The sequence below is a fragment of the Enterovibrio norvegicus genome (assembly GCF_002876705.1).
In the GTDB taxonomy this organism is placed as follows: Bacteria; Pseudomonadota; Gammaproteobacteria; order Enterobacterales; family Vibrionaceae; genus Enterovibrio; species Enterovibrio norvegicus_B.
This window is the reverse complement of the sequence record NZ_MDAG01000057.1, coordinates 717,331-772,457: the sequence shown is the minus strand read 5'-3', so window position 1 is coordinate 772,457 and position 55,127 is coordinate 717,331. Positions and strand designations below refer to the sequence as shown.

At 46.9% G+C, this 55,127-nt stretch carries 50 protein-coding genes; 21 read left to right on the top strand and 29 right to left on the bottom strand.

The window, feature by feature from the left end; translation table 11 throughout:
• A partial coding sequence (locus BCT27_RS22720) for a S8 family serine peptidase (RefSeq protein WP_157939246.1) occupies positions 1-2,987 on the bottom strand: 2,987 nt, incomplete at its 3' end.
• 403 nt (positions 2,988-3,390) lie between these two features.
• Between BCT27_RS22720 and BCT27_RS22715 the strand changes: the two genes are divergently transcribed.
• The 8 genes from BCT27_RS22715 (at position 3,391) to BCT27_RS22680 (ending at position 11,229) form a co-directional block, all read left to right on the top strand.
• Positions 3,391-5,352 carry a RecQ family ATP-dependent DNA helicase gene (locus tag BCT27_RS22715; protein ID WP_102396852.1) on the top strand — a complete coding sequence of 654 codons (1,962 nt, stop codon included), beginning with the start codon at positions 3,391-3,393 and terminating at the stop codon, positions 5,350-5,352.
• Positions 5,353-5,660: 308 nt separating this feature from the next.
• The gene (locus BCT27_RS22710; protein WP_102318770.1) at positions 5,661-6,125 is read left to right on the top strand and encodes a RidA family protein; all 465 of its coding nucleotides are present in this window, start codon (positions 5,661-5,663) and stop codon (positions 6,123-6,125) included.
• Positions 6,126-7,229: 1,104 nt separating this feature from the next.
• A complete protein-coding gene (locus BCT27_RS25920; RefSeq protein ID WP_241908628.1) occupies positions 7,230-7,634 on the top strand; it encodes an acyl carrier protein in 405 nt (134 codons plus the stop codon).
• On the top strand, positions 7,627-8,877 hold the full coding sequence (locus BCT27_RS22700) for a beta-ketoacyl-[acyl-carrier-protein] synthase family protein (RefSeq protein WP_102396851.1): 1,251 nt from the start codon (positions 7,627-7,629) through the stop codon (positions 8,875-8,877). Before BCT27_RS25920 ends, BCT27_RS22700 begins: the two co-directional genes overlap by 8 nt.
• 26 nt (positions 8,878-8,903) lie before the next feature.
• The gene (locus BCT27_RS22695; protein WP_102396850.1) at positions 8,904-9,413 is read left to right on the top strand and encodes a 3-hydroxyacyl-ACP dehydratase FabZ family protein; all 510 of its coding nucleotides are present in this window, start codon (positions 8,904-8,906) and stop codon (positions 9,411-9,413) included.
• 265 nt (positions 9,414-9,678) lie between these two features.
• On the top strand, positions 9,679-10,026 hold the full coding sequence (locus BCT27_RS22690) for a hypothetical protein (protein ID WP_102396849.1): 348 nt from the start codon (positions 9,679-9,681) through the stop codon (positions 10,024-10,026).
• The gene (locus BCT27_RS22685) at positions 10,019-10,621 is read left to right on the top strand and encodes a GNAT family N-acetyltransferase (RefSeq protein ID WP_102318774.1); all 603 of its coding nucleotides are present in this window, start codon (positions 10,019-10,021) and stop codon (positions 10,619-10,621) included. The genes BCT27_RS22690 and BCT27_RS22685 overlap by 8 nt, the downstream gene beginning before the upstream one ends.
• A 2-nt stretch (positions 10,622-10,623) precedes the next feature.
• Positions 10,624-11,229: a CPBP family intramembrane glutamic endopeptidase gene (locus tag BCT27_RS22680; RefSeq protein WP_102318775.1), complete on the top strand. Its 606-nt coding sequence runs from the start codon at positions 10,624-10,626 to the stop codon at positions 11,227-11,229.
• A 9-nt stretch (positions 11,230-11,238) separates the two neighbouring features.
• Here BCT27_RS22680 and BCT27_RS22675 read toward each other — a convergent pair whose 3' ends face one another.
• From BCT27_RS22675 to BCT27_RS22590, 17 genes are all read right to left on the bottom strand, one after another.
• Positions 11,239-12,483 carry an ABC transporter permease gene (locus tag BCT27_RS22675; RefSeq protein WP_102318776.1) on the bottom strand — a complete coding sequence of 415 codons (1,245 nt, stop codon included), beginning with the start codon at positions 12,481-12,483 and terminating at the stop codon, positions 11,239-11,241.
• Complete coding sequence (locus BCT27_RS22670) at positions 12,480-13,142, bottom strand: ABC transporter ATP-binding protein (protein ID WP_102396848.1); 663 nt, start codon at positions 13,140-13,142, stop codon at positions 12,480-12,482. The genes BCT27_RS22675 and BCT27_RS22670 overlap by 4 nt, the downstream gene beginning before the upstream one ends.
• On the bottom strand, positions 13,135-14,250 hold the full coding sequence (locus BCT27_RS22665) for an efflux RND transporter periplasmic adaptor subunit (RefSeq protein WP_102396847.1): 1,116 nt from the start codon (positions 14,248-14,250) through the stop codon (positions 13,135-13,137). The genes BCT27_RS22670 and BCT27_RS22665 overlap by 8 nt, the downstream gene beginning before the upstream one ends.
• A gap of 192 nt (positions 14,251-14,442) precedes the next feature.
• Positions 14,443-16,080 carry an ABC transporter ATP-binding protein gene (locus BCT27_RS22660; RefSeq protein ID WP_102396865.1) on the bottom strand — a complete coding sequence of 546 codons (1,638 nt, stop codon included), beginning with the start codon at positions 16,078-16,080 and terminating at the stop codon, positions 14,443-14,445.
• Between the two features lie 764 nt (positions 16,081-16,844).
• Positions 16,845-18,143, bottom strand: a complete 1,299-nt coding sequence (locus BCT27_RS22650) for a TRAP transporter large permease (RefSeq protein ID WP_102396845.1) — start codon at positions 18,141-18,143, stop codon at positions 16,845-16,847.
• Positions 18,140-18,640: a TRAP transporter small permease gene (locus BCT27_RS22645; RefSeq protein WP_102318781.1), complete on the bottom strand. Its 501-nt coding sequence runs from the start codon at positions 18,638-18,640 to the stop codon at positions 18,140-18,142. The genes BCT27_RS22650 and BCT27_RS22645 overlap by 4 nt, the downstream gene beginning before the upstream one ends.
• A 164-nt stretch (positions 18,641-18,804) precedes the next feature.
• Positions 18,805-19,788 (bottom strand): TRAP transporter substrate-binding protein, encoded by a 984-nt coding sequence (locus BCT27_RS22640; RefSeq protein ID WP_102396844.1) that lies wholly within the window; start codon positions 19,786-19,788, stop codon positions 18,805-18,807.
• Positions 19,789-19,922: 134 nt separating this feature from the next.
• Positions 19,923-20,618, bottom strand: coding sequence for an RraA family protein (locus tag BCT27_RS22635; protein ID WP_102396843.1), 696 nt, complete (start codon positions 20,616-20,618; stop codon positions 19,923-19,925).
• On the bottom strand, positions 20,618-21,325 hold the full coding sequence (locus BCT27_RS22630) for an alpha/beta fold hydrolase (RefSeq protein WP_102396842.1): 708 nt from the start codon (positions 21,323-21,325) through the stop codon (positions 20,618-20,620). The genes BCT27_RS22635 and BCT27_RS22630 overlap by 1 nt, the downstream gene beginning before the upstream one ends.
• Entirely contained in the window at positions 21,325-22,284 is a 960-nt protein-coding gene (locus tag BCT27_RS22625) for a cupin domain-containing protein (protein ID WP_102318785.1), read from the bottom strand. The genes BCT27_RS22630 and BCT27_RS22625 overlap by 1 nt, the downstream gene beginning before the upstream one ends.
• Before the next feature lie 117 nt (positions 22,285-22,401).
• Complete coding sequence (locus BCT27_RS22620) at positions 22,402-23,370, bottom strand: nuclear transport factor 2 family protein (RefSeq protein ID WP_102396841.1); 969 nt, start codon at positions 23,368-23,370, stop codon at positions 22,402-22,404.
• Positions 23,367-24,386 carry a LacI family DNA-binding transcriptional regulator gene (locus BCT27_RS22615; RefSeq protein WP_017009688.1) on the bottom strand — a complete coding sequence of 340 codons (1,020 nt, stop codon included), beginning with the start codon at positions 24,384-24,386 and terminating at the stop codon, positions 23,367-23,369. Before BCT27_RS22615 ends, BCT27_RS22620 begins: the two co-directional genes overlap by 4 nt.
• Complete coding sequence (locus BCT27_RS22610; RefSeq protein WP_102396840.1) at positions 24,386-25,156, bottom strand: SDR family NAD(P)-dependent oxidoreductase; 771 nt, start codon at positions 25,154-25,156, stop codon at positions 24,386-24,388. The genes BCT27_RS22615 and BCT27_RS22610 overlap by 1 nt, the downstream gene beginning before the upstream one ends.
• The gene (locus BCT27_RS22605) at positions 25,153-26,208 is read right to left on the bottom strand and encodes an ester cyclase (protein ID WP_102396839.1); all 1,056 of its coding nucleotides are present in this window, start codon (positions 26,206-26,208) and stop codon (positions 25,153-25,155) included. Before BCT27_RS22605 ends, BCT27_RS22610 begins: the two co-directional genes overlap by 4 nt.
• A gap of 6 nt (positions 26,209-26,214) precedes the next feature.
• On the bottom strand, positions 26,215-27,531 hold the full coding sequence (gene hisD / locus BCT27_RS22600) for a histidinol dehydrogenase (protein WP_102392148.1): 1,317 nt from the start codon (positions 27,529-27,531) through the stop codon (positions 26,215-26,217).
• 52 nt (positions 27,532-27,583) lie between these two features.
• A complete protein-coding gene (locus BCT27_RS22595; protein ID WP_102396838.1) occupies positions 27,584-28,120 on the bottom strand; it encodes an ester cyclase in 537 nt (178 codons plus the stop codon).
• Complete coding sequence (locus BCT27_RS22590; RefSeq protein WP_102318791.1) at positions 28,117-29,208, bottom strand: ABC transporter ATP-binding protein; 1,092 nt, start codon at positions 29,206-29,208, stop codon at positions 28,117-28,119. Before BCT27_RS22590 ends, BCT27_RS22595 begins: the two co-directional genes overlap by 4 nt.
• A 439-nt stretch (positions 29,209-29,647) precedes the next feature.
• Between BCT27_RS22590 and BCT27_RS22585 the strand changes: the two genes are divergently transcribed.
• Genes BCT27_RS22585 through BCT27_RS22570 form a run of 4 tightly spaced genes read left to right on the top strand, consistent with a single transcriptional unit; the run spans position 29,648 to position 33,901 of the window.
• The gene (locus BCT27_RS22585) at positions 29,648-30,892 is read left to right on the top strand and encodes an ABC transporter substrate-binding protein (protein ID WP_102396837.1); all 1,245 of its coding nucleotides are present in this window, start codon (positions 29,648-29,650) and stop codon (positions 30,890-30,892) included.
• 51 nt (positions 30,893-30,943) lie between these two features.
• The gene (locus tag BCT27_RS22580) at positions 30,944-31,975 is read left to right on the top strand and encodes a carbohydrate ABC transporter permease (RefSeq protein ID WP_102318793.1); all 1,032 of its coding nucleotides are present in this window, start codon (positions 30,944-30,946) and stop codon (positions 31,973-31,975) included.
• A gap of 9 nt (positions 31,976-31,984) precedes the next feature.
• A complete protein-coding gene (locus BCT27_RS22575) occupies positions 31,985-32,863 on the top strand; it encodes a carbohydrate ABC transporter permease (protein WP_102396836.1) in 879 nt (292 codons plus the stop codon).
• A gap of 3 nt (positions 32,864-32,866) precedes the next feature.
• Entirely contained in the window at positions 32,867-33,901 is a 1,035-nt protein-coding gene (locus BCT27_RS22570) for a nuclear transport factor 2 family protein (protein ID WP_102396835.1), read from the top strand.
• A gap of 71 nt (positions 33,902-33,972) precedes the next feature.
• On the opposite strand, the gene BCT27_RS22565 is transcribed toward BCT27_RS22570, so the two are convergent.
• Positions 33,973-34,368 carry a hypothetical protein gene (locus BCT27_RS22565; RefSeq protein WP_102318795.1) on the bottom strand — a complete coding sequence of 132 codons (396 nt, stop codon included), beginning with the start codon at positions 34,366-34,368 and terminating at the stop codon, positions 33,973-33,975.
• On the bottom strand, positions 34,349-35,047 hold the full coding sequence (locus tag BCT27_RS22560) for a winged helix-turn-helix domain-containing protein (RefSeq protein ID WP_102396834.1): 699 nt from the start codon (positions 35,045-35,047) through the stop codon (positions 34,349-34,351). The genes BCT27_RS22565 and BCT27_RS22560 overlap by 20 nt, the downstream gene beginning before the upstream one ends.
• A 434-nt stretch (positions 35,048-35,481) precedes the next feature.
• Here BCT27_RS22560 and BCT27_RS22550 point away from each other — a divergent pair, with 434 nt between their 5' ends.
• Positions 35,482-36,003 (top strand): DUF2058 domain-containing protein, encoded by a 522-nt coding sequence (locus BCT27_RS22550; RefSeq protein WP_017009698.1) that lies wholly within the window; start codon positions 35,482-35,484, stop codon positions 36,001-36,003.
• Between the two features lie 70 nt (positions 36,004-36,073).
• On the opposite strand, the gene BCT27_RS22545 is transcribed toward BCT27_RS22550, so the two are convergent.
• Entirely contained in the window at positions 36,074-36,640 is a 567-nt protein-coding gene (locus BCT27_RS22545) for a hypothetical protein (protein ID WP_102318798.1), read from the bottom strand.
• A 383-nt stretch (positions 36,641-37,023) separates the two neighbouring features.
• Between BCT27_RS22545 and BCT27_RS22540 the strand changes: the two genes are divergently transcribed.
• The 3 genes from BCT27_RS22540 to BCT27_RS22530 are packed head-to-tail and all read left to right on the top strand — an operon-like array spanning position 37,024 to position 39,357.
• Entirely contained in the window at positions 37,024-38,079 is a 1,056-nt protein-coding gene (locus BCT27_RS22540; protein WP_102396832.1) for an NAD-binding protein, read from the top strand.
• On the top strand, positions 38,076-38,960 hold the full coding sequence (locus BCT27_RS22535; protein ID WP_102396831.1) for a hypothetical protein: 885 nt from the start codon (positions 38,076-38,078) through the stop codon (positions 38,958-38,960). Before BCT27_RS22540 ends, BCT27_RS22535 begins: the two co-directional genes overlap by 4 nt.
• Positions 38,947-39,357 carry a DUF3293 domain-containing protein gene (locus BCT27_RS22530; RefSeq protein ID WP_102396830.1) on the top strand — a complete coding sequence of 137 codons (411 nt, stop codon included), beginning with the start codon at positions 38,947-38,949 and terminating at the stop codon, positions 39,355-39,357. Before BCT27_RS22535 ends, BCT27_RS22530 begins: the two co-directional genes overlap by 14 nt.
• Positions 39,358-39,470: 113 nt before the next feature.
• On the opposite strand, the gene BCT27_RS22525 is transcribed toward BCT27_RS22530, so the two are convergent.
• Together BCT27_RS22525 and BCT27_RS22520 are read right to left on the bottom strand one after the other, a co-directional pair.
• Entirely contained in the window at positions 39,471-41,273 is a 1,803-nt protein-coding gene (locus tag BCT27_RS22525) for a DCC1-like thiol-disulfide oxidoreductase family protein (protein WP_102396829.1), read from the bottom strand.
• A 790-nt stretch (positions 41,274-42,063) separates the two neighbouring features.
• Positions 42,064-43,557 carry a carboxypeptidase M32 gene (locus BCT27_RS22520; protein WP_102396828.1) on the bottom strand — a complete coding sequence of 498 codons (1,494 nt, stop codon included), beginning with the start codon at positions 43,555-43,557 and terminating at the stop codon, positions 42,064-42,066.
• 181 nt (positions 43,558-43,738) lie between these two features.
• Between BCT27_RS22520 and BCT27_RS22515 the strand changes: the two genes are divergently transcribed.
• Entirely contained in the window at positions 43,739-44,299 is a 561-nt protein-coding gene (locus tag BCT27_RS22515) for a gamma-glutamylcyclotransferase family protein (protein ID WP_102396827.1), read from the top strand.
• Between the two features lie 83 nt (positions 44,300-44,382).
• On the opposite strand, the gene BCT27_RS22510 is transcribed toward BCT27_RS22515, so the two are convergent.
• Complete coding sequence (locus BCT27_RS22510) at positions 44,383-45,360, bottom strand: OmpA family protein (protein WP_102396826.1); 978 nt, start codon at positions 45,358-45,360, stop codon at positions 44,383-44,385.
• 298 nt (positions 45,361-45,658) lie between these two features.
• Positions 45,659-46,348, bottom strand: a complete 690-nt coding sequence (locus tag BCT27_RS22505; protein WP_017009718.1) for a DUF2786 domain-containing protein — start codon at positions 46,346-46,348, stop codon at positions 45,659-45,661.
• Between the two features lie 272 nt (positions 46,349-46,620).
• On the opposite strand from BCT27_RS22505, the gene BCT27_RS22500 reads away from it, so the two are divergent.
• Together BCT27_RS22500 and BCT27_RS22495 are read left to right on the top strand one after the other, a co-directional pair.
• Entirely contained in the window at positions 46,621-47,541 is a 921-nt protein-coding gene (locus BCT27_RS22500) for a DMT family transporter (protein ID WP_102392162.1), read from the top strand.
• 111 nt (positions 47,542-47,652) lie between these two features.
• On the top strand, positions 47,653-50,016 hold the full coding sequence (locus BCT27_RS22495) for a DNA polymerase II (RefSeq protein WP_102396825.1): 2,364 nt from the start codon (positions 47,653-47,655) through the stop codon (positions 50,014-50,016).
• Between the two features lie 142 nt (positions 50,017-50,158).
• Here BCT27_RS22495 and BCT27_RS22490 read toward each other — a convergent pair whose 3' ends face one another.
• Positions 50,159-50,470, bottom strand: a complete 312-nt coding sequence (locus BCT27_RS22490) for a hypothetical protein (RefSeq protein ID WP_102318808.1) — start codon at positions 50,468-50,470, stop codon at positions 50,159-50,161.
• Positions 50,471-50,798: 328 nt separating this feature from the next.
• Between BCT27_RS22490 and BCT27_RS22485 the strand changes: the two genes are divergently transcribed.
• The gene (locus BCT27_RS22485; RefSeq protein ID WP_102318809.1) at positions 50,799-51,062 is read left to right on the top strand and encodes a DUF1289 domain-containing protein; all 264 of its coding nucleotides are present in this window, start codon (positions 50,799-50,801) and stop codon (positions 51,060-51,062) included.
• A 67-nt stretch (positions 51,063-51,129) separates the two neighbouring features.
• On the opposite strand, the gene rplY is transcribed toward BCT27_RS22485, so the two are convergent.
• The 3 genes from rplY to BCT27_RS22470 form a co-directional block, all read right to left on the bottom strand.
• Positions 51,130-51,408, bottom strand: coding sequence for a 50S ribosomal protein L25 (gene rplY / locus BCT27_RS22480; protein ID WP_017009723.1), 279 nt, complete (start codon positions 51,406-51,408; stop codon positions 51,130-51,132).
• A 277-nt stretch (positions 51,409-51,685) separates the two neighbouring features.
• Complete coding sequence (gene radD / locus BCT27_RS22475) at positions 51,686-53,473, bottom strand: DNA repair helicase RadD (protein ID WP_102396824.1); 1,788 nt, start codon at positions 53,471-53,473, stop codon at positions 51,686-51,688.
• A gap of 74 nt (positions 53,474-53,547) precedes the next feature.
• Positions 53,548-54,021, bottom strand: a complete 474-nt coding sequence (locus BCT27_RS22470) for a GNAT family N-acetyltransferase (RefSeq protein WP_102318810.1) — start codon at positions 54,019-54,021, stop codon at positions 53,548-53,550.
• A gap of 235 nt (positions 54,022-54,256) precedes the next feature.
• Here BCT27_RS22470 and rsuA point away from each other — a divergent pair, with 235 nt between their 5' ends.
• Complete coding sequence (gene rsuA / locus BCT27_RS22465; protein ID WP_198597612.1) at positions 54,257-54,958, top strand: 16S rRNA pseudouridine(516) synthase RsuA; 702 nt, start codon at positions 54,257-54,259, stop codon at positions 54,956-54,958.
• Positions 54,959-55,127: the final 169 nt, after the last annotated feature.

Sequence of the window (55,127 nt, the reverse complement as noted above, 5' to 3'; positions counted from 1 at the left end):
GTGCCGTCGTTGTCATCGTCTTCATCGTTCGGGTTGGAGATACCATCACCGTCCGAGTCTTCGGCACGATCGTCAACCCCGTTACCATTCACATCGCTACCCCCTTCGCCATCTTGAAGGTTGAGCATGCCGTCACCGTTAGTGTCGAAGGCTGCGAAGTGGTAACCGTGCATGTCGAAGGCGGTGCCGTCATTTTCAGCATTCTGGCTTTCGAGATCGAGGAAGTCTGGAATGCCGTCATTGTCTGAATCAGGGGCGGGATCGACAGAGCCTTGGAGATCAATGCTATCAACCGTCAGGCTACCATCACTGTCTGCTAAGCCTGCTTCGATCACATCCGGAATGGTGTCGTTATCACTATCAAGATCGACATCGTTAGCGTAAGCATCGCCATCCGCATTGGCAGAGAAACCTGCGCCAGAAAGCGGGGTGATTTGCAGTTCACTCAATCGAATAGCGCCGCTGTAGAAGCTAGAGTCCACATAGAAATCTGGTGTGTCGCTGCTGTAAGTCACTTCGCGAACAACCGTGTCATTGCGACGATAGGTAATCGTCCCTTCTGCGACGTCGATGGATAACGTATCACCCACCGCAATGGTGCCAAATGTACCGCGTGAAGTGCCGCTCTCATAGATGCGCAAAGAACCGCCAACGAGATAGAAGGCGTAATCAATGTCGGTATAACTTGCAGAGCTTTCAACATTGCCAAGCCCGATCATGTTGTAGGTGCCGAGTGCATCAATATTAAAGCTAAATTGGTAGTTGTCGCTAAAACCATACGTGGAGATTCGGGCAGAGTTAGCTTGATAACCCCACGAACCGCCATTGGCAGAAAGCACATCGTCAGCAAATGTTGCGTTACCTGTTAACACAGGCCAATCCGTAATATCTGCTTGTGTACGAGATTCTAATTCATCGGCAAGGCCATCGTTATCACGGTCGATATCTCCGTTATCACCGACGCCATCGCCATCAGAATCGGTTGTTTCGTTTGGATCATTCGGGAAGGTGTCTGTGTTATCGCCAACGCCATCGCCGTCAGAATCCGTGGTTTCTGTCGCGTCGAGCGGGAAGGCATCGTTAGCATCTTCAACGCCGTCATCATCGTCGTCGTTGTCAGTGTTGTTGCCTACACCATCACCGTCAGTATCGTACTGTTCTGATGGGTCAAGTGGACGCCAGTCATCGGCATCGGAAACACCGTCGCCATCATCATCGGTATCTGTGTTGTTGCCGATGCCATCACCGTCAGTGTCGACGGTTTCATTGGGGTCTTTCGGGAACGCATCGTCAACGTCGAGTACACCGTCGTTGTCGTCATCGGTATCCACATCATCGAGAATGCCATCACCGTCGGTATCGACAATCACAGACTCAACCAGGGTTTTCATGTCTACGATTGCGCCAGAACGCGTTAATCCTTGCCATGCGGCAACAGGTCGCGCGGTGCTCATCACGAGGTTTTTGATTTCTCGGAACGTCATGGACGGATCCATGGACCATGCAAGTGCGATGACACCCGTCATCACGGGTGTCGCTTGAGATGTCCCACTAAATCCTGAATAGCCACCGCTCGAATTGACCGTGTTGAATTCTGTTGGCGCGGCAATATCAACACTGACGGCACCATAGTTTGAATAGCTAATTCGGCCTTCGCTTCGGTTAGATGCAGCGATGCTCAGAATGTTGTCGTTATCATATGACGCGGGATAAACAGGGCTGGAATCAATGTTGGAATTGAAGTTGTGTGATGCGATAACCATCAGGTGATTATCATCTTCGATGTCAGTGATGACGTCTTTGAACGCTTGGCTATATGAACCACGGATACCCCAACTATGGTTCGAAATTTTCGATCCTTTGTCAGTGGCATAAACGAGCGAGGCCATCGCATCTGACACCGCCGCCGCAAAACTTAGCGGGCCACCCGTGTCCATTAGCTGACAGGTCCACGCACTGCCGACGTAACCAATATTGTTGTCACCGCGGCCACATATGGTTCCTGCTACGGGTGTACCGTGCCCGCCGAATACGCGATTGGTCCGGCCATTAATGTCATCGACAATGCCATTGTTATCATCATCAACGCCATTGCCGGCTATTTCATCTGGGTTTATCCAGAAGTTGCCTTGCAAGTCTTCATGGCTACGCAGTATCCCTTGGTCATAAACGGCGATAGGGCCAATGGCAGATGCATCTGTGATGGTGTCCCATGCGTCATAGGCGCGAATCTGATTGAGCCACCATGCCGTGCCATTGCTGATCCCATCGTTGGATTCGTTTGGAGCCAGAGCCCACTCAATCAGGTAGTCAGGCTCTGCATACGCCACGGCTGGGTGGGCGTTGACGCTTTCAAGCGCTTCGCCGAATGCCATGTCGTTGGGGATGGTGTAGATGTGCACTCGCCCTTGAGGGTCTGACGCATCCACGGGACGAGCATGGGTCAGGCCAATATCGAGCAGCGCGGTTTCACTCACTGCATCGTCGTTGATCCTCACCGTTAACACATCAGGAGCGTGGTCAGATTCCACCATGCGTGCAAATGTGGGTAGCAAAAGTGGGTCGCGATTCTTTTCAAGTTGGTAACGCTCAAACTTTACCCAGCCAGGGGTTCTTGCTTGAGCGAGGTGATCTTGAACTTGCTGACGCCAATAGGGGCTGTCTGGGTGTTTCTCGATGGAGGTTTGTAACCAAAGGCGCTCTGGATCATTAGGTACTTGAATGCCCTTTCCCGCAAGGGTATTTGAAAAGGCGAGAGCGGGTTTGGGAATGGCGGGCACATTCTTGTATGGGGCAGCAGACGGCGAGAATTCCCCTTTTTTTGATGCGTTTTCTGTGTGAGGTGATGCATTGAAACGTTCATCAACAAAGCCGAACACCGCGACACCACAAACAGCGATAACTCCCAGGGAGTAGAGGGCTGATCGTGGGGTTGGGCGGCGAAATGTATTCTTTCTGTGGTGATTATCATTTTTTGATGCAGGCACTGGCTAACCCTTCTTTATGATAAGCACGACATATCGCGAACCTCTCCATGGTGAGAAGAGGAGAGGCGCGAAAACGTGGCGTGCTAGATACCTATTGCAAAACAACGTAGTGCTTAAATGTTATTAATATGTAAAAAGCGTAACCGAAGGCTTTGAGGAAAATTTGTAACAGTTTTACGACGATAATTATTCTTTCTATCGCTAATGAACGAATTGTCGATCATCGATTAAAAGCCATGATTTAATTGTGGTTTATTTCATTGGGGGGCGAAGAAGGGAGTGCACACGAGCGTTTTCATCCGAAACCCGCGGTTTCTCGACCTTTTCCGTGTTTTCTCTCGAAGAGAATCTGTGAGCAATGTAAACTTCAACTCAGATTGAACTCCAAACATTGAGGCAGGAAATGCAAGCGAACACGGCTTATGTAAAAACACTTCAAGACGTCTTTGGTTTCGAAGGATTGCGCGGTGGTCAGCAGCAAGTTGTCGAGAATGTGCTTGCGGGGCATTCTTCTGCGGCAATCTTTCCAACAGGTTCGGGCAAGTCGCTTTGTTATCAACTTCCCGCTTTGCACCTTCCTCATCTCACGTTGGTCATTTCCCCCTTGCTTGCGCTGATGAAAGACCAATTGGATTTCTTGCGGGGTAAAGGCATTGCAGCGGCCTCGATAGATTCTTCGCTGACATACGATGAATCGCGTGAAGTGATGCGCTCAGTAAAGGCGGGTGAAACTAAAATTCTCATGATTTCGGTAGAGCGTTTGAAAAACGAACGCTTTCGTCAGTTCATCTCTTCAGTGCCGATTTCTCTTCTGGTGGTTGATGAGGCGCACTGTATTTCTGAGTGGGGACATAACTTCCGTCCGGATTACCTCAAGCTACCCGCATACCGAACGCAATTAAACATTCCGCAAGTGTTGTTGTTAACCGCGACCGCAACACCGCAAGTCATTGACGACATGCAGAGTAAATTTGGCATTGCTCAAGACGATGTGGTGGTGACAGGGTTTTATCGACAAAATCTCGATCTTAATGTGCTCCCGTGCAAAGAAGACGAAAAGTCAGCGGCACTTGTACACCTGATTCAAACAGCCCCCGCTTCTCAACCGACCATTGTTTACGTCACGTTGCAACAGACCGCGGAGAGTGTGGCGGCAATGTTAAGTGCAAATGGTGTGGTTGCTAAGGCCTATCACGCAGGTATGGCGAGTGAAGATCGCCAGCGTATTCAAAATGGTTTTATGCGCGGTGACATTAACTGCATTGTTGCAACGATTGCTTTTGGTATGGGCGTGGACAAGGCCGATATTCGTGCGGTTATTCACTACGATTTACCAAAATCGATTGAGAATTACAGTCAGGAAATTGGGCGGGCAGGGCGTGATGGTCAAGCGTCAGTGTGCTCTGTACTGGCAAACCGAGAATCGGTGAGTGTGTTGGAGAACTTCGTTTACGGCGACACGCCGGATATCAGCTCAATTCGCGCGGTGATTGAAGACATTGGTTCAACCCCAGATGGAAGCAATTGGGAAGTGATGCTTAATCGCTTGTCTCGTGAAACAAATATCCGACAATTGCCACTGAAAACCCTGTTGGTATATTTAGAACTTGCTGGCGTTATTGAACCTCAATTCAGTTATTTCGCCGATTATCGCTTCAAAATGCTGACATCCATAGACCAAGTAATGAGTCATTTTGACGGTGAAAGAAAGCAATTTGTCGACGCGGTTTTTCATTCATCGCCTAAGTCGCGCACTTGGCATACTGTCGACTTTGAGGCCTTGTGGCAGGGTTATCATGCTGACAGAAAGCGTGCAGTCACCGCATTGGACTATTTTGCCGATAAAGGCTGGATAGAACTGGAAAGCAAACAAATGACGGATGTTTTCCGCGTCATCGAGAATGATGCCTGCCGAGGTGAAAACGCCACGCAGTTGAGCCACAGTGTTCATCAACTGTTTCTATCTAAAGAAGAAACTGAAATTAATCGTGTTCATGCGATGCTTTCTTTGTTTGAAACTGATACGTGCCTGAGTCACCGTCTGGCGCATTACTTTGCTGATGAACAAGCGCCTGTACAATGTGGTCACTGTTCAGTATGCCGAGGCAGTGTGTCGTTGTTGCCAAAAGCCGATGACTTATCAGACGTGAGTCGTGAACAACTGCACTTATGGTGCCAACCATTGATTGATGCGGCCGTAAAAGAAGGGTTGGTCGTCACACCCGAAGCCCTCGCACGATACTTGTGTGGCATCGCGACTCCGTTAACGGGACGCTTGCGTGCAGGGAAGATGATCGGTTTTGCAAAGATGGCGCAGTATCCGTTTGCATCAATAAAATCACAATGTGTAGCGCTTCAAGCTTAATCCTATCGCGTCTCAAACCACCGTGTCCAGAATGCTCATTTCGATGAAATGAGCATTTTTACTGTGTACCATTCCTTTATATATTAATGACCAAAAATTCATCGCTTTAACAATTTTTATTTTCATCATTTAATAAAGTGTAGATATGATTATAAATGCGCACCTTCTTTTTTATGATAAAAGTACCAATATTAATAAATGAGATCTGAGTGTGTTTTTATTATTTTTTATCGGAATATATTTATTTTGTTCAACCGCACTTCTAAATTAAAAAATGAAGTAAATTTTATGATTGAAAGGTGGAAGCAATGAATAAACTATTAACGTGTGTGACACTGTTTTTTACGATGGTTATATCTCATGCTGCGTATGCAAAACCCAATAATAACCTGGAGTTTTTTACATCAGAATCTGTTTTTCCTAAGTCGCTTAATCTGCCGTTTGCAGAAGCCGTTAGAGCGGGAGATCAGGTTTACCTCACGGGGCAGATTGGTAATATCCCTGGTACTTTAACCTTGGTAGAAGGCGGGATTGAAGCTGAGGCTAAACAGGTGCTTAACAACGTGAAATCGGTACTGGAAGCGAATGGGCTCTCAATGAAAGATGTTGCTAAATGTACTGTGATGATGGCTGACATTTCTGAGTGGAGTACCTTTAACGGTATATATAAAACGTTCTTTGATGGGCAGTATCCTGCTCGAAGTGCATTTGGTGCAAATGGACTTGCATTAGGCGCAAGAGTTGAAGTTGAATGTTTCGCTATTGCACCATAATAATATAGTTACTTACGTATATTTACCTATGTTTAATTTTACGTACGTATATTTTATATACCCATTTAATACTTGATTAAATAACTACGTATTTATACTGAGTGGTAATTTTATTAAAGAGCGGAAAAGCTTATGTATAGCCTTTTCGCTCTTTTTTGTTTGAAGTCGACAATCAGTAGTTTTTACTATTAATGGTCAGGCGAATATACCAGTAATAATAACGGATATTTTTTGGCATAAACGTCATCATAAGAAGCGAGCCGATTATGTGCTTTATGCGGTGTTGTTCTGCGTGGATGAGCTCTCCGAGTGACATGCTCACACTGAAAACTTTGACAGGGACTTTAATGCTTTGATGTGCACACAACTGTGGTTAGGGAAATCCAAGCCTTCAATAACAGCAGGGAAAAGGAGCGAGTTGGGCTTACGGGATGTTTCCGCATTTTCCTTGAACTACTTCTATAGCGTCACACATCTCAGGGGATCCCTACTGATCTGTCAGTGACAAAGCGTTTTGTCCATACACTTTTCAGCCGTTCAGAAATGGCACAATGCGCAGTAAGGGCATAAATAGTTTGCGTAGCGCCACGCTTTCCTCAACATTCCGCAGCAAAACATGCCCACCTTTGATTTTAAAGCTGCAAAGCTTGGCGGGACTTTTTGCTCGCTGCGGGTTAAATCTACTGCGCTGCTGTCATCAGAAAGAAGGGAATCTCTCGATTGTAGTGGGACAGAGCCAAATTTCTTTTATTTATTAGAATGTAAGTCATCATATTTAGCTAAATTAGCATGAGGTCATTGAATGACTCAAAAAGGATTAAAATTACACATTTATCTCATTTAAATAAAATCAGTATTTAGATTGTATTTCATGTGTCATGTGCGAGATATGGTGATGATTTAGTGAAAACATTCTTGAATGGATTTTGAAGCATGGCGGTGTGAAAAAGAGGGTATAGAAAGCTAATCAATAACAGTAAAAATTACATATAAAACATATGGTTATTATGTATTTTTTATAACCTTTTTCTTCGCGTGAATGCAACACCATCAACAACGCTGGTGCAGTATTCCCAATTCTATACGGGATATAGAGTGGCGTAAATGCCACTAAGCTGTTTGACGCTGATAAAAGCCCTTGATAACATTTTTGAAAGCGAAAAAAGACACACAAATACAATCTTATTTTTTCAATTAATTCATGGTTTTGATGGTGGTAATATGAGTCATTCTATAGAAAATACAAAATATTTAACAGACTCGCTAATATTGGAAATCATGAGTCGATTAGAATCCGAATCAGAAAGTGCTATTGCAGCGAAAGATATTGTGCCTTCTATGTCATTGCGTGGTGATCTTGGCATGGATTCCATGCAGGCAGTGTCACTCACTCTCGATTTAGAAGATTCTCTGTCGATATCCATCGATGATGAAGACTTAGTTAAGCTTGACACCGTGGGCGATCTTTTGGAAATCATTGAATCCAAGCTAAGTCAAAAAAATGGATAATCGTAGACGTGTTGTGGTAACCGGTGTGGGTGTCGTTTCGTCAATAGGAAACGATTTTGACACGTTAACCGAATCGTTGAAGCTAGGCCGCAGCGGTATTCGCGCCGTAGAATCTTGGTCTGAGTATGGGCTAACGAGTCGCGTTGCTGGTTTAGTTGATTTAGATGAAGCAAAAATACAGTCAGCGAACATTCCTTTAAAACTCCTCAGAGCCATGCCCACCTCAACACTTTATTGCAGTGTTGCCGCCAGTGATGCCATTTCAGCTTCTCGCTTGACGCCTGAAGAGCTCGCTGATCCACGAACGGCTTGTCTTGTTGGCAGCGGTGTCGCGGATGTCGGTGTGATACACAAAGAGGGAGCAAGGTATTACGCAGGGAATGTGCGTAGGACAGAACCTTATACGGTGCTCAAATCCATGAGCAGCACAGCGAGTGCAATACTCACTAAACTCTTTGGTATTACTGGGCGAAGCTATTCAATATCGTCTGCGTGTGCAACGGGCGCACACAACATTGGACATGCTTACGAACTCATCCGCGATGGGGGGATAGATAGAGCCGTAACCGGTGGCTGTGAGGAAGTGAATGAGTTGATCGTTGCGTCTTTTCAAGCATTGAGAATGGCTCTCTCTACAGGGTTTAACGACACCCCTGAAAGCGCATCGCGTCCCTATGACAGTGATAGAGATGGCTTTGTGATCAGCGGTGGGGCGGGTGTACTTGTATTGGAATCCCTTGATTCAGCGTTAGCGCGTAACGCGCCAATTTATGCAGAAATCGTAGGTTATGCCGCCAATTCAGATCCTTATGACTTAGTTCTACCACAAGCCGATGGCGGTACATTTGTGGATTGTATTGCCAGCTCCTTAGAAGACGCGGGCATTTCCTCTGCCGATATTGATGCCATTAATACGCATGGGACAGGCACCGTTGCGGGTGATGTGGCCGAAGCCAATGGTTTGCGTAGGGCGTTTGGAGACAATGTTCCAAGGTTCTCATCGACGAAATCGATGACGGGACACGCGATTGGTGCGGTAGGTGCCATCGAATTGATTGCTTGCATTGCGATGCTGAAAGAAGGCTTTATCGCGCCCTCTATCAACATTGATAATATTGATCCTCTGTTTGCTGATTTACCCATCGTTCGCGAAAGCACACAGGCTGATTTGGAGACTATTCTGTCTTTAAACTTTGGCTTTGGTGGTACGAATGCAGCGACCATCCTGCGAAAAATGGACTGACATTATTGTGTCTGTGAATAGTACTTATGAATAGAAGCTTTATTGATGCGTTGAGGGATTCGGAAGGCGTGCTAGGTAAAGAGGCTATTCGCTCGATTTTATCTTATGGCGATGCCTTCTTATTCGTAGATTCAGTCAGTTCTTTAACCGAGTCTGAGGTGGTCGCGCAATACAACATTCCCGAGTCATCTGAGCTGATTGATGCGCATTTCAAACACGTGAGCATGATGCCAGGTGTTTTGATGGGGGAAGCCTTCGCGCAAGCCGGTATTGTTTTGGTTCATTACCGGAGTGAATTTGAAGAAGAGACAGATGTCATTGCGAGCACTGTCAGTCAAATGCGATTTAAATCTCCTGCACTGCCGGGAGATACCTTAGAAGCGCACGTCAGCATAAAGGTAATCAACCGTCTAGGCGCTAGGTTAACCGGGCATTCCTACGTTAATGGACGCGAAGTGTTGTCCGCCACGTTTGATCTTACTTTCATCAAGCGAAAAAACCTTATTGAACATATCTCTCAACACGTCACGCGTTGAGAGCAGGCGTATCCTTTTTATTCGCCCAATCATCAAATTGCTGCATGCCTATACAAGGTGAATTCGAGTACATGGACGTCGTTTGGGTAAACTTCAACTGTCGTGTGATAGACATTTTGGACGTTGTTTCATCATGCGTTAAACAATATGAGTGGGGATTTTAGTGTCCTTTAGATTAGCAACGGTAAATGACTTTATTGATGTAACGCCATCCCGTTTTAGGTGCTCGAGTTATAAAAATTCAGCGTATCCTCTTGGTTGTTCAATGTCAGAACTTGATTCCGCGTTGGGAGAGGGGGATTTTGTTGTTTTTAATGACACGATCAACGTGGGATTTATCAGAATAAAAGCCATGTTTCATGGCATCGCCTATCTTGATTTCCATTTGCTCAGTAGCATGGCTGACAAAGAAGTGCAGTCTGTGTTGAGCTGGTTATCTGAACACTACGATATCGGAAAATATTACCTGCAGTTACTTCCCCATGAACAGCTGGAGCTAGATTGCTTAACGCGTTTAGGTTTCACCGAAGAAGCGCGTTTAAGAGATCAGTTGTTTGTTGAAGGGACATATTGCGACTTAATCATGATGGGAAGTGAGGATAAACGTGTTTGACAGTGTTCGTGGAATCTATTGCGCTATACGTCGCCCCAATCTCGAAGATCTGGATACCATTACTCGCTGGCTAGATGATCCTTACCTGAATTCGACTGTTTTTGACAGTTCAACCTTTGTTAACGGCGCTCAGGAACAAGCGATGACCTGGCTAGAACAGAACGCGACTGTTTATGGTGCTGACAACCTCTTGGGGTTGGTCTGTTCTGTTAAAAGTGGCAAGCCAATCGGGATGGTCTGGTTCAATAACATTGATTGGAAAAGCCGCACTGCAGACCTTCGCTATTTGGTCGGGGAAGCCGAGTATCGTACCAGTGTGTTCGGGCCTGAAATCGCGCTGCTCAGCCTTCAAATGGCTTTTAATGTGATGAATTTACATAAGATTTTTGGTTACGTTTTGTCGGGGAATGAAAATTCAATGAGTCTGGCAGAGTTTGGGGGCATTAAAGAAGGTGTGCTAAAAAACTACGTGCGAGTTGGCGATGGATGGAACGACTACCATCTTTATGCCATGTTCTCAGATGACTTCCGGGCATTTTTACAAAAACACAAAGATGGTGTGTTGCGCCGCCACTTTAAGAAAGGCCTATTCTAAGCGTGGGCCTACTTGCTTTACTGCTTACGTTTGTTGTTTGCGTCTCTTTTTTATACCCGCGAGTTATCGGCGATCGCCTTGGCTTCATGTTCATGCTCCCCGTCCTTGCCTACACCGTGGTTTTCTTTGTGGATTGGCAGTTTGCGTCTCTGACTCAATTTTTTACGATGATTGTCGGTGGGGCATGTGTCGGTATCGGTTTGCTGTTCGCGGGATTACCCTTGAGTTCACCTCAACCAAAAGCATTCATGTTAAACAGTATGCGCGGGTTGACGTGCCTTAAAGAGAACAGGCCTTATCTCTTATTCCAAGTTGGGATAACGTGTTATGAAGAGCTGATTTGGCGAGTATTTCTGATTAGCACATTGTTGTTGGTGCTGCCTGCTTGGGCAGCAATCTTCCTTTCTTCTGCACTTTTCTGGACCGTTCACGGGGAAAACAGACCGTTAGGTTGGCACTCATTAGAGTTTTTTATCTTCTCAATGGTCCTTGCTGTTGCTTACAACCTGTTTGAATCCGTGCTCTTTGTTTGGATTGTTCACCTCACAAGAAATGTCCTTATTCTCTCTGCCTCGGACTATGAACAGAGACAGGCTAGCATGAGCTAAAAGGCTTGTTCACGCATCCCTGAGCGCATCCACTGGCTTCATTTGAGCCGCTCTTCGCGCAGGCACATACCCCGCAACCAATCCAACCAAAATTGATACACAAAGGGCAATACTGATGCCTAACATTCCCGGAAATAATGGGAAGCCGATAAAAACGGCTAAAACAACCCCAATGAGCATCCCCACAGCCAATCCCGCAAGGCCACCAATCAAACAAATGAGCACTGATTCGACAATAAATTGCACCATGATATGGCTGCGATGCGCGCCAATTGCTGCACGAATACCGATTTCTCTTGTCCGTTCAGCAACCGCTGTACTCATGATGCCGGCGACACCTATTGCCCCTACGATCAACGCGCTAGAGGCGGCAATAATGCCAATAATGGTGACACCGCCAAGAATGTTATCTGTGGTTTTGATGTATGACGCGAGGGTTTCACTTTGATATTCAAACACGCCTTGATAGCGTCGTGAGAGCACCCCTTTTAGCTGATCAGCGGCGGCTTCAGCGGCTTCGACCGACGTGGCTTCAACTTGTAGGTAGTTAACGTCGCTATTTCCATTCAGAGTTTGAACAAGCGGGTAGCTCACTAAAATGCGATTATTCACATCCCCGCCTGCAGAGCCGATGCTCGCGAGTAAATCTCGACTTTTAGATCGCAGAATACCAACAACCTGATATTCACGACCTGAGATTCTGAGTGTGCGACCTAAGGGATTAGGCATTCCGGGAAACAGGTCTGAGGCCACGGTTTCACCGATAACGGCGACTGGTCTACGATTTCTGATTTCTACTTCTCGAAGGCCTCTTCCAATGCGTAGCTGGTCATTGTTGATGGCGAGGTAATCGACATTAACGCCGATGACTTGCGCGTTGTTGTAACGATTACCCGCTTGAACGACAGGGGCTGGACCTCTCGGGTTTACAACAGGACTGATGAGACTGACGGAAGGACAACAGTCACCTTGAAGGGCGATTAAATCGTTGTTGTTGATGCCTGTTCCAGTGCGTATTCGCTGGTGCGGGTCTTTGCTGCTATACGCCCGATATACCCAAACAGATTTCAGGCCAAACGTCTCTAATTCCTGCATGACGAATGCTTTGCCACCGGTGCTGACGGTATCAACCGTCATCACTGCGGCGATACCGACCGCAATGCCAATCATACTCAGCATGGATCTGCCCCAATTAGCGAGCATGGCCAGCCGTGCTTCTTTAAACAAGTCGGGCAGGATGCGGAGTGTTTTCATGTCACTATCCTGCCGTCTCGCATGTGTACCACTCTGTCAGCCGCTTCGGCCAAATGTGCATCGTGAGTGACCATGACAATGGTATGCCCGTCAGCATGTAGCGCTTTGAACAAATCCATCACCTGCTGCCCAGTTTGGCTGTCTAATGCGCCAGTTGGCTCATCTGCGATCAGTAATTTTGGCTTGTTCACTAACGCTCGAGCAATCGCCACACGTTGTTGCTGTCCACCGGAGAGTTGATTCGGGAAATGCGTTGCGCGATCGGCGAGGCCCACTCGTTCGAGTGCAGATAAAGCCATGGCTTTGCGCTGTGAAGACGGGGTGCCTTGATAGACCAAAGGAAGCATGACGTTTGCTAAAGCATCACGGCGTGATAACAAATTAAACGATTGAAAGATGAATCCAATTAACGATGAACGAAGCGCTGCGAGCCCATCATCCCCCGTTAGATGAACGGCGGTGCCGTCCAAATGGTAGGTGCCGTTGTCGGCGTTGTCTAAGCAGCCAATAATGTTGAGAAGGGTGCTTTTTCCTGAACCAGAGGCACCCATTATGGTCACGAATTCTCCCTGCGCGATAGTCAGGTCAACACCTTGGATGATAGGTAACGGGACGTCCCCTCGAAAATAAGATTTATACAAGGATTCAATTTTAATCATTGTTCGTTATAAACCTTGCTGTACGCCCATTTTCAAGATACCCGCTATCAAACAGGGCAACCTGTTGTCCTTCTTGAACGCCGCTGAGGATTTCAACATGTGTGTCCGTTTCTAATCCTGATTCGACAGGTTGTAAACGAATGACGCCTTGCTCTACCAATGCAACTTCAAAGTGCCCAGGTTCGCGTTCACGCAGGGCGCTGTAGGGCAATCTAAGCACATCGCCTCGTTCTTCTATCACGATTTCAATATCCAGTTGTTGCCCGAGCAGAAGTTTAGGGGCATCGGCGCCTAACCCCATGCGTACTGGAAACGTATTTAAGTGGCGTGCTGATGTACGCTCGATAGCGGGGCCAATCCAATGAATTTGCGTTTGCCAGCGCTGGTTGGGAAAGGCATCTGATGAAACGTTAACCAACTGACCAACGTGAATTCTTCCTGTATCAACGGCATCCAGATTCGCTTCAATTTCCCATCCCTCAATCGCGACGAGTTGGAAAAGATCCGTACCGGCTTCGACCCATTGTCCAGACTCGGTCCACTTATCCACGATAACGGCGTCGAAAGGGGCGTTTAGCTTTTGCCAATCTTGTTCAAGTACACGCATTTGGGCGTCAGCTTGGGCAATCGCAACGGCGGATTTTGCTTTCTCCAATTCATACTGCGCTTGGTCTAACGCTTCAACTGACACCAGTTTTCTGTCAGATAACTCGGATAATCTGTTGTAACGCTGTTGTTGCTCTCTTAAATGCACAGTTTCTTGCTGAACGACGGCTTTAGCGCGTTTTAGTCGGGTGATTGAGGCGCGGTTATCCATGGCGGCCAAGGTGTCATCTTTGTTGACCAAATCACCATGAGCAACAAAGACCTGTTCGACGCGACCGTTCACTAAGGCCGTCAAAGTAACGGTGCGATCATTGATCACTTCTCCCGTTACTCGAATGATGTAGGCCATGTCATTGCGTTGCACTTGCACGCCTGACACTTCCAGAGGGGGCTGTTGATAGAAAAAGTAGCCTGTGGCAGCAGCAGAAACCAGAATAAGGATAGCGAAAGTGCTCTTGAAGTAGCCTCTCACGGATTGCCTACTAGACTGCTTCAATTTCATAAGAGGTGCTCTCAATTCTCTATCCCTACTGCTCATCAATGACGAGGATGTTAGCGCTTTTCACTCTTATATCGTTAAGAGGCCATTTGGGGAGTATATCGCTTCGCGTGTCGAACATAAGTCTCAGTTTCGCTTAAACATTCAGTCTTTGTCAGCGAGTGAGAACGGATGACGCTTCTTGGTTAAACGAACCTACGCTTGGTTAGCCTTTTTTAGCGCAGTTTCAGTCACGCGAGTGGCGTTACTTAAGCTGTCATTCTCCAGATAGACGATGCGATCAACCGCTTCAAATAGGCGGTCATCATGGCTGACAATCACCACAATTTTTGACTGCTTTAGGGAACGTATAACATCAATCAGCAGGGTTACCGCTTCACTGTCTAAGTTATTCGTCGGCTCGTCCATTAGCAAAATCGGTGTATCGCGCAGTAATGCACGCGCGAGACCTAGTTTTTGGACTTGGCCTCCTGATAGCTCTGAATGCGCATTTTTAATGACATGATCAATGCCTTGGTCGAGGCGCTCAACCCACTTATCGAGCCCCACCAAAGAGAGGGCGGCTTGAATCTTTTCTTGCTCAACGTCTATGCCAAACGTCACGTTGTTACGAATGGAGTCAGAAATGATGTGGATCTTTTGTGGCACCATCGAAATCCACTGAGACCGGCTTGGTAGGGCATTTAGGCGTATAGTGTCGAGTGCAATGTGCCCTGATTGCGGTTTGAGCTCTCCGCTTAGAATGGTGAGTAGCGTTGATTTTCCAGCCCCGTTACCGCCGTTAATCAAATGTGCTTGGCCTTTATTGAAAGACAAATCTAGCTCGGTGAATAAAGGGTAGTCGTGCTGGTAGGAAAAACTCATCCCCTCTAAACGCATCGACGCAATGGTGGTTGATGGGTCGATATCGGCACTCACGCGGTCAACCGCATCTTGCTGAGATTGCGCTTGCGCTAAATCATCCAGTTCTTTTACGCGCATTAACGCCGTCAATTCGTTAGGCATACTTGAAGCAAACTCAATGATCCTAATCAGTGAAGGCACCATCAAGTTGAGTGTTGCCGTATAGGTGATGATTAAGCCCACGGTCAACTGTTCTTCAATGACCATCGCACCGCCAAGATACCAAATGATAACCACGGCTAGCATGGGGATCCCCATAATAATCATGCTCACTTTGGTATCATATAACTGACGGGTGAAGCGCTTTCGCTCTAAATCTTCAACGGCTTTTCGGCAATATTTCGAAAAGAAATTGCCAGCATCATATATTTTTATTTCTGCATCAGCTTCAATGGTTTCTTGTACGACAGTGAATTTTGTTGCGGAGGCATCCGTTTCATCTTTAGACGATGACCATAGAGCACTGTCAAATCGCATGTAAACAAGGATAGCTGCGGGTAACAAGACAAGAAGAATGGCACTTAATTGCCAATTCATGAAAAAAACGATCACTAATAAAACGAGCGATAAGACGAGATGGTGAATAGCGCTTGATAGCCCATAAGGCATGATGACTTCAAACTGGTCTATATCCCTTGTGACGCGCGAGAGCAGGTCACCGTTGTTGATTTTTAGTCGCTGATTAAAATTCAAACCCAGAATGCTTTTAATTACATCCTGATTAAAATCAATCATTATATCTTCGCGTACCTTTAGACGAAATCGCGCGTTAACATAACTGGTCACCAAATAACCGCTGTAAAGAATGGCGAGCAATGAAACGGTCTTCAGCAGTAAATCTGAATCTGCGCTAGGCAGCACTTGGTCAATGAGATGACCTGACAGGTAGGGCAGTGGTGCTTGAAATGCTGTTAGCAATAAAGCTAACAGTAGAAAAGATAAAGAATGATACTTTCTTTTTTTATAGATGAGCTTATATAAGTAAGAAATTCGGGTCACAATCCGATCCGGGTTTAGAGGAAAACCATTTCCTCAAAAAATATGTAAAGTGGGGATTTAACATCATCCCCATTTTATTATTAATACCTAATATAGCGTTAGCGTATATTAAGGTGTACCACAACAAGGGCCAGGATTAGGAGGCGTAGGAGGCGTAGGCGGATGAGTAGGCTTTTTATGCTTCGTAGCCAGTACAGGTCCTTTTTTCGCAGCAAAGCTTATTTTTTTCATAATCTTTCCTTTTTTAATGAAGCCAATTAATGACGTAATTACTATGTGTATTTGATTTATCGAATAAATAAATACCATGGCATTGTTGTGGTGATTCTTTTGGAAGTCAACTTTTAAGAAGTGACGAACTGAGCCTATATATATTAAATCGTTAAAGTGATGAGAATGTCGTTTATTTGAGAATACGCAAGGCAATACTTTTTCATTAATTTCTCATTAATGCTTTACCCGTCACTCATTAATTTTTCATCCTCATCCCATCCATTTCCCATTTATTTTCATGGTGTTTCACTTGTGGTTAAAATTTGAACGCCATTGGTCTGGGGAGGATAGGACGAAATGGTTGGGTATCTATGAAGCAAGATCACTGCGACATCAAAAACAATGTCTCTGTTTCGATGTCACAGTGAACGGAAATACTTCTCATCTCTGCCGTCGCCTTCTCATTCAACGCAACCTTTGACTTATTTATATCCAAGAAAGTACGCCGGCAAAAACAGAGATATTTGCGGAATAAACGTGATAAGAAGAAGCGCGCCGATCAAGGTGATAACCCAGGGTAGTATCCGCTTGGCTATTTTCTCGAAGGGTATTTCTCCCACTTGGGCCGCCATAAAGAGGTTTGCGCCAAGCGGAGGTGTCACGAAACCGATGGCGAGCGCGACGATCATCACGATACCGAAATGCACCAAATCAACGTCGAGCTTGGTGAGAACTGGCAATAACACTGGCGTCAGAATGACAATCGAGGCGAGCGTTTCCAAGAAGGTGCCGATGATGAGGAGCAACACGAGTATTGCGACGAGCACGAGATATTTGTTTTCAGTACTTGATAGAACGAACTGAGCCAGTTCAGTTGGAATCTTCTCTAGTGCGATGATGCGACCAAACGCCACCGATGCCCCGATGATCACTAACACCGCGGAAACCAGCATGGCGGATTCCAGCATGATTTTAGGCAACTGCTTCATCGGAAGTTCGCGATACACCAAACAAGACACGATCAAGGCATACACCACTGCTACGGCAGATGATTCTGTTGGCGTGACAATGCCACCATAGATGCCGCCGAGGATGACAATGGGCATGATGAGTGCGAGCTTTGCTTCATTGAGTACATGGAAGATTTCTTTGTATGTCGCGGGTGCTCGAGTATCTACCATGTGAGCATGGCGGTTTTGTCTGCGGTGAAAGTAGTTGTAAGTGATCAAAGTAATGGCGATCACGATACCGGGCAGAATCCCTGCCATAAACAAAGCCGTCACTGATACGCCCGCCGCAACCGCATACACAATCATGACCACCGACGGTGGAATCATCACGCCCAAGCCGCCAGCACTGGCAACCATTGCGCCTGCATAAGCTCGGTCATACCCTCGCTGAACGAGGGCGGGGATCATCGCGAGGCCCACTGCGGCAACAGTGGCGGAGCCTGTGCCAGAAATGGCAGCGAAGAAGAGACAAGCCATGATCGTGACGGTACCTAAATCCCCAGGTGCGCGCCCAAATAAAGTATCAGCAACGGCGATCAAGCGTTTGGAAATCCCGCCCTTGCTCATGATATTGCCTGCGAGGGTAAACAACACCACGGCAATCAAGGTAAAGCTGTTGATGCCACTGACGAGCCCAAGCGCATACAAATCGGGCTTGAGAAAAGGGATGTACATAATGGCGAGAAGCGATGCAGAGCCAAGGGCGATACCAATCGGAACACCAATGAGCAACATGCTAAAGAAACCCGCGAAAAGAATCAGCGATGTCATGATGGTTTCTCCTCGCTGTTGTACAGACTCAGATCACCACGTACACCAATTTGGTACAACGAATAGAGAAGTCGCAAGCTACACAGTAACCCCGAAAATATGATGGCGGCGTAAAGCACAGACGTTGACCATTGTGTGGCTGATAAGGTTTTACCGCGCTCTATGGCTTGTTGCGTAATTTGTACGCCAAGGTAGCACACCGTGACGGAGTAAATGAGGAAGATGGATTCGCTGACAAACATCACAATGCGTTTTTTCTTCTGTGAGAACTTGTCGACAAAGTAGGTGACTCGCATGTGCCGATGTTCACGGATGGCGTAGCTGATACCAAAGTAAATGAGGTAGACGAAACACAGCCTTGCGATTTCATTGGCGATAACGATAGAGGTTGAGAAGGCAAAGCGCGCGATCACATCAGCAAACACCAACACAATGATCGCGAAGAGGCTGGTGACGATGATGGTAGGTTCGAAGTACTTTTCGATGATCCGAAACATGGTGGATGACTCTCCCTGACAACCCATTTGAGAACGGTCTAGGCACAAGTTAAACACAGGGCGTCTCAATCTTTGAGAAGCCCTATGCGCGGTGCTCTAAGTGTTAAGTGCAGTGCTAAGTGAGCGACTTATCTCTCGTTATGAGTGATAGCGCTGTGTTATCACTAAGGTTGAAGGTTCGACATAAACTGGTCGTAGAAATCACTGCCGACCTTTTTACGGATGTCTGCTTCAATCGCCGTGTTCATGGTTTTACCCAAACGCTCACGATCGTCTAGCGGTAAGCTGTTGACAGTCAGTCCTTTCTCTTTCAATGCGGCTAACGTTTCATTGTTTGTTTTTAACGTTAAATCGCGTTGAAGTAGGACAGTCTCTCTCGCCACTTCATCAATCAATTGACGGTCTTTATCATTGAGTTCGTTGTACCACTCGAGGTTCGCCATCCAGAGTTCGGGCCAGTAAATGTGATTGGTCAACGACACGTATTTCTGCACTTCGAAAAAGCGTTCAACAAGCATGGAAGACAGAGCACTTTCTTGTCCGAAAATCAGGTTTTGCTGCAGAGACGAATAGATCTCTCCCCACGCAAGTGGGATGGGCACGGCATCAACAGAACGCCATGCACTGATTGCGATAGGGTTGTCAGCTGAACGCATACGCAACCCCGCAAATGCCTCGTAGCTATCAAGCGGGGCGCGATTGTTAGTAAAGCTTCTGAAGCCTAACTCCATGAACCCCATGGATTTCAAGCCACGTTTCTCCATGGCGCTTCCCAATGATTTTCCAGCTTCGCCATCAAGTACATTTCGTGCAGTGTCTTCGTCCGCAAACAACAGAAATTGGTCGAGCACGGCCAGTTCATTCACCGTAGAAGACAGGTGTACCGACGCGCCGGTTGCCATGGTGATGTTTCCGGACTGAACTAACTCGGTCATCTCTCTGACGCTGCCGAGTTGACCGCCGGGATAAATTTCAACGTCGATGTCACCGTTAGAACGTTTCTCCAATTCTTCCTCAAAATAAAGAAGCGATTGATGAATAGGAGAAACTTCTGGGGTGGCGTGACCAATGCGAATGGTGGTATCTGCATAGGATGCGCTGGTGGTGAGCAATCCGGCAATGACGGTCATCATCAATGAAAGTTTCATGGTGTACTCCTTTTTTCAGCCGTAAGATTCCTTCGCCGCTCGCTGTGAGCAGTGTGTCGTTGTTTCCCGTGGCTGTGTTGGGTGGTTTTTGGTCGTCTTATCGTCGAATGCGGGCATCGCCTGACGATAAAACGTTAGGTTCGTACTCGCTCGAACTCAGCCCATGCTTGTTCGAAGCGTTCAAAATCGAAGTTTTCTTCTCTTGCTGCTTTCAAAATGATTTGTTCGTTCCTGAGCAAGGTTTCGATTGCGTCGGCGAGCAACGGAATGATGTCAGTTGGGATCACCACTGCGCCATGTCGGTCTGCATGGATGAGGTCTCCGTGGGACACGTTTAAACCGAATACGTTGACGGGCTCTCCAATGCTCTCGATATGCACAAAGCCGTGGCTAGGGCCAACCGAGCCAGCGAGAACGAGAAATTCATCAGGCAAATCGCCAAGATCGCGCATCACACCGTTGGTTAATACACCACTCAGACCAAACCCCTTGTGAACATTGGTATTGATTTCCCCCCAAAACGCACCGATGGTGTCTGGGAAATCTAAATCTTCAATCACCGCGAGGGACGGGAACGGGGCTTCCGACATGTATCGGTAGTAGTCCATTCGCAGTTTTTTTACATCATCAACGGGCAACCTAGATGGTTCTAGTGCAGCAATCATTGCTGTTTTTGCATAGCCGACGATAGCGGGACTCTCGGGCGCTGAAGCCTGTAACGTGCCTCGCGTGAAATCGTTGAACCCGCGCTTTCCTTGAGCGACTTCTATGGCGTTACATACCGTAGGAGTGTCCACACTGATCAGTAATTCGTAGAGCGTTTTGTCCATTAACTTTTCAACCAAGCAGCAAGGGCGCGCGTGGTTGCCTCCGGTTGTTCGAGAGTGGGAAGATGGCCTGCTTTTTTGATGACCACATAATCTGCATGAGGGATCAGTGCTTTGATCGCATCATGTCTGTCTTTTGGGCACAGCTGATCGTCTTCACCCATTAAAATCAAGGTGGGAACATCAACATGCTTTAGGGTGTCTTGTTGGTCTGGTCGGTCTCTGAGCGCCAGTGATTGATTGACGAATGCTGCGTCGCCGAGGCTTTTCGCCATTTGAAGACAAGTTGCTTCGATATAGGGGGTGGGGTGGTCTCGGTGAAGATACTTAGGAATCATGACCTCTTGCATGACACCCAGAAGCTCCCCGTTGGCGACACGATCAAGATGGATCTGTCGTCCTGCTTTTACCTCGTCGATTTCTGCCCAAGGGTTTGTGTCCATGAGTGCGAGCTTGCTGATACGGTGAGGTGCTTGTCGATAGACTTCCATCGCCAATATGCCGCCCATAGATAGCCCCGCGAGTGCGAAACGTTCAGGCGCATTTTTGAGCACTTTTCTGGCGAGTGATGCCATGGATTCTTCAGAAGCAATATCCATCACTATGACGTTTCGATCTGTTTGGAATGCTGCTATTTGTGGCGCAAACAAGCGCTCATCACACATCATGCCGGGCAGAAATACCAAAGGCTCAAGAGAGACGTTGTTCATTACGCATCACCTGCCCAGGTTAGCCCTGCTGCATCGTCTGTTCGCGTGACGCGGAAAAGACTCGCTTCGCCAGAGACATTCACGCTTAAGGTATAAGGCGTTCCTTCCGGAAGCCAAACGGTGTCACCGGGATTGAGGGTCAGTGTTTCGCCTTCCCATGCGAGCACCCAATGCCCGCGCATCACCATCAACACCACATCTTTTTTAGCAATTTGTGTTTGTTGGCCGAGTGACGAGCGAGTGAGGAAATCCACCTCGAACCCTGGTTTGTCTTTGAGCAATCCTTTTTCGCCAATCACGATCACAGGCTGTTTTGCCGACATGGCGACCATATCCCAATAGCGCGCAACATAATGCTTCACCACGGTTGCCGCATCTGGACGAAGCAGGGCGTTGAGCCATTGCGCTTCAGGCAGTGGCATTTCGCTTTCGCCGGTCGGCAAGGTTTCGTTTTTCTCTGTGTCGTACAAACGGCCACTCTCACCTAATACCAAACCATGTGCGTCGGCGGCGGCTCGAACGTGAGGGGCCCAAATGACGCCACCACCCGCATCATCGCCACCAAGGATGGACATGATCATGCCGTAATCGCTGCCAATGTTTTCAAAGCCGCGGAACATGCGGGTGGGAATGTTGAAAATATCGCCTTCTTCGAGCACAACCTCTCCGTCTTCGCCGGTTTCTCCCCAAAAGAAACGCCAACGACCTTTGAGCACAAAAAAGACTTCTGCCGTGTTGTGAGAGTGAAGAGAATTGAAACAGCGCGGTGGTTGGCCTGCCGCGCCAATATTAAAGCCCGGTGTGGCTTGAATATGAATGTGCTGGTCGGGGCTTTCAGACACACCACCACCAATGATGGTAAAGTTTTCTTTCTGATCAGAGCCCGGCGTATGCGCGTCGATAAAGGCGGAACGACACGGTATCAGGTCTCCAAACCTTACCCATTGCGGTTGTTTCATCTAACACTCCTTGTTGTGGCGGCTATCTCGTATTGCGGCAGCTCTCTTGTTTTGTGATAGCTTCCTTGAATCGTAATAGCGCTTTTGAATTGCAATAGCTCTCTAGAATCGCAATAGCTATCCCGTATGCAGGGCGATTTGCTTCCAAATGGCGGTTTCATCAAAGACGACAGATTCTCGTCGGATACCACGTGGGCCAAACTCCACGTGCGCAGCACCCATGACGTAAACATCCGCGCCCGTCGGTTGCCCGAAGCGACCCCAACCGTCATGTTTTCCATAGAGAGAAAATCGAATGGCGGCACGGGGTGGCATTAACGGGTCTTCTCGGCCAATTTGGTGCTCAATGGTGAACGTTGCGCCGGGAAAGCTTGCGCGTAATCCGAGCCAGAAGGCTTCAACGGCAGACCATGAGTAACCAGACTCACCGCTTGGGTGCGCGACCTGACATGCGCGATCGTAATCTTCTGGAATGCACGAGTATTCCGCGCTCATCAAACGTTTCAGGGTTTCGACGTAAGCGTCGCCCCAGACGTTGTCATTCCCTTTGCCAATGTAGGGGCCTAAAGTGTCTTGTTCTGGCGTAAAAGGCTTGTTGCAGTTGTCTGCACCGCCTTCGGCGTCGATCTGGTCAATCGCGAATTGTTTGGGGTCATGACCGAGCTGTCGAACGATCGATCCTTGGTCTCGAATCAACCATTCATCATTGATTTGGTTGTTGATGGCATGGCAATCGGCGATCACTTGGTAACAAAGTTTCTTGCCTGTGGCTTTCCCAAACTGGCCGTCACGGCTATGGGTAGCTTGAGATAAAATACGATGGGAAGACAACATGCCTTCTTCCGGTGACCCCGACCAAATCACGTCCTCACCCAGTAATACCCGATCGGGCAATTCGTTGAGCACGGAGCTGGTTTGCGCGATAACGTCTTTGTTGCCAATTGAAATGCCAGCAGGGGTTCTCACGACAATGTCTGACGAATAGTAGTCATGCAGTGAGTGGATATTTCTCCCTTCCCAAATCTCTTCCGTGATGGACAAGATATAGTCGGGAAAGTCTGTGAACTTACTATCAAAGCCTTTCATGATTTCCAACCTTCGGGGATTTTTGCGGATGTGCGAACCAAGAGCGGCGAACCGATAGCCACTTTCTGTGGGGTATCGTTCTCATGGCTGATTTGTTGCAACAGAATACGTACTGTTTCATTGACCATGATGTCTGCATGCTGGGCGAGGGTGGTGAGGCCATAACTCGGCCAACTTGCCGCAGGCACATCGTCATACCCCACTACGGAAACATCGTCAGGAATACGCAGCCCTAATTCGAAACGCAGCGTGTCCATCACGGCGAGTGCCATGTGGTCATTGGCGACAAAAACAGCATCAGGCGGATCGTCCTGAAACATGGCTTTGGTTGCCGCACTGGCTTTTGCCATATCGAACATGCCTTCGCCACGTGAGTGCAATGCCATGCCGGCTTGTTGTAAGCCAGCGCGAAAACCAATTTCTCGGTCACGCTGTGTTGATGTGCACTCGAGTCCCGCGATGTAGCTGATTTTTTTGTGTCCACCTGCCACAAGAAACTCTGCAGCTGCCATGCCGCCACTAAAGTTGTCAGAGGTAACGGAGGAGAATTCACCGCCTTGTTGGGCGCGGTTGAACAGTACGATAGGAACGCCTACCGAACGGCATCTCACGGCTAGCTCTGACGAAAGCTCCACGGAGGCGGCGATAATGCCGTCGACTTGGTAATCCAGAATTTCTTCAATGACTTCATCAACCACGCTGTCGACATTGTTCGCCATGAAAATCAGGACGTGATAGCCCTGTTCTTGCAATAAATTTGAAAGCTTTTCCAATGCTTCGGGGTAGAACTGATTGTTGAGATAAGCAACCACAAGCCCAATTACACGGCTTTTTCCTGACACCATGGCGCGAGCAAGTACGTTTGGGCGATACCCTAATTCTTCGGCGGCCTTTTTGACTTTATCGATGGTTTTCTTGGATGCGGATCCGCCGGGCGTAAAGACACGACTGACGGCAGACTGACTGACGCCGGCATGTTTTGCTACATCGGTTGAGGTGATCTTATCGTTTGCCATTACTCTGCTGTCCAGCCTCCGTCAACTTTGAGCGAGGTTCCCGTGACCATGCCTGAAGCGCTAGAGGCGAGGTAAAGCACAGCGCCCATTAAATCTTCCACTTCACCGACACGATCTAATTTAATGTTGCTTTGCAGCCATGCTAGCTTTTCTGGATCTGCGAAGGTGCTTGCGGTGAGTTCGGTTTTGATGAACGTGGGGCAAATTGTATTTACACGAATGTTCTGTTTGCCCCATTCAATCGCCATGGCTTTGGTGAAACCTTCAACGGCGTGTTTGCTGGCGCAATACACGGCACGGTCGATGCCGCCAACGTGCGCCATTTGGCTGGAAATGCTAATAAAACTGCCGGGCTTCTGCGCTTCCATTAGACGACGAGCGGCAAATTGGAATAAGAAATACGCGGCTTTCACATTCAGATCGAAGACCGTGTCGAAATCAGCTTGCTGTGTATCGAGCGCGGGTGAATGAATCGCAAGTCCCGCAGAATTTAAAACGATGTCATAAGGTTCTCGCGCATTCAGAGCTTGCTCAAGCGCATCAAGTTGGGTGACATCCAACACCAAAACATCAGATTGATAACCTTCTTGGTCGAGGGCTTCTTTTAGTTCTAATAGCTTTTCTTCGCGGCGAGCGATTAAGGTGACGTGGGCGCCCGCCCTGGCGAGTGCTGTCGCGCAAGCCAGGCCAATACCCGAGGAGGCACCAGATACAAGCGCACGTTTGTTAAAAAGATCAAAAGAGGGTGTGATGGGTAGCGATATGGTCATAACCTTTCCTTTGGCAAAGCGACGGATCCTGTCGGTCTCGATGTGTTGAATGCTTTTAGTCTCGCAAAAACATCGACCCCAAGTTGCGCATAAATGTCTAATAGATCGATAAGCACCCAGTTTTCTTTGATTTTCTTATCTTCGATGCGCCAAAAGTCGAGACTGCGTAGGGTGATTTTCTGGTTTGTTGGTGCAATACCTAACCATCCATCGCCGGACAAGGTTTGGCGCATGTTGGGCCAACCCGTTACGGCGACATAATTGTCTTGTGCAAAGAAATGCAGCGTGATGTCTTCATTATCCAATCCGCGATCGGGCATCGCGTTTAAAAATGGGATTTGATGCCACTGACGAAACCCAGACAAACCGCGACATGTGCCTATGCCAGATGGGCCATACCAAGTTAAATCTTCATGCCAAGCCTCCGGCAACCTCATTACATCAGGGCCGCCTTGCGAGGGATGCTGCCCGAGGTTGTTGAGCATACGGATGACAATTTCAAGATTGTCATCACCGCTTTGCTCGCTATTTATAGGTTTGATACCGTCCAACGTGGCAGGGGCGGGGACAAGGCCCTCTCGGCCAAGTGAGGGTGACAGCGGCCATGCGTTGGCTTGCTTCATGACTTCCACGATGTCCCAAATCACGTGTACTTCTTCGATGCCATTTGGGGTAATGCGGTAAAACTCGTGGTACCGCATGTGCACAAATTGCCCCGTTGGCGGTATGTCTAAAAATGGGGAGATGAAGGTGCCGCAGTAATATCCGCAACAACCCACCCAGCTATTTCCTTGTTGGTCTTGCCCGTTAATGACGATGGTGTCGCGCCTTTCCGCATCGGGAATTGCCGTGACAAGCGCGTGATAGCTGCTGTTTATCCATGCGCTTGCCCCGTGTTGATCGCCAAAGGGATAGCACATGTGAATACTGGCATTCTCGCTAAACATGTCAGACGCAATATCATGAAGTGCCATGACATTGATGCGACGCTGGCTTTCGCGCCAGCGGGTAAGCCCGCTCATCCATGATGCTTTGTCAGCCGTGTTGGTCATTAAACATCAGCCTCGTGGCGCCGGTTGACCGTAGGGAACATCTTTCTTCCCGTAGCGTCTTACGCGTACATTGCATTGCTCAGCGTGGCCAACGAAACCTTCTAGCATGCACAATCGTGAGCCGTATTCGCCAACGAGCGTAGCGGCTTCATCAGTGAGGATCCTTTGGTAGCTGTGTGTTTTGAGGTATTTACCTACCCAGAGTCCACCGGTATAGCGACCCGCTTTTTGCGTTGGTAACGTATGATTCGTACCAATCACCTTGTCACCATTGGACACGTTGGTTCGTGGGCCAAGGAACAAGCCGCCGTAACACGTCATGTTTTCAAGGAACCAATCATCGCGATCAGTCATGACTTGAACATGCTCGTAGGCTTTTTCCTCTGATACCTGCAACATCTCTTCATAGGAGTCACAAAGAATGATTTCGCCGTAATCGTCCCAGCTCACTTTTGCGGTATCGGCTGTGGGCAGTATTTTCAGTAAGCGATCTATTTCTACCAGCGTGTCGTTGGCAAGTTTTTCGCTATTGGTGACCAATGCGGCAGGGGAGTTGTAACCGTGTTCCGCTTGTCCGAGTAAATCTGTCGCGCATAATTCTGCATCAACCGTGTCATCGGCGATCACCATGGTTTCAGTGGGACCGGCAAACAAGTCAATGCCAACACGGCCAAACAGCTGACGTTTCGCTTCGGCAACGAAGGCATTCCCGGGGCCGACGAGCAAATGGACAGGCGCAATGGTTTCTGTTCCTAGTGCCATTGCACCGACTGCCTGTATGCCGCCAAGCACATAGATTTCATCTGCCCCACCGAGGTGCATGGCTGCTACCACTGCGGGGTTAGGCTCACCTTTGAAAGGGGGAGTACACGCAATCACACGGGGAACACCCGCCACTTTGGCGGTGGCGACAGACATATGTGCTGAAGCAACCATGGGGAATTTACCGCCCGGCACGTAACAGCCAACACTTTGAACGGGGATGTTTTTGTGCCCCAAAATGACGCCTGGCAGTGTTTCGACTTCGACGTCTGTCATTGAATCGCGTTGAATTTGGGCAAAGTTGGTGACTTGTTCATTGGCAAAGCGAATATCTGCCATGTCTTCAGGTGACACCTTTGCAATGATGTCTGCAATATCTTGCTCAGAGAGAAGGAAGGCTTCTGGCGCGTAATTGTCGAATTTTATTGCCAGTTCTCTGACTGCGGCATCACCGTCATTTTCAATTTTCTTCAAGGTGTCAGAAACGATCTGAACGACTTTCTCGTTGTCGCTGACTTTGTCCGATTCAGATTTTCCTGTTTTTAGGTACGTGATAGCCATCTATGTGTTTCCTATTAATCGTGTTTCCCGGTAACGGAGTAAGCGAAGAGGCTCAATGTGATTGCGCGGGTGCTGGCGGTGTTTTCTGGTGTATGTCGAACGCTTCCCAGCCTTCGCCATCAAACACATCAACACCGAGTTGAGAAAGAACATGGGGGAAATCCACCATCACCCAGTTATCAACAATCTTTCCGTTTTGGACTTTCCAGAAATCCATGTAGCGGATTTCAACCGTTTGGTTTGTGGGCGCTACACCCATAAACGTGCCCGTGTGTTTAGCGGTTTGATGCCCAAACGCTGCGGCCCATTCACCCATATAAAGTCGGGCTTCATCGACGCAAACTTTGTCCGAAAACGCCGCCTGAAACGGCTTTTGCCAGTTGCGTTGAAATTCCTCTAACCCAACCTTAGTGCCACAGCCTTGGTTGCCAAACCAGCGAAAGGTCCCTGCGAAAAACTCACCAATATCGCCGATTCGATGATCATTAAGTCCATCAACCATGGATTCTATAACGCGGCGTGTTTCATCCGTTTGGCTCAAATCGGTGTCTTTGGTCAAACTCGCTTGTTCGGGTCTTGAGCCTCTCATTCTGATTGGCTCCCGTTATTGAGTCTTAGGCCTGTGCTTGCATCAAAAAGATGGCAAATCGAGGCGGGGATGTTTGTCGAAAACACATGACCGATTTCAGTGGAATAGTCCTTACCCGCTTTCACTGCGACGAGTGCATCACCTATTTTTACGGTGATCATCGTGGCTTCCCCGAGCAACTCGATAGAGAACACATTGGCCTTGATACCACTAATTTCAGTGATGTCTGGTGAACTACCTACGGGATTTACCGTGGCATCTTCTGCGCGAAAACCAAGGGTGATATCCCCAGATAAAGCGGTATCTAGTCCTCGAATCGTCATATTTTCAGCGGTAAACACACCATCATGAATCTTGCCTTCCACAAGGTTCATGGCGGGGGAGCCGATGAAGCTCGCCACAAAGGTGTTTGCCGGGTAGTTGTAGATTTCAGTGGGCGTGCCCACTTGCTGCACATTGCCTGCACTCATGACTACAACACGATCAGCCAATGTCATGGCTTCAATTTGATCATGCGTGACATAGATGGTGGTGATCTGCAGTTCGTGCGACAGGTTCTTTATTTGAGCGCGGGTAGAAACCCTGAGTTTTGCATCAAGGTTTGACAGCGGCTCGTCCATCAAAAACACATTGGGTTCGCGAACAATGGCGCGGGCTAACGCAACACGCTGACGTTGCCCGCCAGAGAGATCAGCAGGGCGACGATGAAGAAAGTCAGTCAGTTCGACCATTTTCGCGGCCCGCATGACTTTTTCATCATGGGTCGCGGGATCGATATGTCTCACCTTGAGGGGAAAACGAATGTTTTCATACACGGTCATGTTGGGGTAGAGCGCATAGCTTTGGAATACCATGGCGACATCACGATCCTTTGGTTCCAAATCATTCACGACCTTGCCGCCAATCAGTATGTCGCCGCTGGTGGCATCTTCAAGGCCAGCAATCATGCGCATCGTGGTACTTTTTCCACAGCCCGATGGGCCAAGCAAGACAAGAAACTCTTTGTCAGGAATGGTTAAGTCGAAATCTTTGACCCCAACAAAATCCCCCCATCGCTTGTCGATATGACGCAATTGCACTTCTGCCATGATTGCTCTCCATGTTCCAACGCGGTCTGCGTTACATTGATTGGGTACGTATTCAAAATAAACAGTCAAATGCTCGTGAGCAAACATGCTTGTGCTGTATGTTTGAGTGCGATCACACAAATAAATTTGTATATATGTGTTTCTCAATCCCAAGAAAATTATGGTAATCAAGCGGTTGCGGAGAGTGCGCTTTAAAGGTGATTACTGATAAATATAATAAAATCAACAACAAAGAATTGCTGCTAGGGATGTTAACGGAGGGTTAATCCCTTGCGTTTTGTCACTTGCCAATATTGTCATTAGGCATAATTATTTTTGCATACGTAATCAAAATCGAATCTTTCTGATCGGGACTCATTAGAGAGCCGATATCAAACACATCGCGTTTAGCGCCTGTCACTTTTAGGCGAAAACCCTTCTTGAGAAGTTGGAGAGGAAAATGAAAGTCAAACTGATAAGTACATTTGCGGCGGGATTGGTCACCTTGTTCAGCCACACACTCAGTGCAGAACAAATTGACTGTGGTGTTGATGTTGGAAACGTGAGTATTCTGTCCAATGATTTTCCAGCATTGCATGCTGTTGCGGCGATGGCTGAGCGATGTGCGACGGACAAGGTTGTTGTGACCAAAAACCAATCGAAAGGTCATCGCGACATTCAATCCGCCGCCTTGAAAGCCAAGCCCTCGAAATATTCTACGGCGATTGTGTCGACCAGTTCGATTGTTCCGTTACTTAATGAAGGCCTCATTCAACCCCTCGATGATTTAGTGGCGAAATACGGTCAAAGCTTGCAACCCACACAGTTAATAAAAATTGATGGCAGCGTGATGGCGGTGGCTTTCATGGCTAACTCTCAACACCTTTTTTACCGTAAAGACATGTTAGAAAAAGTCGGTGCTCAGCCGCCTAAAACCTATGACGAGTTGATCGCGACAGCGAAGAAAATCCAAAAAGACGGTTTGATGAAATACCCCATCGCGTTGAACACCAAAACGGGCTGGAACCTAGGGGAAGAATTCATCAACGTATTTAGTGCAACAGGGGCAGGGTTCTTTAAACCAGGTAGTGCCATACCGAACCTAAACAATGCTGAGGGAATAAAGGCGCTGAACACATTGAAAGCGCTGACCGAATTGTCCAACCCTGATTTTTTAACGTTTGATTCCAACAGCACCCAAGCCCTTTGGGAAGAAGGCAAAGTCGCTTTTGCGTTGATGTGGGGCTCTAGAGGTACTGCGATTTTAGACGATGAAGGGTCGACGCCAGAGATTGTTGGTTCAACGGTTTTAACCAATACGCCCGCGTTTACGGCAGATGGCACCCCAGGTGCCACGTTGTGGTGGGACGGTTGGACGATCGCCAGCAATCTTTCTGAGCAAGATGCCGAAGCGACCTTCAAAGTGATGGTGCAAGCCATCTCCCCTGACATGATGAAGGCAAATTCCCAAAAAGCCGTGTGGTTGATTGAAGGTTATGAACCCGATGCGTCTGCGATGGGCGTCATCAGCACGGTACAACAACAAGCCAATCCTTATCCGATGTTGCCGTACATGGGTCTGTTGCATTCAGCGTTAGGTGCTGAACTTCCGGACTTTCTACTTGGAAATGAATCGGCAGCGCAAGCGCTTAAAGATGTCGAAGATGCTTACATGACATCTGCACGCGAGCAGGGCTTCCTTTAATCTTGTTGCCCCGAGAGGAATCGGGGCGTCTAACGGCAAAGGAGTGGGTCCATGCCACATCGTACGTTTATGAAGTTTATGTGGCCGTCTTTATTGGTCATGTTTCTGCTCATCGCATTACCTATTGTGTCGGTGTTCGTTCAGTCATTGCACGTAGAGCATGAACAGATAGTGCTTGAGACGGAAAACTGCGGGCCGTTTGGCTGTAAGAAAACGGTATCCGTTGATAGAGAAGCGACTGACCAACTGCGTGAAGAAGAGCCCCTTGGGCGTTTTAACGGGTTAGATACCTATACGAATCGCAGCCATTTGGCGTTTGAAAATGTGTCAGAAGCGTGGCGTTCGACAGATTCGCTAGGCGGTTTCTTCAACGGCTTGATGAATTTACCTTTCTACAAGGCGCTGGTTTTCACCTTGGCATACACCTTCATCGTTACACCCTGCGTAATCTTCTTCGGCATGGTGGTCGCCCTGTGTGTGAATGCGTTGCCCAAGTTGATAAAAGGCCCCACGATTTTCTTATCGCTCCTCCCCATGATTGTGACGCCGTTGATTGGTTCACTAATCTTGTTCTGGATGATCGATGCGGATGGCGTGATTGGTGCCACCATCCAAAATTGGTTCCAAGATGACAGCTTGTCCCTAAAAGCCTCACCCGCACTGACATGGATAACGCTGTTTGTGTATGGGATTTGGTCATCTATTCCATTCTCTTTCATTGTCTTTTACGCCGGATTACAAACAGTGCCGACGGACACATTGGAAGCTTCAATGATAGATGGCGCATCTCGCTGGGAAACGATTCGCTATGTCGTGATGCCACACATGGCACCACTGGTGACCTTTGTGGCCTTGATGCAGTTGATGGATAACTTCCGTGTGTTTGAGCCCATTGTTGGTTTTGCGGCAGAGGCACACGCGACGTCGTTAAGCTGGTTGATCTTCAACGATCTGCGCGGCACGGATTCGCAATTGTTTGGCTCCGCTGGAGCGACCTCCATGCTCACTATTCTTGGTGTGGCTATCTTGCTTATGCCTGTGTTCATCCGGACATGGCGCGATTTCAACCGTAAATCGGCGTAGGAGTTCATCATGGAAGAAGTACGTAGAAAGCCGATTTGGCTTAAAACATTGTCGATAGGGTTCGTGATTGTTTGGCTATTAATAGCAGCAGGCCCGTTCCTTTGGACCGCATGGGGCTCGTTCAAGGTTCAGGCGGATTTTTTCTCGAAATCTGATTGGATGAACGCGATTTACGGGGTGAAAACCTTGCTCGAAACAGGCGGTGAATTTACGGGGCAGGGATATTATGGCGCGTGGATTGAGCAGGATTTTTGGCTCGCAGGGATCAATACATTCGTTGTTGTTTTTTCTGTTGTTATTATTTCACTCACCATAGGCACTCTAGGTGGGTATGCGTTGGCCCGTTCTGGTTTTCGATACTCCCTGTGGATTTTGATGATTGCCTTGGTGCTGCGTGCGATGCCGCACATTACCTTGGTATCAGGCTATATGTTGCCCTTTTTTGAATGGAATTTATGGGGATACCTAGGCACGACAATCATTGTGTTGGTCGCGATTAACCAACCTTTCACACTTTGGATGCTGCACTCCTTCTTTTTGAATATTCCGAAAGACATGGATGAGAGCGCCATGGTCGATGGCTGCACGCGATTCCAAGCATTCCGGCATGTCATTATCCCGGTCATGTGGCCTGGGGTCATCACTACAGGGTTGTTCAGTTTCTTGCTCGCTTATAATGATTTCGCGGTGACGGGAATGTTACTGAGCCAAGATAACCAAACCATGGTGCCGAAAATTGCGAGCTTCTTGGGTACCACACAGGTGGAAGGGAACGTGATGTTTGCCGTTGCTGCGGTGGTCTCTGCGATGATCCCGCTGTTCTTCCTTGTTCTGTTCTTCCAAAAACAAATCGTGTCGGGCTTAACCGCAGGCGCGGTGAAGGGGTAGGGAATGCCACTAGAGTTACAAGATACCAAGCAACGTGTGTTGTCTTTTTATCAAGCGCTTGATGACGCGAATACTCAAGATGTAGCGAAGGTATTGGAAGCGTACTGTAGCGCTGATTATCATTGGCGAGGGTGTCACCCCTTCAATGAGCTAGGGGGACAAGACGCCGTCAGTGATCAATTCTGGCAACCGTTGAAAACCAGTTTGAAAAAACTGCAACGCCGTCAGGATGTTTTCATGGCGGGCGAAAACAGCTTGGCGTCTGACGGCTCAGTGTGGGTGGTGTCCATGGGGCATCTTATGGGGCTGTTTGATAATGACTGGCTCGGCATTGCCAAAACCGGACGGATGGCATTTCTGCGCTATTGCGAGTTCACCCAAGTGGTGGAAGGCAAGATCGTGCAGTCAGCCATGTTTATGGATATTCCAGGCTTGATGGTGCAAGCCGGTGTGAACCCTTTTATGCCGCAAACTGGCGCCCAGCTTATTCAACCAGGGCCGATGAACCATTCTGGCTTGATGTTGGATGAACAAAGCGCTGAGGCATCGGCAAAAACACTGTCGGTGATTAATCAAATGATCACTGATTTGGGAGACTGGGATCATAACTTGAGTCTTGAAGAAGAACTGGCCTTGAGTTGGCATGATGACATGATCTGGTGGGGGCCAACGGGCATAGGCGCGAGTTACTCCATCGAACGTTATGCCAAGCAACATTCAGGGGTGTTCAGATCAAGCTTCTCTGAACGCGTGTTTAACGGGCATGTGTGCAAGTTTGCGGAGGGTGAGTTTGGAGGCTTTTTTGGTTGGCCAAACCTTTCATTGAAACCTTCCGGTGGATTTATGGGTTTACCTGCCAGTGACAAATTCTTCGATATGCGCGTGATTGATATCTATCGACGTGACGGCGATAAGTTGGCTGAAAACTGGGTGTTTATCGATTTACTGCATTTCTTCTATCAACAAGGGGTCGATATCCTCGCAAGAAACACGTACCTCAGTGCAGATACTCAACGTGATGAAAAACAACGGGCATAAACAAGTCAATGGCAGAAGTAAGGGGAAGTTTGCTTGGCGATATGCCATCACGCTAGTGGATTAATCCCGATTCAATGACGACAGACCATTGCTAGGTCATGGACGTTTTCTGGACGTGGGCGGCGCAGGATTAGCGAGCATTTGTCATCAAGCCGAAAATATTGATGGTAATCGCTTCTTGAGTTAGAGAGGTTAATCAGCAGGCTGCTGTTTGTACCTAATAGCTGGTAAGACGTCACCACGTTCCGAGTGATATCTTTTTTCCTATCTTGATCATCAGAATATTGGGTGACCACAATGTTGAGTTCATTTTTGTATTGTGTCGTTGCAGTCGAGGTATTGTATCCCGGAGACGTTATGTTTCCTGTCCAATGTGTGGTTTGTTTTGCGGTCACATAGAAGATACAGACATTAATGATCGCAATGACAACAAGGCACTGTTTGAACTTAGTTGCAATTAAGCTCATGAGACTTCCTTTTGAATAAACACGTGAGACCATTGATGGTGAATTTTTTAACGTGTGTCTTTTCTGTGTCTTCGAGCCCTTTGTAAGGAACAGATAGTCGCGCTTTAACAAAGTTTACTTTGGCCTGATGAGCAACATATAAATTGAAGGCATTGAGCGCCGTTAGAAAGAGTAAAACGCCAATGACTGTCGTGCGTAATTTGACAGCATTATGTTGTAACCACGAAGGCGTTGCTGCTTGTTGTTGAGCAATCCCTCCTGCTGTTGGTGCAGGTTGCTGAGAGGGGGCAGTACTCGCGTTACCAAGTGTTTCTTCCTTCGGTAAACCCTCTTTTTCTAAAACAACCATACCCTCAATGGCGTATCCAACCGTTGGTATGTTGACAATAATGGACTTCTCTTTATCTCCAATTATTTTGCGAGTTCTATTGATCAGTTGAGGCAGGCTTTCTGAAGAGATGAACTCATTTCCCCAAACACTCATTATGATGTCATTCTTTGAAACAGCATTTGGGTACGCATCAACAAGGCAACAGATCAAGTCCTGTTGTTTTTGCGTCAACCTTTGTACCTCGGTTGTTTGTTCTAATTGCTTACTGTCCGGGTCATAGGGAATTAAAGCATGGGTTGCTCTTTCCCAGCGAAACCCTCCGAGAATGATCGAGTTATGCTGCTTCATCGTTACCTTATGACTAAAAATGCCCAGTTAAAACGGCAGGAAATTATATGTGACCATGTTGATAAATCAACAAACCAATGGGCATGGCAAGCGTGTGCGTTCCTATGGTTTTTTTGTAATATATTTAATTTATTCATGGTGATAGAGAGTGGTTCTGGCGTTTCTAATATTCTGGAATTCAACAGGATGTCTTATTGTTAAGGCGTAACCGTGACAAAAATAGACCTTGTTAGCATGGCAAATTATGCATTTCTCATTCATATACATATGTGGTTGACAGTGTTTATGAGGTGCGTAGTGACATGCCGTTAAGTGCACCAAATGCGGTGACAATTCGAAGGTGCGATCCAGTTTTCGCTTATTTCTAGGGCGACTTCAGTGGTATTATTCCGCTATCAACAAAACGGGGAAATGATGCCCGCGACGGAGTCAAAATGGCAAAACTATCGTTACAAGAACAAATGTTACAGGCTGGCCTGATCGACAAAAAGAAAATGAAAAAAGCCGGTAAGACATCGAAAAAATCACGCACTATGGCGAAAGAAGCGAAAGCGGCGGTTGAGGAAAAACGTATTGCTCAAGTTGCTCAAGATCAAGCGCTGAATCGTCAGAAGGAGTCGGACGCTCAGAAGAAAGCAGTCATGGCTCAAGTGAAGCAACTTGTCGAAATGAACAAGATTGATCGTAGAGATGGCGACATCGGTTATAACTTTACTGATGGCACGCTTGTTAAGAAGCTTTACGTGAACAAAGAAACGCAAGCACAGCTTGTTAACGGTCGTTTGGCAATTGCACGTTACCTTGATGGGTATGCCATTGTCCCTGGTGTTGTGGCAGATAAAATCAGTCAACGTGATGAAGACACCATCATTGTGAACAACACCGTTGATGAGCAAGCCATTGACGAAGATGACCCATATGCGGACTTCAAAATTCCAGATGATTTGATGTGGTAACTCCCCCTCAATAGATCAAAAAAAGCCGACGTCGTGTCGGCTTTTTTATTTGTAGACGAAGGGCTTTCGCTTAGTCGATAGAGACATCACCTTCGAGATCTTTCAGGATCATTTTTTGAATGTCGATACCCATCGTCATGACGATTAAGCTCCAGTTCAAAAATGGCAGTGACCCATTCGCAACACCGTGTGCAAAGTTCGATGCGTTCCAGTGGAAAACTGTCGAAAGCTTCTCGGTTGTTAGCGAATCATAATTGTCATTATCAATCAGATTACTGAATTGCTCTTGAGTAGGGCAAAGAAACTTGTCGTTTGGTCTAAATGCCGTTGGCTTGAAGTAAGACAGCACCTTTCTCACATTCACTTCTATAACGTCACCGTTGCTTTGAATGTTCGGCTTACCAACCAGAGCACATAGGAAACACCAGCATGGGTAAGGGATAGAGGAAAGGTTGTCTGGTTCGTTTTTGTAACGAGCAGTCCAAGCATTGACGTTCTTTGGTTGCAACCCCGTTACTTTCGCAAGTTGAACAGCGTCGTACCCATTGTCTTTCAATAAGTTAATAATCACCGCAACTTCTGAAACAAAGGGTTTTGTCCATCGGCTGAAAGGCGCAAGTGTTGTATCTCTAATCATGGCTGAGTTAAATCTTATCTTTAAACAAACAGTAGGTTTGCTTCATTGTAACCTTGACCGGAATCATACGTGCCTTGCCTTATAAGTCCACATTTATCGGGTGTGCGGTTGAAGGTAAAACGAACGTTTATGGTTGCAATTGATATCACGCTCCTGAAGCGATGTTGGTCTCTTGGCTGCGTTCGCGCATGTTAAGCCTACACCTTTATATGAAATTGTAGGCATTGTCGTCTTTTCCCTTTCTTAGCATCTAATATGCGACAAAATTTATATAAATCTATATGAGATTGATTGCGTGAAATTTTTTGTCATCTAACGCCCTCTTAAATTTCTGGAAGGGTCAGCCTTTTCAAAAAAGTTAGACATATCGAATAGAGGACGTGATGACAAAGCTCATTCAATTAATTCAAGAAATCAAACGAGAATATAGCCCTATATCCTTAACTTTTCTTAATCAACAACTTAGAAGAGTGCAGAGGGATAAGCCTTATGCGGGCAAAACGATATTACATAATTTACCTCTTACCCATGAAACCTTAATCAAGCTCGAAGTGTTGTATGCGGGCGGTGCTGAGGTACTGGTGACTTCCCCAAGTTTTATGGACGTACAGCCCGGCCTGCTTCATCAATTTGTTCAAGCGGGTGGACGTTGGTTTGATGACGTTCCTGAGGGAGTACAGGTAGATATTTGCCTTGATTGTGCAGGCGAGTTGATAGGAAAGGTCAGGCCCAGTATTGGTTGCGTCGAAATCACGGGCACGGGGACGAACAAATATACTGCTGCAAACATCGATTACCCGGTTATATCCGTGGACATGAGTAAGGTAAAGGCGCTCGAAGCGATGCTAGGTACGGGAGAAGCGTTTGTTCGTGCATTCAGTGAACTGACGGGAACCACTCTCGATGGCCAGCACTTCTTGGTCATGGGATATGGGAAAGTGGGTCAGGGGATTGCACACCATTTGCAGCCACACACATCCAATATTTCTGTCGTAGACAAAAAACTTGAACACTTAGCGTTAGCGAAGGAAAAGGGCTTTGATGCCATCAATGCTGCTGATAAATCACTCGTTGAGGCCGCGGCAGGGAAAGCGTTTTGCATTGTGACTGCAACGGGTATTGAGAGTGTGGTATCTGACAATTACGATGCGCGGGCGTTTCTTAACGCACAGTACCTCGCGAATATGGGCGGGGAGGATGAATTTGGTGCAAGTTTTCCTGCTGGTCGAGTAATGTGTGGTGCTAAGCCCATCAACTTTTTTGTTGATAGCCCTACCTTAATGCACTATCTCGATCCCGTCTTTTACTCACACAACTTGGGCGTAGACTTGTTGAGTTTTTCTCGGTTAGCGCCTGGTGTGCATGCATTCCCTGATTTTATTGCGAATGAATTGGTCGCGCAGTGGCAACGCCTTCACCAAGAGGGAGCGCATATATGAAGCAGCTTAAGGCGCTATTGACGGAATGCAAAAAGAAAGCGCGTCATGGTGGAAGATGTGCAATTTTTACCGAAGTAGAATCTGCGTATAAAAATCACCACAAGATCCCTCATTACAGTTTCAACACCAGTGATACTTTGAGCGCCAACATCGGCATTCAAATTGCGGATATTTATGATTCGGCTGAGTCTCTGCCTCAAAATGTTTTGGTGACGGCGGCCTATCAAAAAATGATTGATGAAGTGATGGCTCAATTTGAGTTTTTGCAACAAAGTAAGATGGCATTGACGGTAGAACCCTATTTTTTTAGCGGTGAACCGTATGCATCTAGCTCAGAAATGCTTTTGGATTTGCTCAATTTTCATATGTACTTTTTGCCGACACAAAGTGCTTTTGGTGAATCAACACCACACGAACATCATCCGATGTTAGAAAGCACAGGTGTGACGGTCGGCGACTATGAGCTCTTGGTTAACGATGTCTTTCGTATCGTCCATGATATTTTCGGACATGCTTCCTACGGTTATAGCTTTGGCCCGTTAGGTGAGGACATGGCGTGGTTGGTTCACTCTAGGATGTTTTCTCCTTTGGCTCGCGCTGCGATTACCACGGAAACACGAGGGCAAAATAGTTGGGTAAATTGGGGGCCTCACATGCGAAATCGTGACAATCAACTCATAACTGAAAACGATAGCGCCTGGCTTGCGCCTGATCAGAGGCCATTTGCGGAACAGAAAACGTTCTTGATGCCAGACTACGTAAGCGGGGTGAAGGTCTACCTAGATGATGAGCAGCACGTTTGCGCTGAGGAAATAATTGGGTGGGATCCTTACATTAGTTTTTGTGAACCCAAGAAGGAGTCGCGTCATGTTGCAGTTTGAGCAAGCGTATTTAAGCACCATTTATCGCGTGTATTCCCCATCTTTTGAGGTCGATATCCGCATTAAGCAACACAACAAGGCGTTGGTTACATTGTGTGAAGACAACGGGATCGATACTTGGGCTGTGATAACAGGTTTTAACCCACATTCACAAGAGGCAGACGATGAGTTTAACCTTGACGCCAACCAAACACTTGGTCGGGAGTTAACACGTTTGGGCTTTAAGCACCTCTCTGCAGAGGGTGTACCTGCAGATGATAGTTGGCAGCCCGAAGCCAGCTTCTTTGTCTTTAATATTTCTTTACCACAGGCGGCATCACTGGGACGGACGTTTAGGCAAAATGCCATTGTTGTTGGCGATCAATCGGGGTTTTCTGAGTTGGTATGGCTTAGGTAGAAAAACGGTGGCCATGTAAGATTGGCCACCGTTTTATGGCGTTGATGTTGCTCATGGCTGTCATGCGTTGCGCTGAACACAATTGGCTGTGATACCTTGCTGGAATTATTGTCCTATTTTTTTGCGTACTCTTTGAAACACCAATGTGTCCATACCTTTACTGTTGAAGGTTTACGCGGCATATAGTTTGGCATGGTTCTCAATCGTTCAAACTCTATAGTGAATGACGCCAACTGCTTTTCTTTGGGTAAGACTTGGCTATTCCACTTTTTGCAAAGATAGCCGCCATAACCTGCAAGCACTTGCTTGTTACGTTTAGACTGCAGCCTGCCAAAGTATTTTCTCCAACGATAATTTTTGAACTCAGTGGATAGAAGTTCTGGTATTACCCGCCTAGGTGGCTCAACGTTCATCTTCCAAACATCAACCACGTTTTTCCCTCTGGTTTTGCCTTCGATGACGGGCATCAAGGTGTACTTAAAGGGGGAAGGCGCAAACATACCCCAGTGTTGATCAATGCGAAGTACCTTAGCGGGTATCGAAACATGTTGTGGGCGTTTAATGTGAAACTGTTGAACACCGCTAATGTTGTAGTAAGTCACAATGTAAAGGGCACCCAAGGCCACGCAATTTTCTATGTAGCCTGCGTGATCTTTTTGGTCGTTATAAGGCAGAAAACGCTCGGTGATTCTTCCCATTTTGTCTCGGTTATCTGCTATCCAACGATAGAGTTTATTTCCAATTACCAATAGGGGTTTCCATCCCATCACAATACCGATGGGTCTAAAAAGGATCGACACCTTAAACAGGTATTGAACGCCATTCCAGTGAGTATGTAAGCCACCTTGATGATCGCGAAGTACCCAGCTGTTTTCTCGTTCCATGATGGGATAAATGTCGGGGTTCTGCTGTGCAGGATGCATTTTTACACTGTCTGGGAGAAGAAAGTTCCTCAGTATGAGGCAGGTTTTTTTGCAGAAACCACAGCCTTCATCATAGAAAATAACGATGTCTCTCCGTTTAGGTTTGGCATTGAATTTGGCTAACCAGTCCCAACACACTCCCGGTATGAGTAAGCTCAGTGACATAAAGTCGATAAACGGGAAAAGCACGATGTGAAGAGAAAAGAAGAAGGCACTGTGCATGATGATCAAGAGTGCAAGTGTCAACAATCGTAATTGAACGTGGAAAATAGGTGAGAAAACCAGAAAGATCGCAATGATTTCTAGATACCAGACGAAGTAAGTGCCAAAGGTCAAAAGCAGCGGAAAGTCTCTCATCCAAACGGCAAATACGGTGGCGAGTTGATCGATATGAACCGCATAGTATGCGGCGTCCATGGTGACCCGCCAGTCATCTGATGTTTTCAATAATGCGGTGAAAAAATACAAATACATTACTTGAAGAAGAACGGCGACCGAGACAACTGAGAAGTATTTGTGGTCGGCAGGTATTGCATTTTCGTCCGCCTTATATCGACGATTTAGCGAACTATCTATTGAAAATCTTGCACCAATAGGCAATAGGATGGCCCAAAAACTCATAACGACGAGCAGTACATCACCGCCACTCACAATCACACTGTTTCGATTTACGATAGAGAAAAGAAAAATCCAGCTAATGAATGCCATGACTCTGGATTTGTAGCCAACGAGAAGCAGGAGTGCGACGAATGCAGCAACTACAAAGAGTAGTGTGGCGAACCATTCACTGCCATTCATCCAGTAAAGTGAAAGCCGATATTCTGAGGAGATCGTCATGGATGCTGTGCGACTAAGTAACCCGTCATCCGTATAGAACGCAGTGATATCACGCGCTCTACTGATCAGATCAATCAGAATCATTAAGGCGAGACCGATACGGAACAACGCCAATGTACGTAAGTCGATACCGAATACTGTTTTAAAAGAAGTCATCAACAATTCCATTGCTTGGGTATGCGTGCATTGAGTAAGTAGAAATGGACATTAGCCAAAGCGTTACTCTAACAATGGTTTTCATTATAGTTGTTACTGTTTTTCTTAATGTGCTTGGCCTTATATTTGCTCGTGACGATTTGGTGTATTTTTATTATTCCAATTTTCAATACTTTCGATTGGTGTTGTTGGTTAAGTAACGCCATTTGAGAAAACAATGAATGAATAGAAACCAAGGTATACGCGTTAGAAAATGTATGGCTTTGTCCGTTTCATGGCGATATGGATTTAGGCTCAAAGTGTGGTTGAAGAAGAACAACCCCAAAAGTGCCCAAAGGAGCTTGGAAAGGGCTTGAAGGGTGATTACAAGAGGCTTTTTGATTGACTTCAGTGAGCAATCATTCATCCGTAAACGCAGTGAGTTTTTCTGCTTAGGACACAAAGCCAAAAAAGAAGACCTTAGATGGAGTGAATTGTGTAGATAAATTCTATGGCAATATTAATTTGTTCAAAGGTTTCCATCCTATATTTAATCCGACAAATTCCTTCATCTGTTAAATTTCGGCGAATCGTGATCTTATTGTATTTACGACGCGGGATAATAGTTTGAGGTGCGGTTTGGCTCTATTCTTCGCCATCTGTAAGGCAGTTAAAAGTCAACGTTATCTAGTTTATTTGACGCGAGATTAATACATGTGCGGCGTAAAAATTAAGATGACATCTGGTTTTTTTAAAATGCCGCTTTTGCTTAAAAATCACAAGCGCAGCACTCGGCTGCGCTTATGGTCAATTAATCATTCAAGTAACGATCAATCAAATGTTGCTTAAAGTACTCAGGATTCAGCGGTTCGCCCGTTGCCTGAATGACGAGCTCTTCGGTGGAAAGCGTTGAACCTTTGGACCAAACATTCTCTTCCAACCATGCACTGATTGGTGCCAAATCGAGGTTCTTTAAGCACGCGTCCACATCGACGGTTTTACGCATTGCAGCCATGAATTGCGCCGCATACATGGCACCTAATGTGTAAGACGGAAAATAGCCAAAACTTCCGTCGGTCCAGTGGATATCCTGCATACAACCATACTGATAGTTGCCTTTGGTGGTGAGGCCGAGGTATTCCTGCATTTTCTTATCCCAACGTTCAGGGATATCTTCGACGCTGATGTTGCCTTCCATCAGGTCACGTTCGATTTCGTAACGAAGAATGACGTGCGCTGGGTAGGTCACTTCATCTGCATCTACGCGAATGAAACCGGGTTGAACGCGATTGTAGAGTGCGTTCATGTTATCGACGGTGAATGCAGAATCAGATTGTCGACCAAACGCTTCTGCTGCCATTTTGGCGAGGTGCTCGACGAAAAGTGGGTTTCTTCCTAACTGCATTTCAAAAAACAGACTCTGGCTTTCATGGATCCCCATAGAGCGTGCTTCGCCAGCGGGGGAATTACCGAAGGCTTTCGGTAAGCCTTGTTCATACCGGGCATGACCGGTTTCATGGACGACGCCCATGATAGCGGAAGTGAAATCTTCTTCATCGTAGCGGGTGGTGAGGCGAACATCTGATGGTACGCCGCCACAAAACGGGTGTGCGCTAACATCAAGGCGACCATGATTGAAATCGAACCCAATCACATCCATAAAGCGCTTACCTAGTGCGGATTGTAATGCTGTGTCGAACGGACCTTGAGGCTGCTCAATGTGAAGCGATTTCTGTTTTTCGAGCACTGATTGGGTAAGTTGAGGAAGCCAGGTTTTGAGATCACCGAATAAGGCATCTAATTTTTCTGTGGTCATGCCTGGTTCGTAGAGATCGAGCATGGCGTTATAAGGGCTTAACCCTGTTTGCTTCGCGCGAATCTCTGCTTCTTGGCGGGAGACGTCGACCACATGTTTTAGATTTGCAGAGAAGCCTTCCCAGTCGTTGTTAGGTCGCTGTGTGCGCCATGCATGTTCACATGCCGAACCTAGCAATGATTTTGATTCGACGAGATCGGCGGGTAATACGGTGGCTTGTTCCCAAACTCGCTTCATCTCGCGAAGGTTAATTTTGTCGGTTTCACTCAGTGATGCAATGTTGGTTTCTGCGTCGACAATCCATTCACCCATCTCTTTAGCAGTGAGCGTTTCGTGACACAGCAAGGCTAAATCGCTCATGGCTTGCGAGCGGACATCGTTGCCGCCTGATGGCATCATCGCGGCTTGGTCCCAACCACAAATCGCTGCAAGGTGTTGGTAGCTAGAGAGCTTCTTGAATTGTTGTTCAAGTTTTTTCATCGAATCCATGGGCTATTCCGTTTTGTCGCGAGTGTTTAATGAGAGAAATAGTATCAGGTGAAACGGAATCAGCCATGGTTTTGACGCATTGGAGCGGAGTATATTGCAAAAAGTTGTTTTTTCAGGCGCTATGCTTGACAGTAGCACGTGGGAAATACGTATTCTTTAAGAAAAACAACGGGTCTTTATTATGTATATCTTTGGCTATGGCAGCCTGATTAATGGTGAATCTAGAAAGGTGACGGGCGATACAGGCCAAGCTGTTCCCGCAGTGGTTTCTGGGTTACAACGTCACTGGGGAAAAACGGGGTCCCCGAATATGTCGCACCTTGTCGTCAAAGAAGCTGAGGGTGAATGCAACGGCGTACTGATCCACATCGACAGCGAAACCTTAACGGTATTTGATATTCGAGAAGCCGGGTATCAGCGCGTTGAGTTAGACAGCCAAAGGATCCAACTACTTGATCAGACATTTACTATCGACGAGCCCGTTTATGTTTACGTGACAGATGAGGTGATTTCACCATGTTACATTCAGCCGATTGCGCAAAGTTATGTTGATACTGTGTTGGCGGGCTGTTTGAGGTATTCCGCAGAGTTTGCACAAACGTTCATTGCATCGACGCAAGGTTGGGAAAACCCTCGGATTGATGACCGCAGAGCGCCCGTTTATCAGCGTGTAGCAGGGGTTGATGACAATGCGAGAGCAGAGATCGATCGTATGCTGTTGGGCTATCCGATGATGGAGTAACGTTGAATTTTCAGCCAGTGTTATCTGAAACGAAAAAGCCACGTCCGAAGACGTGGCTTTTATATTTTTATCGCGAGTAGAAACTACTCTTCGTAAACGAATTCTGGTGATTCGATTTCTACACGACGGTTTTTCGCACGACCATCTTCAGTGTCGTTTGAAGCAACTGGGCTGCTTTCGCCTTCACCAACAACGCTTAGGCGATCAGCGCTAACGCCGTTTGAAGTGAAGTAATCTGCAACAGACTGAGCACGTTGCTCAGACAGTTTTTGGTTAAACGCTTCAGAACCTACGCTATCGGTGTGACCGATGATAACTGCTGTTGATTCTTCGAAGTCTTGAAGGCGCTTAAGCATAGGGTTCAATGCTTGTGCTGCTTGAGAAGAAAGCTCGCCTTTACCAAATGCAAACAGCTCTACTTCGTCTGCTTCAGAGAAAACGTATTTCTTCGTTTCAACAACTTCAGCAACAACAACTTCTTCAACCACGACTGGCTCAGGTGCTGGCTCAGAAGAACGACCGAAGTGGAACGTTACACCTGCAGAGACAAGGTGGTTGTCAACGTCTACGTAACTTTTGTCCATATCTGGTAGGTATTGATATTCTAGACGCAGGTTAACAAGATCAGTTGCGCGGTGATCGACACCTAACGCAGCAAGTATAGTGTGGTCATCTACATCGCCTGCGCGGCTGCTCCAATCCCACATGGCAACACCAAGTTTACCGTAGATGTCTGTAGCGTCTGATACACCAACGTTGAACTTAGGTGCAAGTGTCAATGCAGTCAGATCACCACTTGCTGGACCAGCACCAGTGAAGTTGGTATCGAAGTGACCAAGGTAGTCGTAAGTCGATTCGATAGAAAAGTTGTTACCGAAGTCGTAACCAATAATTACGCCACCGCCAACATTATCATTACTTCCACAACCACCGCCGTCACATGCGTCAGTAAGTGTAGAAACACCAAATCTTCCACCAAGGTAGAAATTTGAATCATCTTGAGCATAAGCCAAAGGCGAAAGAGCCACCAATAGGCCCAGGCTAATCACTGCTTTTTTCATTTTGTTCTCCATTCCTTCTAGAGAGGGTTTGGGATGAAAGACTCTATAGGGGGTTCGAGAGTCACATTCCGGAGTTTGCTCTGCGCAAATCTATTCTCGATCATCATTTAGTTGATGATTTAATAAGCTAGGCTAGGGATGGCTAGCTTGCAATACAAGGCTTGAGAATGAAATTCAGGCTTTTTTAATACAACAGTGTTCAAAAAAGAGTGGTTTTGTGGGTTGGGGTTGAATTTGTTGAAAATTCTAGGAAATAAGTTTTGAGGAAAATAGCGGAAATTACTTAAAGAAAAAGCGCCTATCTGAGGCGCTTTAGTTCACGGGCTCCCGATACGGGACGATTGACGGAAATTTGCTTTCCTTTCTTCATCCCCTTTTCATAATCATCGGTAATGCCTTTCATCGCATCGCGCAGTTGTTGCTTGAACGTTTCGCGGTCGATGTTCTTAAATTGACTGTCGATGTAGTCTTTCATTTTCTTGTCATTGTCTACATCGGGTGCAATGTTAGGCAGCTTAGCCATTGCGCCTTCAAGCCAACCAAACGTAAAAGACTGCAAGCGTCTATTCAGTTCGGTCTGGGAGGTGCCAGAGCCTGCAAAACTATTGCGGAACTGTCCTGTGTGTTCGTTCATTTCACGGTAAACAATGTCAAAGGCGAAGGCTGCAAAAATGGCGCGGTTTGCATCGCCAATGAATTCAGCTTTCTTTAAGCCTTTGTGGTTGGTGAGAACACATTCAACGCCGAAGCGTGTGTTGATGCCTCTGATGATTTTCAAAACGGCATCGCTGATCGAAGAAGGGAGCAAGGTTTCAGACGTGGTTTTACCCATGCTGATAAAATCGATGTCTTCCTGATCCAAGCCATACTTGCGCATCAGGGTTTGCGCCATCTTTATGGCGGCGGCAGCCTCGTTGATGTTGGCTGAGTTACCCAGTTCAAGGCATTTGGCAATCTTCTTTAATGCTTTGCGTTTTGCGTCGGACATTCATTTCACCACAGAAAAAACCGGAGCAGTATTTTACCGATTGCTGCGCGTTTTACCAATAATAAGATGATAGCTTTTGATAATGGCTTATGCCGATTTGATATGTTTATCGCCTTGTTCGGCCGTTTTTGGTGGGCGAGAGGCATTGATAATGAGTAGATTTAGAAAAAGTTCCCTAAAACTCATCATTGTTCTCGATTTTTCTCATTCTTGTGAAAGTTCTTTGAATGCAGTGCGGTCAAGTTAGCAAGTGATAAAAGGATCGCAATCATATGAAGATATCGACGCGGGTAGAAGTGAAAAGCATAGTGATGGCGGGGCTCGCATTATTGTTCTTCGCAGCCAATTCTGTGCTGTGCAGAATGGCGCTCGCGAACACCAATATAGACCCAGCATCTTTTACGTCTATTCGCTTAGCGTCTGGTGCGGGAATGCTGTTTTTCCTCAGTTTTCTGTTCCCAGTGAAACAATCAAATAAAGAAGACAGTGAAGCTACTGGGTTTAATTTCATTCATCAGCCGGTAGAGCATTGGCTCGCGGCTGCGATGTTGTTTCTTTATGCCGCTTCGTTTTCGTTTGCCTACATGTACCTCGATGCAGGAATGGGGGCATTGATCCTGTTCGCGTTTGTTCAGTTAACCATGTTTGCCTACAGCCAACATAAAGAAGGTGGGGCAACGGGTCTTGAATATATTGGCGCATTAACTGCCATATGTGGTTTGGGGTACTTGGTGTCGCCAGGTATGGATTCGCCCGACATGTGGGGAACCATTCTCATGGCCATTTCAGGCGTTGCATGGGGCGCTTATAGCGTTCTAGGCAAAGAGATTAAACAACCTCAATTAAAGGCGAATTGTATCAATTTCCGGTTGAGCTTGTTCTTTGTGGTGCCGTTTTTCTTAATGAACATTCCGATGAACACTTTGTCGTCAGAAGGCATTTGTTTAGCGGTTGCGTCGGGTGCCGTGGCGTCTGCAATCGGTTATGCCATTTGGTATTGGGTTGTGTTGCAATTTAAAGCGACGCAAGCAGGTGTGTTGCAACTTACTGTGCCTTTGATTGCTGCAGTAGGTGGCTATCTCTTGTTGGATGAGGCGTTAACGCAGCGCATGTTGATCGCGGCATCCGTCATTTTGCTTGGGATCATGGTGACCTTCTTGGGGAAACAGCGCAAGCAAACCTCGGTGGCATGAAATTGATACCGAAACACACCTGATCATAACGACAGTAATTCTCCCTGAATCCAGTATTTTCAGGTTGTTTGGGTATATACTGCAAGCGACATACCGAATTTCGAGGCCGCTTTGCAGTATCACGATGGATTCCTGATTTCTCGTCACAGTCGTGACATTGGTGATCAAACTGAACTTATCTTTTGGGTTCAAACCGACAATGGCCCTGCCAAACTGGTGATTCAACAAGAATCGCCGGTTTTCTTTATTGCAAATGAGTATGTAGAAGAAGCTCAACGTCATCTCCGTGCCGCCAATATCCCTTACCAAACTCGCCCTTTGCCGCTGAAAGACTTTTCTTACAGCGAAGTGACAGGTTTTTATTTCACCACGCTAAACGCCGTAAATCGTGCCAGTCGATTACTGCAAGTGGAAGGGTTGAACGTATTAGAAGCCGATGTGCGTTTGCCAGACCGTTTTCTGATGGAACGTTTCATTTGCGGCGGGATCACTTTTGCTGGTAGCGCAACGCAGCGAAACGGGTATGTGGAATACCGCAATGTAAAGGCGAAGTCTTCGGATTATTCGACCACGTTATCCCGTGTTTCTCTCGACATAGAATGCTCTGAGAAGGGCGTGTTGTATTCCATTGGTCTTGATAGTGAAGTGGACAGTCGCGTGATCATGATTGGTGATGCGCCAGATAATGCCGATGAAATGCCGTGGATAGAATGGGTAGACACAGAACTTGCGCTGCTCAAAGCGTTGAATGCGTGGTTTGTGCGGTTTGACCCCGACATCATCGTTGGCTGGAGCGTGATTGATTTTGACTTTCGACTGCTTATCAAACGTGCAGCGTTCAACAAAATTGATCTTCGCTTAGGGCGAGGCGGGGAAAAAGCGCATTGGCGAGATTCTAATAACAGCCGACAAGGTTTCATTACCTTGCCAGGGCGTGTTGTGATTGATGGTATTGATGCACTCAAAACCGCGACCTACAGTTTCCGATCGTGGTCGTTAGAATCCGTGTCGCGCACCATGTTTGGCGAAGGAAAGGCGATTGATAATCCCTACGATCGCATGGATTCAATCAACCGCATGTTCCGTGACGATAAGCCAGCCTTAGCGAAATATAACCTTCAAGACTGTGTGTTGGTTAACCGCATCTTCGAAGAAACCCACTTGTTAGAGTTTCTTATTCAACGCAGTCGTTTAACGGGCATTGAGCTTGACCGTATTGGCGGCTCGGTAGCTGCATTCACCAACCTCTATCTACCACGATTACATCGCGCAGGTTATGTTGCGCCAACCCTGACCAGTGAGAACTGGATTGCCAGTCCTGGCGGGTATGTGATGGACAGTAAACCGGGTCTCTATGATTCGGTCTTGGTGCTCGATTTTAAATCACTTTACCCGTCGATTATTCGCACCTTTTTGATCGATCCTCTTGGGCTGGTGGAAGGGCTTATTACAGATGATGAAACCACGACGGTTCCCGGTTTTCGCGGTGGTATTTTTCATCGAGAGAAGCACTTCTTACCGGCTTTAATTGAGGATTTGTGGAAGGCGAGGGATGAAGCCAAGTTACAGGGTGAAAAAGCCTTCTCACAGGCGATAAAAATCATCATGAACTCCTTCTACGGCGTCTTGGGTTCGTCGGGTTGTCGTTTCTTTGATCACCGGCTCGCGTCTTCAATCACGATGCGCGGTCATGAGATCATGAAAATGACGCGCGAGTTGATTGAAGCAAAAGGTTTCGAGGTGATTTATGGCGACACAGATTCGACGTTTGTTTCGTTAGGTAAGCGTCATGAAAATGAAGACGCCGATAACATTGGTCATTCATTGGTAGAACACATCAATGACTGGTGGATCGCGCACCTAAAAGAAACTTACAGCATCGACTGTGCCCTTGAGATTGAATACGAGATTCACTATCAAAAATTCTTGATGCCCACCATTCGCGGGCAAGATACCGGCAGTAAAAAGCGCTACGCCGGCTTGGTAAACAAAGACGGGGAACGTCGCATTGTTTACAAAGGATTGGAAACAGTTCGAACAGATTGGACACCGCTCGCACAGGTCTTTCAACAAACCCTATATCAGAAAGTGTTTGATGGAGAAGAGGTTGAGGATTACGTGCGTAAAACAGTCGAAGATACGTTACAAGGTCACAACGATGATGCATTGATATACCGTAAGCGATTGAGACGTAAGCTTTCTGACTACGAAAAAAATGTGCCTCCGCATGTGAAAGCCGCCCGTAAAGCTGATGCGTATAACGAGAAATTGGGTCGAAATTTGCAATATCAACATGGTGGTTGGATTGAATATGTCATCACATTGAATGGACCTGAACCGTTGGAAGCGATAGACAGCCCGTATGACTATCAGCACTATGTCGATAAACAACTCAAGCCGATCGCAGACGGTATTTTGCCCTTCATTGGCAAGCATTTTGATTCGTTGGCTGCGCCGCAGTTAGGACTGTTTTGAGTTTTACGACGAAACGTAGACGCCGAAAACGTTAAGCGCTAATTCGGCTACTTGTTCAGCGGTAAATCGGTAATACGTTTATATAGTGGCAAATAAAAAGACCGAGCATTGCTCGGTCTTTTTGGTGAACAAACGTTTAGTATTAGAAGAAATTCACGCTTGAAACGTGCGCTTTACACGCGACAACAGGATCAAAGCAGATGGCACCACGGTTTGGGGTACAGACTTTGAATACATCCCCACAGTCATAAATCGCGATAACCACTTCATCTTCCGCACCAAAACATCGTGGTAGTGATTCACCGACGTTTACGGCCACTTCTTGACCTTCATGGGACCAAGTAAGCTGGGCAATACGCTGATCGCTAACTGGCGCGTTGACATTTTTAGCAATGCTCGAATAAATGGATTCAGCATGCTCTTGAGATTCGGCGGACGGTACAAAAAAAGACATAACTCCTCCTAAATAATGTTCTTCCCTGAGTCTTCAATGCAAATAAGTATGCTATTTAAAGACAATAACCCAAAAGGTTATGTGGTTAAGCTAGCAAACTTAGCCCTCTAAACGCAATCTTAATTTTTTACGCGAGAAAAGCGGTTGTCACTAAAAAGATAGGCAAACATCAGGTGCTTACTGGCGTGAACAGGAAGAGAAACCCAGAGACTGTTTGCTGGTTTTTTGTACATTAACAGCATGAAATTTGCTTTTCAGTGCAAAACTCGCTTGAATGAAAACAGATTCACGCCAATTGCGTGGAAAGCTTATTAAGTAAGGAGTGCTTTTGGAGCAACTGGACTTTTTTAACGTACCCAGCCCATGCATTGGCGTTTGCCAAGTGAACAACAAAGGGTATTGCAAAGGTTGCTTTCGAAGTAGGGAAGAGCGATTCCATTGGAACGATTTCAATGGGGAGCAGCGACGGAACGTGGTACGTCTATGTAAACAACGTTACCAGCGTATTCTGAGAGCGAAGCAAGCGCACGAAGCGCAACAAGAAGTGGAAGCAGAAAGCCCACAACAGTCTTTGTTTGGTGATGACGATTAACTGACCAACGAATCACAGATGAAAAAAAAGCGCCCATTGGGCGCTTTCTCTTTCAAGCTCAAAAGCATTAGATGCGGATGAAATCCATGTGCATAACTTTTGGCTTGAACGGGTGACGTTGGATGTCCTGAGGCTTAACGTTCACTTCTTGACCGTCGATTACTAGAGTAATCGCTTCGTAGAACTCAGGCTTGTCCATTTGGTTGATCACGATGTGGTGCTCAAGCGCGATTGCAACTGGAGCTGCTTCGCCACCGTAGATAACTGCTGGGAATTGATCAGCGTGACGCAGGCGGCGGCTCGCACCTTTACCCTGCTCAGTACGTACTACTGCATTGAATTTCATAATAAATACTCTTAAAAAATAGAGAGTTATAAATAAGTATCTAACTTGCGACCAATCTAGATACCAAGTAAATCGAGCGCGGATACTACCACCCAGTCTTAGGAATAACAAGGGTATTAGGCGGTTCAGCGTTCTTTTTTCGCTTGAAACGAACTGTTTGGATAAAACCTGTACGTTCCTGTCTCTATTCAATAATTCAGGGCAATTGAGTCGGCGAGGTTTCTTAAGGCGCACGTAACTCGGTATCTCATTTTGCTCTGAACTAAACCGCTTTCTATCAGCGTATGTTTTGTGCTTCTTTTCTGATCATTTCGTCCACCTCCTGTTGAGAAGCAAACTGTGTGAGATCGAAGATCTTGTCGCGGATTGCCCAAAAACGTCCGTTTTTACGTGCCACTACAAAATCGGGAAATCGCAGTCTATGTTCTGCATTCGCGACTTTCGAGGGCGCGGTGTCGGTGAAGGGACGATGACGGTCAACCAAATGGGCGTTAATGAACTTGGCGAGAAACTCCTGCTTTTGGCGCTTGGTTGAAAGCGGCCACACCTCGTGAATTTCCGCACCGTCGTGACCAACGTAGGTCACTTTGAGTTGAGGCTTATCGAATTTATTCTTGCCTGCCGTTAAACGCATGTCGGCACATGCCATGATCATGGCATCTTTGAGCTTGAGTGCGTCTCTCAGCTTCTTATCTGGATCAACCAGGGCATGATCGCACTGATGACAACGCCGCGCTGCGATGTCATTGTCAGCGCCACATTCGCTACAGAATTTCGCACGAAAACGGTAGCCGCAGATTTCTCGTTCGCCTTCGTCATCCTCAAAAAAGCCTTGGCAACGACGCCCATAGTGTTCGATCAAGAAGCCGTTGTTATCGAGTTTTCCCCAAAAGTTATTGTTAAACCCGCACGCAGGGCAGGGAACCGTGACGATTTCGCTGTCACTGTCAGGTTTAGGATCGCCAATCTCAGGCTGGTACAGGTCGTAGACATTGCCAGCATAATCCAGAATCAAACAGTCTTCTTTGCCAGGGGATAGGCGCAAACCGCGGCCTGCAATTTGCTGGTAAAGGCTGACAGACTCTGTTGGACGCAAAATGGCGATGAGATCAACGTGGGGCGCATCAAATCCTGTGGTAAGTACAGAGACATTGACCAAGTACTTTAATTCTCGGCGTTTGAAACGCTGGATAATGCTGTCACGTTCATCTTGCGGTGTGTCACCAATGACCAAGGCAGAATCTTTTTCGGGCAGTAACGTAAGAATTTCCTGTGCGTGCTTCACCGTTGCGGCGAACACCATGACACCATGACGATCTTTTGCGTAATCGAGCACCTGCGTCACGATTTGTGGGGTAGCACGAGGCGCATTTTCGATCACGCGGTCGAGATCTGCTTCTTTATAGAAACCGGTCGTCGACGCTTTCAGTGATGAAAAATCATAGCTAAGAACGGGGGCATCCAGAACTTTTGCTTCTGTCAAAAAGCCTTCATCAAGCAAGAAGCGAATCGGTAATTCAAAAATACAGTCTCTAAAGAAACGCGGCTTTTCACTGCGCACACGCCCAGCGGTATGGAATTGATAAATCCAGCCTAAGCCAAGGCGGTAGGGTGTTGCTGTCAGCCCGAGTACTTTAATACCTGCATTCACTGATTGAAGGTGTGAGATGACCTTCCGATAGCTGCTTTCTTCGTTATCAGGAACACGGTGGCATTCATCAATAACAAGCAGTGAGAACTCTTCTTTGAACGCATCAAGGTTGAGCACCATAGATTGGACCGAGGCGAACACGACTTTGTCATCGCTTTCTTTACGGCCTAATCCTGCTGAAAAGATCCCGCCTTTAAGTCCGTACCCTTCGTATTTCTCGTGGTTCTGCTCCACCAACTCCTTTACATGCGCTAACACCAGCACTCTGCCTCGCGCCAGCTTCGCCAATTCGGCGATCACCAAGCTTTTACCCGCACCCGTCGGCAATACAGCGACAGCGGGCGTGGAATTTTTTCTAAAGTAGTGAACAACCGCTTTTACGGCGTCAGATTGGTAGGGGCGAAGGGTATACATGGGATCAAAAAGGCAGCCAATATTGGCTGCCAGTGTAACGACGCGTCGTGTGAAAGGCTAGGAAATAGCGAGAGTTATGTCTTCACGTTGAGGCGTTTAGACATGATGCAATGTTGCCTTCTCGGCATGTAGTCAAACTGCTCATAGAACTCACGTGCGCCGCTATTACCAATGTTCACTTCTAGAATGATCGATTGGCAGTTATTTTTTGCCGCATGCTCTTCAAGAGTGGGAAGAACGTGAGACCCCACACCTTGGCGACGCCATTCTTGTGTCAGAAAGATCTGGTCAATGACCGCGATCTGCCCACCGAGCTCAACGCTGAAGCTATAGCAAACAACAACGAATCCGATGATTTCGTTTGTACCGTCACTGTCTAAATTAATTAGAAATACATCGCCGTGCGTCGGGTGTGAAAGCAAATAGTTAAAGGCAGACGTCACGTGTTCCACATCGAAAGAAAGTGCTTCATGATCATGAAGTTCTTTTGAGAGCGCTAAGAGGCTCGGCATTGAATCGATGGAAGGCGATTGCAGCGATACGTTCATAAATTCTTCCCTGATCAATAAGTTAAAAGGCAACTGATTATAATCAAAAATTGGGAGACACAGGATTAGACTGTAGCGGAACTGTTAAGTTCGGCACCTCTTAGTTATAGGAAGGGGAAAAGCAGAGCGCAATTTCATTAGTGTTTAAAAAATCTCAATGCTGTTTTCACTGTACCTTTGCTGGTGACTTCCTATAATGCGCCTTTCGAGTACAAAGCGGACTATAAAAATCATGATTAGGCTAGACAAATTTCTTTGTGAAACTGTGGGTGTAACCCGTACCCAAGCAGCACGACTCCTCAAAGAAAAACGTATCACGCTTGACGGAAACATCGTTAAAAGTGGTGCCATCAAAATTGCTGAAGATGCAGACGTTGAATTTGATGGTGCGGCGTTGAAATTGTCAGGGCCACGCTATTTCATGATGAACAAGCCTGAAGGGTATGTGTGTTCGCATGAAGACTCGAGCAATCCTACTGTTTTTGTTTTACTTGAAGAAGTGAATGCAGAAAAACTGCACATTGCAGGACGTTTAGACTGTGACACAACAGGCTTACTGCTTCTGACTGATGATGGTCAATGGTCGCACCGTGTGACATCGCCAAAACACAAATGCGACAAGACTTACCGAGTTTGGTTGGACGATCCGATTGAGGACGACGTTGCAGAGCAATTTGCTGAGGGCGTTATGTTGCGCGGTGAAGATGCAGAAACCTTACCCGCACAAATGGCGGTCGTTGGCGAAAAAGAAGTGCTGCTGACTATCCATGAAGGTAAGTACCATCAAGTAAAACGCATGTTTGCCGCTGTGGGCAATAGAGTCGTGGGCTTACACCGTGAAACCGTGGGCGCACTTGTGTTAGATGAAGCGCTTGAGCCTGGCGAGTATCGTTTACTGACAGCAGACGAAGTCGCGCAGTTTATTCCATCAAAGTGAGCATGCGTGCTTAACGGCGACGTTAACCCGATACATCAAGTTTAAGCATCACCATTGAGCATTGCGATTAGACATTGCCTCAGTGGTGTCGAAAAAAGCGCTACAGATGATCCCATTCTGTGGCGCTTTTTGATCGTGGTGCTATTTCTTCGATAGCCTCGATAGCCTC

Bases quoted from the DNA above. Each gene is read 5' to 3' on its own strand.
- BCT27_RS22620 (WP_102396841.1), bottom strand. From the start codon at position 23,370: ATGAAAGGCTTTGATAGTAAGTTCACAGACTTTCCCGACTATATCTTG.
- BCT27_RS22505 (WP_017009718.1), bottom strand. From the start codon at position 46,348: ATGTCCGACGCAAAACGCAAAGCATTAAAGAAGATTGCCAAATGCCTT.
- BCT27_RS22575 (WP_102396836.1), top strand. From the start codon at position 31,985: ATGGAAGAAGTACGTAGAAAGCCGATTTGGCTTAAAACATTGTCGATA.
- BCT27_RS22490 (WP_102318808.1), bottom strand. From the start codon at position 50,470: ATGTCTTTTTTTGTACCGTCCGCCGAATCTCAAGAGCATGCTGAATCC.
- BCT27_RS22540 (WP_102396832.1), top strand. From the start codon at position 37,024: ATGACAAAGCTCATTCAATTAATTCAAGAAATCAAACGAGAATATAGC.
- BCT27_RS22500 (WP_102392162.1), top strand. From the start codon at position 46,621: ATGAAGATATCGACGCGGGTAGAAGTGAAAAGCATAGTGATGGCGGGG.
- BCT27_RS22545 (WP_102318798.1), bottom strand. From the start codon at position 36,640: ATGATTAGAGATACAACACTTGCGCCTTTCAGCCGATGGACAAAACCC.
- BCT27_RS22535 (WP_102396831.1), top strand. From the start codon at position 38,076: ATGAAGCAGCTTAAGGCGCTATTGACGGAATGCAAAAAGAAAGCGCGT.
- radD (WP_102396824.1), bottom strand. From the start codon at position 53,473: ATGTATACCCTTCGCCCCTACCAATCTGACGCCGTAAAAGCGGTTGTT.
- BCT27_RS22590 (WP_102318791.1), bottom strand. From the start codon at position 29,208: ATGGCAGAAGTGCAATTGCGTCATATCGACAAGCGATGGGGGGATTTT.
- BCT27_RS22610 (WP_102396840.1), bottom strand. From the start codon at position 25,156: ATGACCATATCGCTACCCATCACACCCTCTTTTGATCTTTTTAACAAA.
- BCT27_RS22585 (WP_102396837.1), top strand. From the start codon at position 29,648: ATGAAAGTCAAACTGATAAGTACATTTGCGGCGGGATTGGTCACCTTG.
- BCT27_RS22635 (WP_102396843.1), bottom strand. From the start codon at position 20,618: ATGGACAAAACGCTCTACGAATTACTGATCAGTGTGGACACTCCTACG.
- BCT27_RS22665 (WP_102396847.1), bottom strand. From the start codon at position 14,250: ATGAAATTGAAGCAGTCTAGTAGGCAATCCGTGAGAGGCTACTTCAAG.
- BCT27_RS22670 (WP_102396848.1), bottom strand. From the start codon at position 13,142: ATGATTAAAATTGAATCCTTGTATAAATCTTATTTTCGAGGGGACGTC.
- BCT27_RS22700 (WP_102396851.1), top strand. From the start codon at position 7,627: ATGGATAATCGTAGACGTGTTGTGGTAACCGGTGTGGGTGTCGTTTCG.
- BCT27_RS22630 (WP_102396842.1), bottom strand. From the start codon at position 21,325: ATGAACAACGTCTCTCTTGAGCCTTTGGTATTTCTGCCCGGCATGATG.
- BCT27_RS22595 (WP_102396838.1), bottom strand. From the start codon at position 28,120: ATGAGAGGCTCAAGACCCGAACAAGCGAGTTTGACCAAAGACACCGAT.
- rplY (WP_017009723.1), bottom strand. From the start codon at position 51,408: ATGAAATTCAATGCAGTAGTACGTACTGAGCAGGGTAAAGGTGCGAGC.
- BCT27_RS22710 (WP_102318770.1), top strand. From the start codon at position 5,661: ATGAATAAACTATTAACGTGTGTGACACTGTTTTTTACGATGGTTATA.
- BCT27_RS22470 (WP_102318810.1), bottom strand. From the start codon at position 54,021: ATGAACGTATCGCTGCAATCGCCTTCCATCGATTCAATGCCGAGCCTC.
- BCT27_RS22715 (WP_102396852.1), top strand. From the start codon at position 3,391: ATGCAAGCGAACACGGCTTATGTAAAAACACTTCAAGACGTCTTTGGT.
- BCT27_RS22520 (WP_102396828.1), bottom strand. From the start codon at position 43,557: ATGGATTCGATGAAAAAACTTGAACAACAATTCAAGAAGCTCTCTAGC.
- BCT27_RS22645 (WP_102318781.1), bottom strand. From the start codon at position 18,640: ATGTTTCGGATCATCGAAAAGTACTTCGAACCTACCATCATCGTCACC.
- BCT27_RS25920 (WP_241908628.1), top strand. From the start codon at position 7,230: ATGCCACTAAGCTGTTTGACGCTGATAAAAGCCCTTGATAACATTTTT.
- BCT27_RS22570 (WP_102396835.1), top strand. From the start codon at position 32,867: ATGCCACTAGAGTTACAAGATACCAAGCAACGTGTGTTGTCTTTTTAT.
- BCT27_RS22605 (WP_102396839.1), bottom strand. From the start codon at position 26,208: ATGACCAACACGGCTGACAAAGCATCATGGATGAGCGGGCTTACCCGC.
- BCT27_RS22550 (WP_017009698.1), top strand. From the start codon at position 35,482: ATGGCAAAACTATCGTTACAAGAACAAATGTTACAGGCTGGCCTGATC.
- BCT27_RS22650 (WP_102396845.1), bottom strand. From the start codon at position 18,143: ATGACATCGCTGATTCTTTTCGCGGGTTTCTTTAGCATGTTGCTCATT.
- BCT27_RS22560 (WP_102396834.1), bottom strand. From the start codon at position 35,047: ATGAAGCAGCATAACTCGATCATTCTCGGAGGGTTTCGCTGGGAAAGA.
- BCT27_RS22580 (WP_102318793.1), top strand. From the start codon at position 30,944: ATGCCACATCGTACGTTTATGAAGTTTATGTGGCCGTCTTTATTGGTC.
- BCT27_RS22525 (WP_102396829.1), bottom strand. From the start codon at position 41,273: ATGACTTCTTTTAAAACAGTATTCGGTATCGACTTACGTACATTGGCG.
- BCT27_RS22640 (WP_102396844.1), bottom strand. From the start codon at position 19,788: ATGAAACTTTCATTGATGATGACCGTCATTGCCGGATTGCTCACCACC.
- BCT27_RS22675 (WP_102318776.1), bottom strand. From the start codon at position 12,483: ATGAAAACACTCCGCATCCTGCCCGACTTGTTTAAAGAAGCACGGCTG.
- BCT27_RS22530 (WP_102396830.1), top strand. From the start codon at position 38,947: ATGTTGCAGTTTGAGCAAGCGTATTTAAGCACCATTTATCGCGTGTAT.
- BCT27_RS22690 (WP_102396849.1), top strand. From the start codon at position 9,679: ATGTCAGAACTTGATTCCGCGTTGGGAGAGGGGGATTTTGTTGTTTTT.
- BCT27_RS22565 (WP_102318795.1), bottom strand. From the start codon at position 34,368: ATGAGCTTAATTGCAACTAAGTTCAAACAGTGCCTTGTTGTCATTGCG.
- BCT27_RS22625 (WP_102318785.1), bottom strand. From the start codon at position 22,284: ATGAAACAACCGCAATGGGTAAGGTTTGGAGACCTGATACCGTGTCGT.
- BCT27_RS22515 (WP_102396827.1), top strand. From the start codon at position 43,739: ATGTATATCTTTGGCTATGGCAGCCTGATTAATGGTGAATCTAGAAAG.
- BCT27_RS22510 (WP_102396826.1), bottom strand. From the start codon at position 45,360: ATGAAAAAAGCAGTGATTAGCCTGGGCCTATTGGTGGCTCTTTCGCCT.
- BCT27_RS22695 (WP_102396850.1), top strand. From the start codon at position 8,904: ATGAATAGAAGCTTTATTGATGCGTTGAGGGATTCGGAAGGCGTGCTA.
- BCT27_RS22615 (WP_017009688.1), bottom strand. From the start codon at position 24,386: ATGGCAAACGATAAGATCACCTCAACCGATGTAGCAAAACATGCCGGC.
- hisD (WP_102392148.1), bottom strand. From the start codon at position 27,531: ATGGCTATCACGTACCTAAAAACAGGAAAATCTGAATCGGACAAAGTC.